This is a genomic window from Plesiocystis pacifica SIR-1, from assembly GCF_000170895.1.
GTDB classification, from domain to species: domain Bacteria; phylum Myxococcota_A; class Polyangia; order Nannocystales; family Nannocystaceae; genus Plesiocystis; species Plesiocystis pacifica.
On sequence record NZ_ABCS01000014.1, the window covers coordinates 1 to 57671 of the forward strand.

A 57671-nucleotide genomic window follows, 5' to 3' on the forward strand; every position below is an offset into this window, starting at 1 on the left:
ACGACTCGCGCCTCGAGCAGCTCGGCACCCGCGGCGCGGGGGCTGGCCCGGACCATGGGCAAGCGCCAGCTCGCCGATCGACTCCTGGGCATGCGCCCCCAGGACGGGCACTCGGCCGAGCTCGAGCTCGCGGCCAAGGTCGAGCTCGCGGCCCTGCGCCCGGTCAGCTCGGCCCGCTCGATGTCCGTGGGCGACAACCACTTCATGCACGGCGAGCTGTCCCGGGCGCGCGAGGCCTACGAGAACGCGCGGCGCCGGGCCAAGAGCGAGCGCGACCTCGACGAGGAGCTGCGCCAGCTGTGCAACCTGTCCCGGGTGGCGAGCAAGCTCGGCCACTACGAGTCGGCCCTCAACTACTGCCGCGAGGGCCTGGAGCTGGTCGGCTCGCGGCGCACCGTCGAGCGCGTGGGGCTGTGGGCCCAGGCCGCCGAGACCCACTGCGCGGCGGGCTTCCTGGACCGCGCCTGGGGCGAGCTCCGCGTCTTTCGTGGACCGTCCGACCCTACTGGGGCTGGATGTCGCAGAAGTCCTCGGGCTTGGTCCAGTCGATCATCTGCGACCAGAACTTCTCGACGTCCGCGTAGCCCTGCCAGTCCGTGTCGAAGGTCAGCCACTCGTCGCCCCACACGACGATGCGTCCGCCCTCGCCCGAGGTCTGGTGGGCCAGACCCGCGTCGCCGGCGGGCACGGTCGCGAAGATCTCGCTGGTCCCCATGTTGCCAACGTCCACGGGCAGCATGCCGCCAGCGTAGTTGACGTCGAGGACCTCTTCGGAGATGGGGTGGTCCTGGTCGAAGGTCGGGATCCCCTGGAAGTTGATGTAGCCGCCCTGGTACTCGAGGCCGAAGGGAGAGAGTACGCTGTTGGCTCGGTCGCGCTCGGGGGCGGGGTTGTTGTTGTCGAAGTTGTAGCCGATCAGCGTAATCATCCCGAAGCCGTTGGCCACGTAGTCGGCCACGGCCTGGGCCTCCTCGGGGCTCAGGCTCCGGCGGATGCGATCGATGATCAGCACGTCGTAGGTCGCGAGCAGCTCGTCGGTGACGATGCCCGGGTTGTTCTGCAGGAAGGTCCGCGTGACCGTGGTGCCCTGATCCTCGAGCCAGGCCTCGAAGTTGGCCGTGGGCTGGAAGCCCGTGGTCCCGAGGATGCCGACGTTGAGGCAGTCGCAAAAACCGTCCATGCCCTCGTCGATGTTGTCGACGAGGCCGTCGCAGTCGTTGTCGATGTTGTCGCAGGTGACCTCGGGGTCCTCGGTCGGGACGCAGTCGTTCCCGGTCTCCGTCGAGCTCTCCTCGCCGGTCTCGGTCTCCTCGCCGGTCTCGGTCTCCTCGCCGCTGGTCTCGGTGTCGGTCTCGCCGCTGCTGTCCGTCTCGGTGCTGTCGGTGCTGTCCGTCTCGGTGCTGTCCGCCTCGGTGCTGTCCGTGTCCGTCTCCGTGCCCTCGGTGCTGTCGGTCTCCGTCCCGGTCCCGGTCCCGGTCTCCGTGTCGCCGGCGCTCGTGTCGGAGCTGCCCACCTCGTCGTCCGAGCTCCCCGTGTCCTGAGCGGTGTCACCGGCCTCGGAGCCCTGGTCGTCGCCGCAGCCCGCGAGCGCGATGCACAGTCCGAGGGTCGAAGAGGCGAAGAGTCGGGCAGTCGCCTGAGTCATGGTCATGGTCATGGTCATGGTGTTCATGGGTCTGAAATCTAGAGTTTCCGGAGGCCTGGTCCGGTTGCCGAGGGTACCAGTGAGCATGCCCACGGGAGCCTCCCCGCGTCCTTCCCGCGGGCGCCCTTGGTGGAGCGGGCGCCCGCGCAAAGCTGTGAGACGATGGCTCCGCGGGTGGATGACGACTTCGAGCTGCTGATGGCCTGGCACGGCGGGGACCAAAACGCCGGCAACGCCCTCGTCCGTCGGCACTTCACACGCATTTACCGCTTCTTTCGCATCAAGCTCGATGACGCCGCCGAGGATCTCACCCAACAAGTCATGCTCGCGGCCCTCGAGAGCGCCGAGCGCCTGACCCGCGGCGCGAGCTTCCAGGCTTATTTGTTTGGCATCGCACGACGCCAGCTGATGCTCCACCTGCGCAAGCGCTACCGCGCGGCGAAGGTCTTCGACCCGGACGCGGCCTCCATCCAGGACATCGTGCGCTCGGGGGACTCGCCCAGCCGCGTGGTCGCGGCGCGCCGAGAGCAGCTCTTGCTCGCCGCCGGCCTGCGCGAGCTGCCCCTCGAGCTGCAGATCACCCTCGAGCTGTTCTACTGGGAGCAGCTCAGCGTCGCCGACATCGCCGCGGTCACCGAGGTCGCCCCGGGCACGGTCAAGAGCCGGCTCAGCCGCGCCCGCGGGATCCTCGAGGCCTGGCTCGCGGAGCGAGAGCCCGCCGACGATGACCGCGAGGCCCCGCCCTTCGAGTCCTGGCTCGAGAGCGTCCAGGCTCACTTCGAAGACGAGGCGCCCGAGGGCTCGATCCGCCAGGCCTCCGACGAGGCCGAGGACGACGCGGCCTCGACGAGCTGAGCGTACTCGAGCTCGAGCTCGCGGCGCTCGATGAAGAAGGGGAAGAGCTCGTCGGGCAGGGCGATCATGGCGGCGTACTCCTCGACGCGCCCCGCCTGATCGCCCCGGTGCTCGTGGATCTGAGCGGCGATCATCCGCGACACGAACTCGCGCTGGGTCGAGGTGCCCACGACGATGGCGAGGGCCTGGCGGATGAGCTCCAGAGCCTCCTCGTGGCGCCCCTGGGCGTCGCGGATCAGCGCCATGTTGTTGTAGCAGGCCGCGACCAGCGGGTGCTCCTCCCCCAAGCTCTCCCGGCGCAGCGCGAGGGAGCGCTCGGCGTGGGTCCACGCCGGGCCCATCTCGTCCAGGGACATGTAGGCGTTGGCGATATGGTTGAGGGTCTGAGCGACGGCCGGGTCGCGCTCGCCGTAGAGCGCCCGCTGGAGCTCGACGGCCCGCTCGTACTCGACGATCGAGGCGCGGTAGTCACCCTGGGCCGAGCGCAGCCCCCCGAGGTTGTGCAGGTAGATGGCCTCGAGGCGGCGATCCTCGCCGAGGGCGTCGAGGGCCGCCCGAGCCAGGCGCAGCCACACCTCGCCGCGCTCGGGCTCGTGGCGCTCCACCCCCCGGACCCACGCGAGGGTCAGCCAGGCTTCGGCGGCGAGGCGCTCGTCGCGGGCAGCCTCGGCCGAGACCAGCGCGTCGACGAGGGCCGCCTCCGCGCCCTCGAAGGCTCCGCGACCGGCCATCGCCTCCCCCCGGCGCAGCGCCGCGGCCCCGCGCAGCGGGCCATGGTCGAGGCGCTCGGCCTCGTCCTCCACCGCGCTGGCGAGGGTCAGGCCGTCGTCGTAGCGCCCCGCCGCGACCAGGATCTTCGCCTCGGCCAGTCCGCCGAAGCCTGCCTCGATCTCCGCCCGGGCCAGGGGGTCCCGGGGGAGCCGCGCCCGCGAGCCGAGGGCGTCGAGGTCCTCGCAGGCCCCCAACCAACCCAGCGCGCCCACGGCCGAGACCGCGTTCTCGACGACCTCCGTGTCGGACTCGAGCAGCGTGTCGACGACGATGCCGACCTCCCGCAGGTGGCGATCGAGGCAGGCCATGCGCAGATCGAGGATCGCCTCGGACTGCTCCGCCCGGACCCGCGTGGCCTCGCACGCGTCGCGGTGCTGCGCCGACCACCGCGCCACGTAGTCGTCGAGCTCGCGGGTCACGGCGTCGGCGGTGGTCTCCGCGTAGCTCACCCCAGAGGCGCGCAGGCGGGCCCCGACGGCCTCGCGCCGCTCGAGGTTCCACACCGTCTGGGCCCGGGTCGCCCCGCCCGAGCACTGCAGCGCCTGCTCTCGGGCCTGGCTGCGCTCGAGGGCCACGGTCCCCAAGACGGCGCCGCCGAGGAGCAGCACCCCCGCCCCCACCACGATCGCCAGGCGCGCCCGCCAGTCGAGCGCCCCCGAGCGCCGCTCGAGCTCGGCGAGGGCCGCCTCCATGGACGGGAAGCGCTCCTCGGGGCGCAGCGCCAGGCAGCGCCGCAGCGCCGCCTCTTGCTGGGCCGAGAGCAGCTCCCCGAGCGCCCCGATCCACCTCCCCTCGCGCTTGCTCGCGGCGATGGCCTCGACGCCGCCGGTGAAGGGTCGCGCCCCCGTGAGCGCCTCGTAGAGCGCCACGCCGAAGCTGTACTGATCGCTCGCCGCCGTGATCGGGCTGCCCGCGTGCTGCTCCGGCGACATGTACAGCGGCGTCCCGACGACTCTCCGCTTGCGCGCCCGCCCGCGGCCCCGGCCCAGCTGCGCGAGGCCAAAGTCCAGCACGCACACGCGCCCGTCGAGGCCCACGCGGACGTTCGCCGGCTTGAAGTCGCGGTGGACCACGCCGGCCTCGTGGGCCGCGGCCAGGCCTCGACCGGCGGCGACGAAGACCTCGAGGATCGCCCGCGAGCTGCGCGGGCGCTCCTCCATCCACTCGCGCAGATCCTGACCCTCGATCAGCTCCATGACCACGTACACGCCCCGGCCAGGGATGCCCCGGAGCCGCTCGTCGAGCGCCTCCACGGCGAGGTCGTGCTCGTCGTAAAAGCCGCAGTCGAACACCGCGACGACGTTGGTGTGAGTAATCCGCGCGATGGCTCGCGCTTCGCGCAGCGCCGCGGCGTCCCGGGCTCGGTCACGCGCGCGCCGGACCTCGAGCAGCTTGATCGCGACCTTGCGATCGAGGCGCGGGTCGTAGGCGCGGTAGACCACCCCGCCGCTCCCCGCCCCGCAGCGATCCAAGAGCACGTAGCGACCCAGGGTGACGGGCTTGGGGGCGCGCGCGAACAGCTGCTCTTCGATTCGCCCGAGGGCCTGGCGCGCCTCGAAGGCGTCGACCCGCGCGGCCTCTCGCATCTGCGCCTCGAAGCTCTCCTCCGCCTCCATGGCGGACCATGGTAGCGCACAGCCCAAATGCGAAGACCCAGACACGAAGACGTGCCTGGGTCCCGTCCGCGGGGCCTAGTGGCCCCGAGCGTGGGCGCTACTTCATGCCCTTGTCTTCGATCTTGCTGATCTTGCCGTCGGTCCAGCACACGCCGTAGGTGCGCACGGTGATGCCGGCCTTGGCCTCGAAGTCGAAGCAGCCGTCCTTGCCGGCGACGACCTTGGGCTCGGACAGGGTGTACATGCCCATGTCGTCGTCGGCGATCTCCTCGTTGGCGCCGAACTCCTTGAGCGCGGCGGACACGGCAGCGTCGGAGCCGTCGAACTTGGCGAGGAAGTTCTTCATCTCCTCGGAGACCTCGACGGCGGGGGCGGCGTCCTCGGCGGGCTTCTCCTCGGCGGGCTTCTCCTCGCCAGCCTTGTCGTCAGCCTTATCCTTGTCGTCGGCCTTGTCGTCGGCTTTGTCCTCGGTCTTGGCGCCGTCGGCCTTGTCGCCGGAGTCGCACGCCGTCACGCCGAGGGCGAGGGCGAAGGAGAGCGTGAGCGTGGAGAGGGTGCGGGTGATCTTGGTGGTGGTCATGAGTCGAACTCGCTCTTGGTGCGGTGTGTCCGCGTTGTACAGGAAGTCTGTTGCCGCGCCAACGCCTTCACTGCGCAACACGACGACACGGCGTCGGTGATCGACCAACGACATGGGTGGTTCACCAACACCATAGGTGCGGATCCTCCATGTCCGTGGTCCTTCGTCCATTTGGAAACGTCGCATACTCCCAAGGTGCGATTCGACAAGGCTTTCCTGCCCGCTGGTGGCTACTGGTCCACGCCCTTTTGCAAATGGGGTGGCAACTTCTCGACCCTCCATCCCCTGAAATTCGCGGCCGAAATTGCCCGCAAGGCCCTCGCTGACCGGCAGGTCGACGCCAGGGAGCTCGAGGAGCTCGTGCTCGGCTACACCATCCCGTCCAAGGACTGCTTTTACGGCGGGCCGTGGGTCGCCGGCATGGTCGGCGCCGAGGGCCTGACCGGGGCCATCATCTCCCAGGCCTGCGCCACCGGTGCCGCCGCCCTCGCCCACGCTGGCGGCAAGGTCCAGTGCGGCGACAACGAGGCGACCCTCGTCGTGCTCGCCGACAAGACCTCCAACGGGCCGCACCTGGTCTACCCCAACCCCATGGGCCCGGGGGGCAAGCCAGACTCCGAGGACTGGGTGTGGGACTCCTTCTCCCGCGACCCCTGGGCCAAGGGCTCGATGCTCCAGACCGCCGAGAACGTCGCCAAGGAGGCCGGCATCTCCCGCGAGGAGCAGGACGCCCTCACGGTCACGCGCTACGAGCAGTACGTCGCCGGCCGCGACGCCAAATTCCACGAGCGCTACATGGTCCCCGTCGAGGTCAAGCCCGGGCGCAAGGTCATCGCCACCGTCGACTTCGACGAGGGCGTGTTCGCGACCACCGCCGAGGGCCTCGCCAAGCTGCGCCCCGCCATGGGCCCCGAGGGCACCGTGACCTTCGGCAGCCAGACCCACCCCGCCGACGGCAACGCCGGCCTGCTGGTCTGCTCCAAGGAGCGCGCCGCTCGCTACTCCCGCGACGGCGAGCCCGTGCAGCTGCTCAGCTACGCCCAGGCCCGGGTCGAGAAGGGCTTCATGGCCAAGGCCGTCGTGCCCGCGGCCCGCAAGGCCCTCGCCGAGGCCGGCGTCGGCATCGGCGACGTGAAGGTCATCAAGACCCACAACCCCTTCGCCGTCAACGACGTCTACTTCGCCAAGCACATGGAGCTCGAGGTCGCCAGCTTCAACAACAACGGCTGCTCGCTGATCTACGGCCACCCGCAGGCGCCCACCGGCGCGCGGCTGATCATCGAGGGCGTCGAGGAGGCGCGCCAGGCCGGCGGCGGCTACGTGCTGTTCGCTGGCTGCGCCGCGGGCGATACGGCTGCGGCCATGGTCCTGAAGGTCTGAGCGCTGCGGCTCCCTCCTCGGTCCGTGACGAGCCACGCTGCGCGTCACGGACCGAGAGTCCCAGCGAGTGCGCTACTGTGCACCATGGTCTCGTCGCGCTGGTGTTGGTCCGTGGCCCTGTTGCTGTCTGGCTCGTGCTTTGGGGCCGCGGGCTGCGGCGCGGAGCCGGGCGACGACGGGGGCGACGAGGGCGACAGCCAGGCAGACACGGGCAGCGACGAAGACGCAGAAGAAGCAGGCGAGACCGGAGAGCCCCCTCCCGGCGCCATCGAAGACGGGCGCGGGGTCTACCCCGACGTCCCCCACATCATCGCCTTCGGCGACGTCCACGGGGACTTCGTCGCCATGGCCGAGGTGCTGCTCGGCGCGGGCATCGTCGACGATGAGGGGCACTGGATCGCGGGAGAGACCTGGGTGGTCCAAGTCGGAGACCAGCTCGACCGCGGCTACCAGGAAGAGGAGATCATGAACCTCTTCGAGCAGCTGCGCGTCGAGGCAGCCGAGGCTGGAGGGCGCTTTTTGGCCCTCAACGGCAACCACGAGATCATGCAGGCCGAGGGCCGCATGGACTACGTCTTCGACCTCGAGGCCTTCGGCGGCCTCGAGGCCCGGGTCGAAGCCTTCGCCCCCGGCGGAGAGTGGGCCCTGGTCCTGGCCAAGCGCAACGTGATCGTCAAGGTCGGGCGCACGGTCTTCGTGCACGGGGGAGCGCTCCCCGAGCACGCGGCCTTGGGCATCGAGAACATGAACGACGCGGCCAAGGCCTGGCTCGTCGGCGACGTCCCCACGCAGCCGGCCCACATCGACGGCAGCGGCTCGATCGTCTGGGACCGCACCTACTCCGACGACGACCCCGACGAGATCGTCGACAACCGCTGCGAGCTGCTGACCGCCGCGCTCGCGGCCATGGACGCCGATCGCATCGTCGTCGCGCACACCATCCAGCCGGGCATCAACGCGATCTGTGACGACCGGGCGTGGCGCATCGACACGGGCATGGCCGACTACTACGGCGGCCCGATCGAGGCCCTCGAGATCACCGGCGACGTGGCCAGCGTGATCCAGATGGAGTGAGCCGCCTCGCAAAGCATCGAAAGGGCGGCCATTCCGTCCCTCGAGCCGCGCCTTGTTTGCGGTGGCGTTTTGACCGACCCTCCCGGCGATGATCAGCCTCGACAAGGTCTGCAAGCGCTACGGCTCCCAGCTGCTCTACGTCGACGCCTCCATGGCCGTGTTTCGGGGCGAGACCGTGGGCCTGGTGGGACCCAACGGGGCCGGCAAGTCGACCATCTTCCGGCTCATCGTCGGCGAGGACGAGGCCGACGAGGGGGCCGTGTCCGTCGAAAAGGGCGTGACCATCGGCTACTTCGACCAGGACGTCGGCGAGATGAGCGGGCGCTCCGTGCTCGCCGAGACCCTCGCCGGCGCCGGCGAGGTGTCCGAGCTCGCCGCCGAGCTCCACGCCCTCGAGCAGGGCATGGCCGACCCCGAGCGCGCCGACGAGCTCGACGCCCTCGTCGCCCGCTACGGCGAGGTCCAGCCCCGCTTCGACGCCCTCGGCGGCTACGAGCTCGAGCCCCGGGCCCAGACCATCCTCGCCGGCCTGGGCTTCTCGGCCGACCGGGTCGCGAGCGACGTGAGCGAGCTGTCCGGCGGCTGGAAGATGCGCGTGGCCCTGGCCCGCATCCTGCTCATGGCCCCGGACGTCCTGCTCCTCGACGAGCCCACCAACCACCTCGACCTCGAGTCGATCCTGTGGCTCGAGGGCTTCCTGCGCGACTTCGAGGGCGCTTTGGTCATGACCTCCCACGACCGCGAGCTGCTCAACCGCCTGGTCACCAAGATCGTCGAGATCGACGGCGGGGAGCTGCGCACCTACTCGGGCGACTACGACTTCTACGAGCGCCAGCGCGACCTGGCCATGGCCCAGCACGAGGCCCAGTACGCCCGGCAGCAGGCCGCCCTGGCCAAGGAGCGGGCCTTCATCGCCCGCTTCGCCGCCCGGGCCAGCCACGCCGCCCAGGTCCAGTCGCGGGTCAAGAAGCTCGACAAGATCGACAAGCTCGAGCCCCCGCGCCGACGCAAGATCATCGAGTTCGACTTCCCTGCCCCCAAGCGCTCGGGCAACGACGTCGCCGTGCTCGAGGGCGTCGACAAGGCCTACGGCGACCTGGTCATCTACGCGGGCCTGAGCCACACCATCCGCCGGCTCGAGCGCTGGTGCGTGCTCGGCATCAACGGCGCGGGCAAGTCGACCCTGCTCAAGCTCATCGCCGGCGAGACCCAGGCCGACGCCGGCGTGGTCAAGATCGGCCCCAGCGTGACCCTGGGCTACTACACCCAGCACGCCATGGACTCCCTCGACGGCACCAAGACCGTGCTCGAGGACGTCCAGGCCGAGCACCCGCGCGCCTCCCAGGGCTCCCTGCGCAACCTCCTGGGCGCCTTCGGCTTCTCCGGCGACGACGTCGACAAGCCCTGCCGGGTGCTCTCGGGCGGCGAGAAGGCCCGGGTGGTCCTGGCCAAGCTGCTCTACGTGCCGCCGAATTTTTTGGTCCTCGACGAGCCCACCAACCACCTCGACGTCGACACCAAGCAGATGCTGGTCAAGGCGCTGTCGAGCTTCGAGGGCACCATGCTGTTCGTGTCCCACGACCGCCGCTTCCTCGCCGAGCTGTCCAACCGCGTGCTCGAGCTGACCCCCGAGGGGCCGCGGGTCTACGGCGGGGGCTACAGCGAGTACGTCGAGCAGACCGAGCGCGAAGGCCCGGGCGCGCCCCTTGAGGCCTCGCGACCTGCAAGGGAGCGCCCCCTCCTCAGCCAAGGTGGCGCGCCCGCTGTCTGGGCCGCGCCCCCCACCTCGCCGTCCGTGGCGACGCTCGCTCCTCGCTCATCGGGGCTCTACTCGACCTGGGCCGCGAGCGCGCTGGTGACCCCGGCGAAGAAGCTCGCGTAGGTCGGCAGGCACACGTCCTCGTCCACGCCGGGCAGCAGCTCCGCGAACGCCCCGAGGCGCACCGCCGGCTCGGCCTCGACCAACAGGTCGACGTTCGGATCGAGCAGGTTGGGGTCGAGGGGCAGGCAGGCGTTGGGCTCGGCCTGGCCCATGAGCATGAAGGTCGCGAGCGCGTCGACGTCTCCGCCCGCGAGCTCGGTCAGCTCCTCGGCCCAGTCGAGGGGGTCGCCGATCGAGCCGCCGTCGACCTCGTCGTCCTCGTCAGTCACGACGATCACCCCGAGCAGGGCGTCGGCCCGCAGGAAGTCGCCGTTGAGGCCGCCCTCGGCCTCGGCGAGGGCGCTGAGCATGGACTCCATGGGCTTCTCCGCCGCGTCCACGTTCAGGCCAACCTCGGTCAGGCACGTCAGCTCGACCAGCTGCTGGGCGCTGAGCGTGCCGGAGAACTCCACGAAGTCCTCTGCCCCACTCAGGCAAGGCAGGAGATCGAGGCCCACGCCGTTGAACAGCGCGTCGCCGCTGCTGATCACCCCGACGTGAAAGCTGACCTCGGGCATGGTCTCGCCCAGGTCGGCGAAGAACTGCGGCAGGGCCAGGGAGAGCTTGAGCTGCTCGGTGAGCATGGACATCGAGCCGTCGATGACGATGAGCAGATCGATCTCGCCGTAGAGGGAAGGCAGCCCGCCCTCGCCCTCGTCGCCGCCATCGTTCGCGCCTCCAGACTCGGCCTCGCCGCCGTCCCCAGAGCCGCCGTCTCCGCTGCCGGAGCCACCCTCGCCGTCTCCAGTGCCGCCCTCGTCGTCTCCGGCGCTCCCCTCCTCGGCTTCGCCCTGGTCTTCGTCGTGGCCCTCGCCGTGGCCATCGTCCTGGGCTTCGTCGCCGCCCGTGTCTTCTTCGGCGAGGCCAAGCCCCGCCTGTCCGCCCAATTCAGCGTCGAAGGTGCAGGCGGGCGCGGTCATGGCGAGCGTGAGGAGCAAGCTGGGGGGGAGGTATCGGGTGCGGTTCATCGTTCAATCGGACTTTCTGGAATGGGGGCGCGCGCGGCAGGCCTGGGCACACCAGGCAGGCAAGCGCGTCGCCCCGAGTTCGTCGGGACCTTCGTCTCGTCGAGCCACCCAGCGCCCTCGCGGCGCCGAACGACCCTCACTGATCAATGCCGCCCCAAGCCACGATGTGGACATCTGGGTCACATTTTTTTTTTGAGGGCGATGCCGCCCGGCCGCGCTCGACTCGGAGCCAGACCCACCCAGACCAGGGCCAGGCCCGCTCTCGTCAGAGCAGCCCGGCGACCAGGAAGCCCAGGAAGGTCCCGAGCGCCGTGCCCAGGGCGCCGACGAGGATCCCCGGCGCGGCCAGGTCGTCACGCCCGAGGGCGCGCGCCAACGCGAGGGCCGTGGTCCCGCCGCCGATGTTCGCCTGCGAGGCCACGGCCGCGGCTCGCAGCGGCAGGCCAAAGAGCAAGGCCGCGCCGAACACCACGAGGCCGTGGACGACCACCGTGGTCCCCGCGAGGATCGACAAGTCGATCGCCAGCGGCCCCGTGCGCGCGAGGGCGCCGACGTCACAAAAGGCGCCCACGACCGCGAGGAACAAGTAGACGGCGAACATGCCCAGGGCGGTCGCGCCGACGAAGGGGTCCCCCCAGCGTTCGGCCAGGCGCGGGCGCAGCTGGGCGACGATCAGCGCGAGCACGGTCAAGATCAGCATCGAGGGGAGGGGCACGCCGAGGCCCTCGCACCCGCTCGCCAGGGCCTTCGAGCCCACGACCGCGCCGATGCCCACGGCCCCCGCGAAGCCCAGGCGCGCCGGGTCGAGGGGCTCCCGGTCGCGCGCGGGCTCGGGCTCGGGCTCGCCCTCCTCGCTCGCCGTCTCGGCGCCGGCCTCGTGCAGCGCCCGGTCCTCCGGCGCCCGCGACCAGCGGCCGAGCACCCGCGGCGCCGCCAGGTTGAACAGCATCCACAGCGTGGTCATCACGTTGTCGACGACCACCGTGCCCGCGAACACGACCCCGGCCTTGGTGACCTCGTAGTGCAGCGCGACGGCGTTGAAGTTGACGCTCCCGCCGACGTAGGTGCCGACGTACATGCCCGCGACCGCGGCCGCGTGCTCGCCCAGGCGGGGGCCGCCGCCGATGAGCACAAAACCCAGCAGCGCGCCCAGGGTCGTCCCGGCCGCGCCGATCCCGAACAGCGCGAGCATCGGCAGGCCCGCCTCGAGGATGCGGCGCAGGTCGACCTGCAAGAGCAGCCAGAAGATGGCCAGGGGCGCGAGCCAGGCGAAGATCGCGTCGTAGATGGGCACCGGCGCCTCGGGGGTCGAGCCCGCGGGGATCAGGCCCAGGTTGGCCATCACGGCGCCGATCAGGATGACCAAGAGCGCGGCGCTCAGGGCCCGCAGCGGGGTGTGCCGAACCAAGAGCTCGGCCAACACGACAGCGGCGCACAGCGAGAGCAGGATGACCATGGCGCGCGGAGCTTGGCCCCTAGGGAAGCTTGTCTTCCGGCGCCTCGGGGGCGCGGATGGTGATCGCCGCGACGTAGCCGTCGTCGGTGATCGTCACGGGGTTGCCGAGGTCGGCCCCCCAGGGCTCGCCGAGGTCCCAGCTCGCGTCGCCGTCGAGGTCGATGAAGGCGAACAGCGACACCACCGGGTCCTCCCCGCAGCAGGTCCCCGAGTAGCCGCCCCACTTGCGCCGGGTCTTGCTGCCCGGGCTGTCGCCGATGCGCCGGACCACCTCGGGCGAGGCGTCGGCGATGGTCGGCTCGGCGCCGGGGTCGAAGCCGGCCGCCTCGTGGTCGACGGCCGCCATGACCACGTGGTGGCGATCCTCGAGGGGCACCCCGCCCGCGACGGTCACCTGGTACTCGATGATCCAGCCGTAGGAGCAGCCCCCGCCCAGCCCCGCCAGCGCGAGCCCCAGGCCCGCCGCAGTCCACGCTCGCGCGCCCATGCTCGGACCAGCATATCAGTTGGCCAGGGCGACCAGCTCGTTGAGGGTCCCGTCGATCCCCCGGGCGGTCCGTGGCGGGCTCTCGTGGGCCGCGAAGCGCAGGCTCATGCCCCGCTTGGGGCTCATGATGATGCCGCTCACGCGGTAGTCCACCCGGGTCCGCTCGGGGACCTCGAAGCGCCCGCGCTGCAGCGCGCCCACGAGGATCTGGCGCACCGTCTGCCACGCGAAGCCGCCCCCGATGCACCGCCGCGGCCCCGCGCCGAAGGGGATGTAGTCGTAGGGTCCGACCTCGAGATCCCGCCAGCGATCGGGGCGAAAGCGCAGCGGCTCGGGGAACACCCGCGCCTCCCGATGCGTGAGCAGCGGGCTGAGCAGCACCGTCGAGCCCTCGGGCAGCTCGTGGTCGCCGAGGCGAAAGCTCCGCTGGGCCCGGCGGTAAAACAGCACCGGGGTCGCCGGCAACAAGCGCATGGTCTCGTTGAGCACGCGATCGAGGCGGGGCAGGCGATCGAGGTCCTCGGCCGTGGCCACGCGATCGCCGACCACCTCGCGGATGTCCTCGATGAGCGCCTCTTGCTCCTCGGGGTGCAGGGCCAGCATCAGCGCCGCCCAGGCCGAGGACATCGCCGTGGTCTCGTGGCTCGCCGAGAGCATCAGCCCCACCTGACCGACGAGCTCGTGCTCGCTAAAGCGCACCCCGTCCTCCTCGGCCCCGACCAGCGCCGAGAGCAAGTCCGAGCCCAGGCCCTCGCGGCGCCGCGTGGCGATGAGCGCCTCGACGGCGCCGACCAGCTCCTCGCAGGTGACCAGGTAGCGGGCGTAGGGCGTGCCCGGGACGCGGAAGGGGAACAGCAGCGCCCCCGGGGAGATGATCAGCTCGAGGAAGCGCTGGCTCAGCAGGCTCAGGCGCTGGACCTCCGAGCCCACGTCGACGCCAAAGAGCGTCGACATGGCGACCTCGAGGCTCATGTCGAAGAAGGCCCGGCGCATGTCGAAGACCTCGCCCCGGGGCCACCCCCCGGCCACGCGCTCGATCACCGCCGAGGCCCGCTCCGCGTAACCGAGCAGCCGCGCCTTGCTGAAGGCCGGCATCATCAGCCGTCGCTTCTCGCGGTGAACCCCCGCGTTTTGCGAGACCAGGTGGTGGTTGAGCATGGCCGCGGCGCTGCCCTCGGGCGCGGGCACGGGGCTCTCCGCGAAGTTGTGGAAGGCCTGCGCGTCGCTCAGGATCTGCTGATTGTACTTGGCACCAAATGCAAACACCCAACCCGCGTGATTGTGGGTCATTGCCGCCACCTCGCCGTAGCTTTGGTGGAGCTCGAGCATGGTCTTGACCGGGTTGCCGAAGAACTTGACCAGGTTCAGCTGAGGGCCCCACAGGGGCAAGCCCGGCGGTCCAGGCACAGAGACCCGAGGGAGATCGAGGAACATCGTGGCCACGCCCCGACCCTAGCAGTCCGATGGGCCGGGAGTCACGCCCACTTGGAAACCGGGCGACCCGCTGATGTGCACATATCCACCATGACTACCGGCCCGTTTTGAGCACATGCTAGCGCACTCCTCCGCACTCCCCCACACCTTGCCGATTCTCTAGTTCGTGCCATCGTGTCGGCAATGGTCATCCGCCCTTCCCTGCCCTCCACGTTGAGCTTCGTGCTCGTCTCCGCGCTCGTCACCGGCTGTGGCGATGATGGCGGCGGCGGCGGAAATGACGAGCTTGGTGACACCGCCGGGTCCGAGGACAGCGACACGACGGGGGGTGAGAGCACTAGCGGGTCCGAGGATGGCGAGACCGGCTCGGACTCCGGCGACACCTCGACCTCGGGCACGGATGCTGGCACGAGCACCGACACGAGCACCGACACGAGCACCGACACCGAGACGGACACCGACACCGAGACCGGCACGGACACCGACACGAGTACGGATACCGACACGGGTACCGAGACCGACACCGACACCGACACGGGCGACAACCCGCTGTGGACCACGCCGAGCCTGTGGTACTCCGTCGAAGATCGGCTCATCTACATCGACATCGACGAAGCCGACGGCTCGGTGGTCGAGCTCGTCGCCAGCACCATCACCACCCCGCTGGTCGACGGCCAAAACGGCCTGACCATGCTCGAAGACGGCTCGCTGCTCGGCTCCCGCGAGAGCCCCGGCGAGACCCAGATCTTCTGGATCCCCGAGCCGCCCACGGACGGCAGCGACGTCGAGGCCACGATCCTGGGCGTGGTCCCGGACAACCTGCGCATCGAGGCGCTCTACACCGACTGCGAGGGCCTCGTCTACCTGATGGACACGGGGGTCGACGTCGGCAGCTCCGAGGGCAACCGGCTGATCCGCTTCACCGGCGATTACCTGGGCGGCGACCTCAGCTACGAGGTGATCACCGATCTGGGCGAGTCCTCCGTGGCCGACATCGACGACATGAGCCCCGGCATCGACGGGATGGGGGCGGTGACCGACGGCACCGGCTTCGCCATCGACTCGGGCACGGTCTACGACTTCAACTACAACTTCGGGACCGGGACCCTCAAGGGCCAGGGCGGCACCTGGGGCGTCCACGCCCTCGGCGGGCCGCTGTTCCTCGACGGCGTCGCGCGCCTGTACCTGCTCAACTCCGACGCCGAGCTGTTCGAGGCCTCGCCCCAGGACCTGGTCGTGTCGCCGGTGCTGGTCACCGGGCCCACGCCCAACGGGGACGCGCCCGCCGGTTGGAGCGGCCTGGCGGGTCCGCTGACCGAGTGCGAGACGACCATCGATCCGCAGTAGGTCTCGACGACCGGACGAGCCACCCAGCGGCTCAGCGGGCCGAGAGGCGGACCGGGATCAACCGCGAGCGGAAGCGATCCGAGCGCTCGAGGTAGTAGACGAGGGCGAGCGCCCGGCGGCTGGGGTCCCAGCCGCCCTCCTCGGTGATCGGGGCGACGTAGACTCGGTAGTTGCGCGGGTCGATCACGTAGCGGTAGTCGTCCAGATCCCCCTCGAGCACCGGCCCGAGCTCGTGCTCGGTGGCGCGGACCCGGACCCGAGTCTGGAAGCGCGAGCGCCCGTCGTCGTCGACGTGCTCGATCACCGGGTACTCGCCCACCACCACCAGGCGCCCCGGGTAGCCCAACACGACGGTCTTGATCGGGTCCTCCTCGAAGATACCGACGGCGAGGTAGGGCGCCGCGGCGTGGGCCGAGCCCTGCTCGAGGACCGCGCTCCCCCCCTCCTCGTCGACCCTCACCCACAGCGTGCGCGCAGATCGGGCGTCACCGAGAAGGCCCGCGGACCAGTCTCCGAGCGCGACCTCGACCTGCAGCTCACGCCGCACGCCCGCCCGACGATCGAGGAACAGGTACCGCGCGTACTTCTCGACGAGCCTGTCGAGGCGCGTCGTCGACATGGACTCCTGCTCGCCGAGGTCGCCTGGGTCCCACACCAGCGGCCCTCCAGGCGAGCCCGCGCACGCCGACCCTGCCAGGCTCGTCGCCGTGACGCCCCACACCCAAGTTCGCCGCTTCCACTGCATGCCTGCGCTCTGCGCTAGCCCTGAAGTAAGCGCGTTGGTCAGTCCGACGCGTGAGTGAGATCCAAAACCATAGCTGGAGTCCCGCAGAGAGCAGTTGTCAGAGGAAGTGCCAACCACCTCAACAGCCAACCTCGAGGACTCCAAGTGAAGAAGCCTACACCGCTCCCCCGCGCCAGTCACGTCAACTCCGGGACGTCGATTCCTCACGAGGAGCTGCCCTGGCCCAGCCGCCCAGGGCCGGTCCTGCGGCATCACAAGATCCACGTCGAGCATGACGCTCGACCCGATATCACGAGCCTTGGTGGGCTGGCGTTGCCGCTGGCATTGCTGCGGCGCTTGAAGGCGGCGCAGACCTTGGACGCCAACGTCGACGTATTCAAGCGCTACCTCCCCTACCACGAGTCCGATCACGTCATCTGTCAGGCCTTGATGCTCTACGCAGGCGGCTCATGTCTGGAAGACATGGCGATGCTGCAGCAAGACCAGGCGTTGCTCAAGATCCTGGGCGCTGAACGCACGCCTGACCCGACGACCTCGGGAGATTTCCTCAGGCGCTTCGTCCCGAGGGGCAAACTCGAGAGCCTGCGTGCGGGCATCGATGAGGTGCAAGAGACGATGTGGAAGAATCCAAAGCGCTGGTCGTGGTCGCGCAAGCGCAAGCGCAAGCCGCTCGCGGTCTTGCATCTCGATGGTCATCTCGAGCAGACGTCTTCGACCCGCGAGGGCGCAGACTTCAACTACAAGGGCAAGTGGTCCTACAGCATCTTGGTCGCATCTTTGGCCGATGGCGAGTGTGTCGGGCTGCGGCTTCGTGGCGGGAATGTCCGCTCCAGTGATGGGGCTGCCGAGCTCCTCGATGACGTACTCCCGCGTCTGCTCAAACAATTCGAGACCGTCCTCGTGCTCGCAGACAGCGACTACGATCGCGCCGATCTCCGTCACGCCTGCGAAGGGCATGGCTGCTACTTCGCGTTCGTGGGGCGGGAGACGCCTGATCGGCCAGCAATCGCCGAGCAACCCCGAATGTGGCGCTCCTTCCAAACTCGAGCCAAGCGAGCAGCGGCCGAGCGCGAAGCCAAGCCAAGCTTCAAGCGTCGAAAGAAGAAGCGAAACCGTCGCAAGCGCCGAGCTCGGCAGCGAGGCTACAAGGAGCTGAAGCTTGCCAGGCAAGCGGTCGCTGAGACTGAAGGTCCCGGCGGCACACGGCTCATCATTCGCCGACAAATACTCGACGTCTCCAAGGGCAAGTCGCCGCAGCGCGAGATGTGGAAAGAGGTCCGGTATCGCTACGTGGTCACGAATCTCCCGAGCAGCTGGTCGGCTGAAGATGTGATCGACGAGACTTACAAGCGCTGTGATCAAGAGAACATCATGGCTGGTCTTCACACGGGGATCGCCGCGTGGAGGATGCCGGTCGCTCAGCTGCGGGGAAACGCTGCGTGGCTGGAGATCGCCCGACTGGCTTGGAACCTCGGCAAATGGACAGCTCAGCTCGCGCTGCCCAAAGAAGTCACCCGGTGGGAATGGAAGCGCTTTCGCCGAGCCTTCGTCGACATCCCAGCCCAGGTCATACGCACAGCTCGCCAGCTGCGGGTCCGGGTGCTTGGGACACATCGCTACATCAACGAGTTTCTCTCCGCCCACGCCTGCCTGCAGGTCTGAACTTCAGTGACATCAGCGCTACGAGGAGCGTCGGCTTCGGGACACGTGCGCCCTCACGCCCAGTCCGAGTCGGTCGCGCGGCTGATCGTGCTGCTGATTGAGCTCGAGAGGCTCGAACTCGACGTCAAGGTGGTCGAACTCGAGCTCGTCGACCTACTCGGACTCGTGCGGGGGGCTCGCTTTGCTCCGAACACGCTTATTTTTGGGCTAGCATGGGATGCGATGCCACGCAGCTCTTGGCTCCGTGCCGCGGTGACGCGCGACACGCTCTGCAGAAGCGGCACTGCCCTCCGCCGGGCCGCCCTCGCCTGCGCGCTGGCCATCGGCCTCGCGCCCTCGACCGCCCGAGCCTGCAAGCCCTTCCTGAGCACCTACGAGCACGTCCCGCGCCCGAGCTGGGAGCCCGGCGCGGGGCTGGAGCTCGTCGACGAAGCCCTCGACCTCGACTGCGAACGCGCCGGCTACCGGCTCACCCGCTGCACCTGGCGAGCGCGCCACAGCTACGCGGGTCAGGCCGGCACCCCCGCCAGCGGCTCCATGGAGTTTGAGACCAGCGAGGCCATCGCGTCCCTGCGCGTGGCCGTGAACGGGGTCGAGGTCCCCACCACCATCGACGGACTCCGAGACCGCCGGGGCGCCGCCGCGACCGTCGACGAGGACGGCTACATCCTCCCCGATCGCGTCGCCCTCAGCGCGGACGATGCGGGGCGCGTCGAGGTCGAGGTCACCCTCGTCCTCGACCTCGAGCGCTACCGCGGAGGCCACTGCACCACCCCCGCCGGCGTCGCCCGCCACCCCTTCGCCAGCCCCCACTACACGAGCATCGACTTCGACCTCGAGCCCGAGCACCTGCGCGCCGACCCCGTCGAGACGCCCATCGCCCCGGGAGCGAGCGCCGAGGTCCAGGTCCGCGCGCCCTTCGTCCACTTCCCGCGCCTGCGCTTGCGGGACCACCAGAGCCTGCGCTCGCGCGGTCGCCATCACCTCCGCCGCCGCCTGCCCGCCGACTCGCTCCGCTCGGTGAGCGTCGAGCATCGCCGCTGGTCCCACGGCCCCGTGGCCGCTGGCGGGGTCGGCTTTGGCCCGCAGATCCGCCCGCGCCTGCGCGCCGGCTACGAGCTCGCGGGGCCCTACCTCACCGTGGCCTCGGCCGCCGTCGAGGGCGACGCCATCGAGGAGCTGCTCGTCGTCCCCGCCCTCGAGGTGGCCAGCCCCGACTCGCCCTACTTCATCCCCTCGGTCAGCCTCGGCGTCGGGGCCCCCGTGCTCGTCCTGCCCGAGCCCCGCCCTGGGGTGCGCGCGCTGTGGTCCGCCCGTTGGTCGATCCTCGGCCTGGTCGGCAGCGTCGACATCTATCCCGCCCGCGGCGGCGAGGCCCGGACCCTGCGCGGCGCCCTGCTCCTCGAGCTCACGCTCTGACCTGCTGTGTTCTGTCCCCCCCCACAGGGAACTGGGGACCGGGGGCGCTTCGTCGCTATCCGCCCCTCCGCTTTGGCTTGGTGGGCAATGGGGTTCGCACCTGGGAGAAGGCTCGTGGTCGCCCCCGCTCGCGGGGGCGTGGATTCGTTGACAGTCCCTGAGTCGTGGACGTGGAGCAGGGAGGGCGCGGCGTCGCCCACGACGGCGGCCAAGCGGCAGGTGGGCCTCGGTGACTTCTTGCTCAATGCGTAATTGATCGCGCCAGTTGACAATCATTCTTCGCTAAACGAATAGCTTGATGGCTCGCTCGTCTGCGAACTCGAGTCTGGAACCGTAGAGATGCAAGAGATGATTGAGCGATACCCAGGTAACCATCAAATACTCGTTCCCGCCGTGCTCTTGTGCCTCGCTATCGGGTGCACGTCGCAGGCCCCCGCCGCGGAGTCGGGGATGACGGAGGACGAGACCGGGACCGACGACGAGGTCGGCGACGAGGCCGATACCGAGACCGATACCGACGCCGAGACCGGCCCCGGTCCCGACCCCGACATGATGCAGTCCGACCCCGAGTGCACCGAGTTCAGCGAGCTCGAGGTCGCCTGGAACATCGACAGCGCCGTCCCTCGCGTCGTCCGGGGGGAGGACCTGCGCCTCACCGCCGAAGACTGCGAGGACGCCGAGTTCGAGGACCCAGACAACCTCGAGGACGCCGCCCTCGCCGTCGCCGAAGCCCTCCGCCCCCTCTATGGCCTGGGGGTAGAGCACACCTTCGAGGTCGCCTTCGTCGGGTCCGACGCCCTCGGCTTCACCCACGTCCGCCTCACCCACCACTACGCGGGGGTCGTCGTCTCCGGCTCTCAACTGATCGTCCACTTCGACGGGAGCGACAGGGCCTACGAGCTCAACGGCCACCTCTTCCCCGTGTCCGGCGTCGACGTCACGCCGACCTCGAGCTCGGACAACGCCGAGGCCGCCGCTCAGGTCGACTTTGATCAGGCCCACCCTGGGTTGGTGGGCGCCGCGAGCTCGCTCGAGCTCGTGGTCCACGTGACCGAGGGCGGGCCGCGCCTCGCCTACGCCTTCGACATGAGCGCGGGCGACCTGCTATGGCGCCGCTACGTCGTCGACGCTCACGACGACTCTCTGCTCGTGGCCGTGAGCGCCGCCCGAGAGGGCCTGGAGCCCGAGCCCGGCGAGCCGGCGACCATCACGGGGCAGCGGCTCGCCGGTGAGGGCGGCGGAACCGTCGAGCGCACGGGCTGGCGCGGGGACATGACCAGCACCCACCACCTCTTCAACCAAGACAGCGGGCTGTCCGTCCACGACGCCGTGGACTGCGGGAGCTTCGAGCCCGAGTGCATCAACGAGCCCACGAGCATGTGGGGCGCGAGCGACCCCTTCGGGCTGTCGGGCTTCGCCAACCTCCTCGACACCGTCGACTACTTCCAGACGACCCACGGCTGGGCCCCGGCCAAGGTGCCGAGGATGGTCGTTCGCTTCCCCAACGACTGCTTCGGCCCCCCAAACACCAACGCCTTCTTCCTCCCGGGCTATGCCCCGGCCGACCTCATCCTCGTGACCGTCCCCGCGCCCGGCGACTCCCCCCTGGGCACGACGGACATCGTCGGCCACGAGTACACCCACGCCGTCGTCAACAGCACCGCCGGGCTCATCTACCAGGGTGAGTCGGGCGCGCTCGACGAGTCCTTCGCGGACATCTTTGGCGCCCTGGTCGAATTCGCCACGCAGCCCGACGACGCAGCCAGCTACCCCGCGTTCAGCCCAGGCTCCGCAGACTGGCTCCTGGGCGAGGACAGGGGGTCCCCCTTCCGCGACATGCGGGACCCCGCCGCCTTCGGCGACCCCACGCGCTATGGCGGGAACAACTGGGCCGACACCAGCGAGGGCGCCTTCGACTTTGGCGGCGTACACACCAACTCTGGCGTCCAAAACCAGTTCTTCTACTTCCTCAGCGAAGGCGGCGCGGGCAACAACGACGGGATCGCGTACGACCTCACCGGGATCGGTCGCGCCGCCGCGGCCCAGATCGGCTACCGGGCGATGACCGTCTACACCGCCCCGAGCAGCGACTACGCCGACAGCCGCCAGGCGTGGCGCTCCGCGGCCATCGATCTCGGCGGAGAACACCTCGCCGCCGTCGAGGCGGCCTGGGAGGCCGTGGGCGTCGGCGCGTGCCCGACATGGTTCCCCGACTCCGACATGGACGGCTTTGGCGACACGCAGGCCGGCATGGAGGCCTGCGAGCAGCCCCCCGGCCACGTCGACGTCGGGGGCGACTGCGACGACACCGACGCCGCCCGCTTCCCCGGGGCCGCAGAGGTCTGCGGCGACGGGGTCATCAACGACTGCGCGATCGTGTTTTGCGACGACGACCCCAACGCGCCGGACTGCGTCGACGTCGAGGACTTCTGCGGCACCCCGCAAATCGCCGTCGTCATGGGCCAGATCCAGGTCTCGTGGACCACCGACTGCCTGCTGCAGACCTCCCCCGACCTCGTGAACTGGACCGACTACCGGGGCGAGCTCGACGTCCAGGGCTGCGAGCAAGCCGCCCAGTTCACCCCGGGCGAGCAGCTCTTCTTCCGGCTCCGCACCCACTAAAGCCCCAGCCTCGCGCCCGCGGGGCGGTCAGCTCATCGGTACTCGGTCACCTCGACGCCCATGGCGTCGACCCAGGGGAAGGGGTCGTTGCTCGTGGGCAGGGCCTCGAGGGGGCCGCGCGGGACGAGGTCGAGGATCAAGGTCGAGAAGTCGATGGCCTCGCTGAGCTCGCGCATGCGCGCCTTCGCGGACGCGAGCTCGAGGCGCAGGCGGTCGAGGGCGCGGCGGATCTCCAGGGCCTGCTCGACGCTGGTCGCCCGCTCGAGCAGGGCCTCGAGGGCCGCGACCATCTCCTCGAGGATGCGGATGCGCCCCTCGAGGTCGGTGAATTCGGCGGTCACGTCCTCGGCGAGCAAGGAGCGATCGAGGACCACGCCGAGCTCCGACAGCTCCTCCATGACGGGGAACAGGTGCTCGGCGGGGACGCGCAGGGTGATCTGGTAGTCGTAGCGCGAGGCGATCCAGCCGCCGTAGCGCTCGGGGACGGACTCGGCGACCCCCATGGCCGCGTCGCGCTCGTAGACGGCGATCTCGAGCCCGGCGGTGTAGATGACCTGGCGCGGGCCGGCCTCGGCGACGGCCTCGGTGGCGTTTTGCTCGGAGCCCTCGGCGCTCGGTTCGGCGCTCGGCGTGGGCGCGGGCGCCCCCATGTCGGCGGCCTCCCCAGCCGCGGACGCGTTCGACTCGAACTTGGCCGAGCGCTTGGCCTTGCGCTTTCGAGCCGGGCGCCGGCGACCGCGGCTGCGCTCGAGGCTGATGCTCTCGACCGCCATGGTCCGCTCGGGCGCGGACGCGGGCTCGAGCACGATCATCTCGGCGTCGTCGTCCTCGAAGTCGTAGCTGGGCCCGCCGCTACCGACGCAGATGCCCCCGTCGCAGTACAGCCCCGGGTCGCAGCCGCCGCCGGAGGTGCACGGGCAGCCGTCCGACCCGACCGGGCACATCGCCAGGCCCGCGACGACCACCTGAGAGCGGTTCACCGACAGCTCGGCGCACGCGAGGGTCGCGAGGGGGAGCGCCGCGAGGACGCCCACGAGGAAAGTTCGGAGCAGGGACAGCCAGCGACGGGAAGGCATGATCGATGCTACCGCAACGGGCGGGGTCGGCTGGGGTTTTGCCTTGGTTTGGGAATCTCGCGTGCGCAGACCTACGGGCTTCGAGACCTCAGCAAGTACACCCGAGGAACACCGGCTCCGTCGCGCTGATCACCATCGCCCCGCCCGCCGGCTGAATCTCGTAGAGCTCATCCCCGGTCCGCACCCAATAGGTCTCGTGCCAGCGGATCAACCGAAGCGGCTCGATGGGATCCATCCCCGAGGCCCCCGCCCCCTCGCGCCCGCTGCTGATCAGCTCGAGCGCGTCGCCGTCCCCCACCTTCCACATGGCCCACTGGGTCGCGCTCCACTCCCCGCAGCCTTCCCCCACCGACACCGCGTGGAACACGAATTTGTCCTTCCCGTCCGTCCACAGCTGGTCCACCTTCCTCGCCTCGTCGTCCCACTGGCTCCCCGCCTCGCGCGGCTCCCCGTACTCCTTGCCCGTCGCCACCCAGTCCGCCTGATCCTCGACGTAGGTCGGCAGCGCCTCGAAGGCCGCCTGCACCTTCGTCGCCAGCGCCGGCTCGATCGCGTCGCCCGTGGCAAAGTCGACCACGCCCGCGTCCGCCTTCTCGTCGATGGGCAGCGCCAGGTCTCCGCGGCAGCCGTCGAGGCGCCCGACGAGGTAGAGGTCGCCCTTGGTCGCCTTCCACATCGCCTTGGCCATCTGCTCCGGCGTGGGCGTGCCGCCAGCGTCGTAGATCTTCATCAAGCCCGAGTCGGCCTCCTCGACCCCCGAAGCCCGGCCGATCACCGCCAGGGCGTCGAAGTCGCCCACGCTGGTCCGGCAGCGCTGCCCGCCGGGGCCCTCGACGTCGAGCTCCCGCCCGATCCAGCCCTTCGCCGCCTTGCCCAGCTTGGCCTTCGACAGCGCCTTGGTCACGGTGGCGTCGTTGAGCATGGTCGGCTCGGCCTTGCGGTCGACCCAGCCCTCGCTGCCGACCCCGAGCACCGCGTAGTGCGTGGGCCCAATCTTCAACACCGCCAGCGGCGTGTCGGCCCGACCCTTTCGCCGGGTCACCCGGGACGAGAGCATCTCCTCGTGGACGATCAGCGGCTCGGCGCCGGGGGCCGCCCGGGCGATGCGCAGCTCCTTGGGCCCGACGTCGGCGAAGGTCCGCGTCGCCCAGCGCTGGGTGAAGCGAACGATCATCTGGCCCTCGTGCTCGCCCTGCCCCGCCTTGATGCTCACGCCGGTCGCGGTGATCGAGTAGCCCTTCTCGAAGGACTTTTCGCGCGCGGCCAGCCACGCCTCGCGGGCCAGGGTCTTCTCCACGCGTCCGGTCCGCTTGATGCCCTCGAAGTCCGCGGCGAAGACCTTGGAGTAGGCCTCGAAGTCCTCGTTGAGCTGCGACTCGTGCCACGCGTCGAACACCGCCCGGGCCTCCTCTTTGGTCACCGGCTCGGGCTTGGGCGCCTCCGCCTGATTGGGCGCCTCGACCTGCTCGCCCGCCTCCTTGCCCGCTTCGGCGGCGGGCTCGGGGTCGCAGGCGGCCATCAGCGAGGCGCCGGTCAGGAGGGCGAGGAGGGTGAGCTTGGGGGGGACGGTCGCGGTCATGGGCGCTCCTGCGAGGCCCAGCTTCGCAGGCCAGACCACCCGCGCCAAGCACCTACGCTCACGCGCAAACACGGCGGAGTCGCTGCCGCGCTCCGCCGCCCGTCATCGCCCCGTCACCACCACGGGCACGCACGGGTTCCGGATCATTCGGAGGAGCCCCACTCGATGCCCAGCTCGCCGTCCTCGAGGAAGGCCTCGCCGGCCTCGACCCAGCTGCCGTCGACCTCCAGGAAGGCGACGTCGCCGGCCCAGCCCAGGCGGATGGTCGTGCCGCTCACGTCCCCGGGCCCGGGGTCCTGGCAGGCCCCGTCGACGTTGATCTCTTCCTCGGCCGCGCCGAACTGGAACTCCCAGGCGTTGGTGCACTCGGCGCAGCTGTCGAGGGGCTGCACGCTCGGGACCTCGATGAGCATGGAGCACATCTCCTGGCCGCCTACCTCGGCGTAGTACTCCGCCACGGGATCGGTGAGCTGGCCGTTTTCGTAGGCGCCCCACAGCGCCCACCCGGAGAAGTCGCCGCCCTCTTCCTCCTCGCCCTCGTCGTCCTCGTCCTCCCACTCCCCCTCGCCCTCGCCCTGGTCGGCGAAGCCCGGGTGGGAGCCCGGCGCGTTCGGAGGCATGGTGTCGATCCAGCCCTCGGTCTCGAAGGTGGCCATGGGCACGGCCTCGCCGCAGGCGCTCAGCCCCAGGCTGACCAGCAGCGCGGCGCCCAGGCCCAGCGTCAACGGTAGCGTTCGCGTCGTCGTCATCTCGTCCTCCACCATCACGGGTTCCACAGCTCGTCGAGGACGCCGGTGCAGTCGATCTTGGCCCCGTCCTTGCCGGACAGCTCGGTGATCGGCATGGCGCTCCACTGCTCGCCGGTGTCGGGGTCGGGCACGCCGAAGCCGCGCAGGATGCTCGACAGCAGCTTTTGGTGCGGCCGCCCCGAGGACGAGCGGCGGACGCCGTCCCACACCCAGGCCTCGTAGGGCACGTCCGAGGGGTAGTGGATGTAGCGGCCGGTCTGCCAGGTCTGGCCGCCGAACAGGCAGATGGGCATGCGATCGAAGCCGTGGATGCCGTCGGCGAGCTCGCTGGTCCACAGCACCAGGGTGTTGTCGAGCATGGTCCCGTCGCCCTCGGGGATGGCGTCGAGGGCCGCGAGCAGCTGGGCGACCTGGGTGCTGTGGTAGGCGGTGTAGTCCGTCATCACCTGGACCGCGGCGTCGCTCGTGGCCAGCTGGTGCGCGTAGCCGTCGTGGACGTCGTCGCCCGCGATGCCCAGCTGGTTGCCCGGGACCGTTGCGAGGTTCAAGGTCGCGACGCGCAGCAGGTCGCAGGACAGCGCCGCGGTCAGCATGCTGACCGTCGCGGCCCACTCGTCGTTGTAGTCGGACACCGGCTGGAGCTCGGGCACCTCGCAGCTCGCGGCCATCAGCCCGTCGACCTGCCCGCGCAGGTCCGAGAGCAGGTCGCGGTGGACCTCGACCTTTTGCTGGTCCTCCGTGGACAGCCGGCTCGACAGCGCCGCGTAGCGCTCGTCGACCATGGTCATCACCTTGCCCTGCTCGACGAGGGCGGGCGAGCCCCCGGCGCCGCCGTTGACCAGGCCGAACAGGCGCTCGTGGATGACCGGCATGCGGTTCTCGCCCAGCAGGGGCTGGAGCCGGTCGCGGTAGTTCACCACCGGGCAGATGTCGCCGATGCTGACCTCGAGGGAGCGCAGGCGATCGGGGCGCGCGATGTGGTTGGCGACGAGCTGGTCGATGGACGGGCTCTTGCCGATCGGCAAGCCCGCGACCATCTCGACCTCGTTGCCCGTGAGCGTGTGGATCTGGCCGATCTCGTGGCGCAGGACCCCGGCCGGGTCGATGTCGCCGGAGACCATGGACAGGCCCTCGATGGCGATCGTGCGATCGGCGTAGGGGAACAGGGGCGCCAGCGAGGGGCTGAACTCGGCCTGGCTCATCGCCGTCAGGTCGTGCTGCCAGACCGCGTCGGCGGGGTTGCCGGCCGGGTTCATGGCCCAGGTCGGCATCCAGCCCCCGTGCTGCGAGACGATGACGATCAGCCGGGTCGGCGGGTCCCCAGGCGCGCCGCGGACCCGGCGGGCGAGGGAGGGGAGGAAGAGGCTGCCCGAGGCCAGGCCCAGGGCGGTCAAGAAGCGTCGTCGGTTCAACATGTGCTTGAGTCGTGGACGTGGGGCAGGGAGGGCGTGGCTTCGTCCACGACGGCTAAAATAGTCAGGGACCATGGATTCATTCATAGTCCCTGGGCCCTCCGGTGGCGGAAGGAGTAGGAGCCCGCCAGGTTCACGATCAGCAGGCGGATGTCGCCGCCCGAGCTCCAAAAGCCCTCCTGCATGGCCAGCACCGTCTCGACGTCCGCGGCCGCCTCGTTGCGGCCGAAGGCGTAGCGGAACCATTGCTTGGTGTAGCAATCGTGCACCGCCCGGCTCTGGCCCATCTTGGTCATCAGCTCGACGGCGTCGTTGACCGGGCCGTCCTGGTCCGTACCCAGGAGCTGACCGGTCGCGTCCACGGGGTAGCCGTTGTCGGTGTCGCGCCACCGGCCCAGGGAGTCGTAGTTCTCGAAGGTGAAGCCGATGCCGTCGATGGAGTCGTGGCAGCCGGCGCAGGCCTCACTCTGGGAGTGGATCGCGTACTTGTCGCGGTTGGTCTTGGGCTCGAGGGCCTCGGCCTCCTCGAGGGGCGGGACGTCGCCCGGGGGCACCAGCTCGATGCACATCAGGCGATCGAGGATGGTCACCCCGCGGCGCACGGGGGCGGGCTGCTGGGGTCCGGCCTTGGCCGACAAAAAGCCCGCCATGGTGAACAGGCCGGCGCGCTGCATCGGGTCGAGCTCGATGGGGTAGTACTCCGTGGTCCACACCCCGATCTCGTCGTTGCCCTCGCCCGCGACCAGGCCGCCCCAGGTGATCGGCGCGAGCGAGTCGTCGACCTCCTGCTGGTAGGCCAGGCGCGCGACGTCCGGGGTCACCCAGGCCTTGTTCGAGGTCAGCAGGGCCTCGAGGGTGCCCTCGCCGTGGAACACGTGCTGGGCCACGAACACGTCGGACTCGAAGCGCGCCCCGGGCGAGTACTCGAGGTAGTAGTAGTCGGACTTGTCGTCCTCGGCCTCGAGGCCCATGGCCTCGAACACCGGCGCGTAGTAGTCGAGGTCGATGGGGTTCGAGCCGACGTCGTCGAAGTCCCAGTTTTGGCGGTGGAAGCTGACCACCATGTCGATGGCCCGGTAGTCGCCGAGCATGCGGAAGGCCTGGTCGGCGAGCACCTGGCGATCTTGGAGCCGCCCCTCCCGGGCCAGGTCCAGGAGCTCGGCGTCCGGCATGGAGTTCCACAGGAAGTAGGACAGGCGCGAGGCCAGCTCGTAGTCCGTGAGCGGGACGGCGTCGGTGCCCTCGATGACCGTCTCGGTACCAAAGCGCGGGAAGTACAGGAACTCGGCGCTCTGCAGCAGGTAGCTCAGGGACAGCTCGACGGCGACGTCGGTGCCGTGGCTGCCCTGCCAGCTGTCGAAGTTGGCCAGGAGCGTGTCGAGCTCGGCCTGGGTCAGGGGCCGGCGCCAGGCCAGCTCGGCGAAGCCGGGCAGCCAACCCCGGGCGCAGCCCTCCTCGAGGGACTCGCAGCCGAGCATGGCGTCGATGTCCTCCATGGCCGCGCTCGCCACGTGCCGAGCGGCGCGCTGGTAGGCCTCGACCAGGGCCGGCGTCGCGGTGTTGAAGGCCGCGTTGTTCTCGAAGCCGCCGCGCCCCTCCAGCTCGACCGGGAAGGTGATGTGGCCGGAGTTCACGGTCGGCAGCAGATCGCGAATCGTGTTGCGATACTGCTCGGCCGTGAGCCGCGCGAGCGGGGCCGCGTCGGGGACGAGTTCAGCGGGGGCCGGGCCTGGCTCGGGCTCTGCTTCGTTGCAGCCCGCGGCGGTCACGGCCGCGGCTCCAAAGCAGAGGGTCAGCGCGAGGCTCCAGCCGACGGGTGAGGTCTTGCTCGAGTGGGAAGCCATGGTTCGGGGGGGGAGCCCGGGGGGCTCGCCCCCTCCATTCCCGGACCGCTCACGGCGTTACACGGCGATCTGCATCTTTGTGCGCGCGGAGGCGCTCACGTTCACAGCGGGTCTGACGGGCAAGGGATGTTCAGCCGCGACTCCAGCAGCGGCCACTCGCCGTCCTGGGCCTCGGCGAAGAAGCCCGAGACCCACCACGCGCCGATGTCCTCCAGGGCGTTGCCGCTCAGGTCTTCGATGCGCGGCCGGCTCGCCTGGCTGTAGTGCAAGTGCAGCCCGACGGGGATGCCCTGGGCCTCGGCCTCGGCGATCGCGTCACACACCTCCACCTCGAGGGGGTAGCTCAACGACAAGCGCAGCTCGTCGGCGCTCGCCCCCGCCTCGACCCGGACCACGTTGGTGAAGCCGTGGCGAAAGCCCTCCTCGCTCAGCACCGAGGGCGGCGGGGCCCCGGGCAAGCCGTCGTCGAAGTGGTGGGCGAGGTCGTAGTAGATGGTGTGGATCGAGCTGTCCTCGAGCTCGACGACCATGGCGGTGCCGAGGCGGAAGTGAGCGCTCGGGTCGACCTCGTCGACGGGGCCGAGGGCCTCGCTGAACTGCAGCACGACCACGGTGGGGCTCTCGAAGTGGGCCTCGACGAGCTCTGGAGCCGTGAGGTCCTCGCCCGCGCACGCTCCCGCCGCGAGGGCCAGGGGCACGAGCGAACGCGGACACGAGGGGCTCACCCATCGAGCCTAGCAGTCGCCCACCCCGGCCGCGCCGGGACCCATGATCCACGAAAGCATCGTCCACGGACTCAGCTGGCGCTGAACCCGTGGGCGGCTGCTAGGCTCGGTAGGCTGATCGGCGACGCTCATTCGCGCACAGGCAGCGTTCGAAACGGGCTCCTCTCGCACTCCCCCCCCGATGCCACTCGTCCAGCGAAGGCACCTGATGCGCTAGCAGGCCGAACATAGCCCTGCACCACGTCCGCCGCCGAAGGAGCTCAGCACGCACCACGTGCACCCCCTCGCCAATGGAGAGGCATGGTTCTCAGTGGGTCGACCTCGAGCTTCCCCCTCGACGCCGAGTCCTGCCTGCTCTCCTCGCCCCAATGAAACAGCGCCCGCTGCACGAAGCAGGGGCGCCAGGTTCGATGGGTCCATGACCCATGCTCTCAGGGCTCTATGAACTAGTAGCGGCCGCCGCCGTAGCCACCGCCACCGCCACCGCCACCGCCGTAGCCGCCACCGCCGCCTCCGCGACCGCCGCGACCACCGCCGCCGCCGCCGCCGCGACCGCCGCGACCACCGCCGCCGCCGCCGCCGTAGCCACCGCCACCGCCGCCGCGACCACCGCCGCCGCCGCCGTAGCCGCCGCCACCGCCGCCGTAGCCGCCGCCACCGCCGCCGCGACCACCGCCGCCGCCGCCGCGGCCGCCGCCGCCACCGCCACCGCGCTCGTTGGCCTCGTTAACTCGGATCGCGCGGCCGTCAACGATGGCGCCGTTCATCTTCTCGATCGCCTCTTTGGCAGCGTCTGCGTCACCCATGGTGACGAAGCCGAAGCCGCGCGAGCGTCCGGTGTCCCGGTCTAGGATCACCTTCGCCTCGACGACGGGACCGATCTCTTCAAAGGCTGCACGGAGACCATCGTCGTCAGTACCCCAGCTGATGCCACCAACGAATAGTTTGTTCGACATGGAAATTTCGCTTCGTGTGCACCGCTCGCGCGCTCAAACGCGGCGGCGTCTTGGATGAATGGGTTGGGCTCGGCTAAGTTGCCTTCGTCTCGCTCGACACGCTCACCGTTTCGGCGAATGTCGAAGGCACAGCCTCGAATCTGGCCCTTGGTATCCGCGAACGCCGGACTTTGCACGGGGAACGTTTGTGAGCAGATTCACAAACGCCGCTAAAACGCCATCATGCTATGCCGAGCCATGGTTCGCAGCCTTCGCTTTGCTTCGCTAGCCCTGCCCTTCCTCGCCGCATGCCACCCCGCGGGCGCGAGCTCGGCGGCCGAACCGGGCCCTCAGGAGGCCGCCGACCCGGGCTCCGGGCCCGCCCTGAGCGTCGCTTTCCTACGTAGCTTCACGGAGAGTTTCTCCCGCGACGAGCTCGGCGGGCGCTTGCCGGGCAGCGAGGGCGCCGCCCAGGCCGTCGGTGAGCTCGTCGCCGCCATGGAGGCGATCGGCCTCGAGCCGGCGGGCGACGGCGGCGGCTGGACCCAGGCGGTGAGCTTGCGCGGCGTGAGCCTGGACCGTGCGGCCTCCCGGCTCGAGATCGTGTCTGCGGGCGGCGCGGCCGGAGCCTTCGCCTTCGCCCAGGACTGGGTCGGGACCAGCTTCGCTGCGGGGACCGCACGCAGCCTCGACGCCGAGCTCGTGTTCGTGGGCTACGGCGTGAGCGCGCCCGAGTACGACTGGGACGACTACGCGGGCGTCGACGTGCGCGGCAAGGTCGTGCTCGCCTTCGTCGGCGATCCGCCCACGGAGGACGGGCGCTTCGGGGGCCCCGCGATGACCTACTACGGGCGCTGGACCTACAAGTTCGAGCGCGCCCTCGAGGCCGGGGCCGCGGGCTGCCTGGTCATCCACGAGGACGCCCCCGCCTCCTACGGCTGGAACGTGCCGACCACCAGCTACTCGGGCGAGCGCTTCCACGTCCTCGACGGCGAGGGCCAGCCGCCCCCGGCCCTGGATCTGCGCGGGTGGATCTCCGCCGGGGCGACAGACGCCCTCGCCAAGGCCCAGGGCGCGAGCCTCGAGCAGTGGCACGCCCAAGCCATGGCCCCCGAGTTCGCCGCGGCGCCCCTGGGCGTGCGCCTGCGCGGCGAGCTGCGCACGAGCGAGCGCCAGATCGCCGACGTCAACGTGCTCGGCCGCCTGCCCGGCTCCGACCCCGAGCACGCCGACGAGGCCGTGTTCGTGACCGCCCACTGGGACCACATGGGCACCGACGCCGACAAGCTCGCGGCCGGCGAGGACGGCATCTACAACGGCGCCGTGGACAACGCGAGCGGCATCGCGGGCATGCTCGGCGTGGCCGCGCAGCTGCGCGCCGACCAGCTCGCCGGCGAGGCCCTGCCCCGCTCCGCCGTGTTCCTGGCGACCACCGCCGAGGAGCAGGGCCTGCTCGGCTCGCGCTACTTCGTCGCCAACCCGACCCTGCCCCTCGACGACGTGGTCGCGGTGATCAACATCGACAGCATGAACGTGTTCGGCCAGACCCGCGCCGTCGAGATCGTCGGCTGGGGCCAGACCACCCTGGAAGAGCGCGTGGTCGCCCTCGCCGGGGAGCAGGGCCGCGCCGTCATCCCCGACCGCCACCCGGCCTCGGGCGGCTTCTATCGCTCGGACCACTTCCCCTTCGCCCTCGCCGGCGTGCCCGCGCTCTACTTCCACAGCAGCCTCGACATGGTCGAGGGCGGCACGGCGGCCGGCGACGCCCTCGGGGCGGGGATGCGCGAGCGCTACCACACCCCTGCGGACGAGTTCGACCCGACCTGGAGCTTCGAGGGCGCGCTCCAGGACGCGCAGCTGGTCGTCGCGCTGATCCGCCAGCTCGGGCAGCCCGACGCGACCCCGCGCTACAAGCCCGAGAGTGAATTCGCGGGCAAGCGCTGACCGAGGCTGGACTCCAGCCCTTGATGAGAACGCCGTCCAAAGGCACATTCGAGCGGTGTCAGGCGAGTCGAGACTCGGCAGCGCGGCGGCCAAGGCCGGCATCGTCACCGGTGTTGTGTGCGGGGCGCTCGTCGCCTTTGCCCGCGGCCTGCTGAAGATCCCGGCGAGGTACTTGTGCCCCGAGGGCAGCACGCCGAGCTTCGAAGAGAGCGTCGCCTACACCGACCACGGCGAGGGCACGCAGATGACCCTCTACTGCCTCGACCAGGCCGGGGCGGTCGTCGGGCAGTGGGACAGCATCGTCTTGGTCCTGTGCTACGCCGTGGTCTTCTTCGCGGTGCTGCTCGGGCCGATGGTCTTGATGACGCCGCCGCCCAAGCGCGCCGACGAGACCTGAACAGGGCATCTCAGCGGGGCAAAATCCGCGCGGGGCGGGTCACGGCGTCGCTGTCGGCGTGCTCGCGCAGCTCGACCGCGCCGTCGTCGAGGAGCAGCTCGCCGAGCTCGAAGCGGTAGCGGCAGCCCACGTGGCCCTCGGCCGCGCCGCGCAGGCGGAGGACCTGGACCTTGCGCCCCGTGGCCGTCTCGATCGCGGTCTGGGCGAAGCCCATGGCCGTGTACTCGATGCTCCGGTGCCAGCGCGGCACGTCGAGGATCTCGACCTCGAAGGTCCCGTCCGCGCCCCCGACGTCGAGCTCGCCCGCGTCCGAGTAGACCCGCCACAGGCGCCCGAGGATCCGGGTCAAGCGGCGCCGCTCCGCGGCCGGGCCGTAGCTCCCCGACTCCCCCGAAGACGCGAGCAGGTGACGGTAGGGCCCGCGCTCGAGCGCCCACCGGCCGAGGGTCGCGCCCATCTTCCAGTACTCGCGCTCATCCCCGGCGTAAAAGCGCTCGAGCCACGCCTCCTGGAAGCGCACGTAGTCGTCGAAGGGCACCAGCGTCGACGACTGGATGGGCCCGCGGAACAGGGACGACTCGGCCCGCAGCTGGTTCTCGAGGCGCAGCCACGCGAAGTCTCCGAACTCGCGGATCAGGTGATCGCGGCGCGCCGCGAAGAAGCTCCCCTTGATGAACATCGCTAGCTCCCAGCTTGGGTCCAGACGCGGCGCAGCGCCGCGGTTGGAGGAGAAGGTGCATCGCCAGTCACGCGTTGCCAACTCTCCGCGAGGTTGGAATTGACCCCAACGCGCACCCCTTCACCTCACCCGCCGAGCAGGCTCACCCTCCGATGGGGCGCGAGCGCGCCGCGACCTAGGCTCACACGTGCACGCGCTTGAGGGTCTGGAGCAGCACGCGCCCCGGCCCGGTCAGCTGCGTCATGAACACGCCCTCTCGGGCGAACAACATCTTGAACAGCCCGCCGACCCCGACCACGCCGTAGTCGACCTCGGAGCCGTAGGCCGCGAGGTTGCCGGTGGACACGAGCAGGCGCTCGCCCGCAGCCAGATCGCGCTGGATGAAGTCGCCCTTGCCGTGGATGAACACCAGGCCGCGGCCCGAGATTTTCTGCAGCAACAGCCCGGCGCCGCCAAAGAAGGCCGCGCCGGCGCGGCGGGCCGCCGTGACGTCGATCTGCACGCCGCCGACGGCGGCGAGGAAGGCCCCTGGGGTGCAGGTCACCGGGCCCCAGCTCAGGTCCCAGGCGGCGATCTTGCCGGTGTCGTTGGCCCCGAGCACGACCTTGGCCCCGGGGCGCTTGGCCGTGACCCGCGTCATCGTCAGGCCCTCGCCCGAGAGCATGCGCGACAGCGAGTTGCCCGGGATCTCCAGGCTCCACTCGATGCTGTCGTCGTAGCAGATCAGCGCGCCCTTGCTCGCCCACATCGACTGGCCCTCGTCGAGGCTCAGCTCGATGGTCTGGGCGATGTTGCCGTGGAGCTGGTAGCTGTCGTTCCAGGGCGTCTGCGGCACCGGGACCGTGCTCGACGGCGCGGCGACGAGGGCGGAACCATGCGGGGCTTCAGACGGCGGCAGGGGTTGCACGGCTCAGCGTACAACCCCTGCGGAGTTTTATTCTAGGCGCGCTGCCGCGCCCCTGGGTGCCCTACTCGACTGCCCTACTCGATGAGGCCGCGGCGGCGCAGCAGGGCGTCCACCGAGGGCTCTTGACCGCGGTAGTTGACGTACTGCTCCATGGGCTCGATGGTGTTCCCGCGGCTGAGAATTTTCTCGCGGAACAGGTCGCCGTTGGCCCGGGTCAGGCCGCCCTGCGTGCCCATGTAGGCGAAGGCGTCGGCGGCCAGGACCTCGGTCCACAGGTAGGCGTAGTAGCCGGCCGAGTAGCCCCCCGCGAAGGTGTGCGAGAAGTAGGGCGACTTGTAGCGCGGGGGCACGGCGGCCATGAGCAGGCCGTGCTTGTCGAGGGCGGCGCGCTCGAAGGCCTCGACGTCGGTGACCGCGGTGACCTGCTCACCGTCGGCGAGCAGGTGCCACTCCATGTCGAGCAGGGCCGAGCCGAGGTACTCGGCGCTGTCGAAGCCCTGGTTGAACTTGCGCGAGTCGAGCAGCTTGGTCAGCAGCTCGGGCGGGATGGCCTCGCCGGTCTGGTAGTGCTTGGCGAAGTTGCCCAGGACCTTGGGGTCGATGGCCCAGTCCTCCTCGAACTGCGAGGGGAACTCGACGTAGTCCCGCGGCACCGAGGTGCCCGCGAGGGTCGGGTAGGTCGCGTCCGAGAACAGGCCGTGCACGCCGTGGCCCATCTCGTGGAACATGGTCTGGACCTCGTCGAAGGTCAGCAGCGCCGGCTCGCCCTCGGCGGGCTTGGGGATGTTGAGGCAGTTGACGATGACCGGCTTGCGCCCGAGCAGCTTGCTCTGGCCGACGATGGCGTTCATCCACGCCCCGCCGCGCTTGCCCTCGCGGGCGAAGTAGTCGGCGTAGAACAGCCCGATGGAGCTGCCGTCCTCGTCGAAGACCTCGAAGGTGCGCACGTCCGGGTGGTAGGTGGGCAGGTCGTCGCGCTCTTTGAAGGTGATGCCGAACAGCTGCTCCATGGTGAAGAACAGCCCGTCGTTGCGCACGCGCTCGAGCTCGAAGTAGGCGCGGACCTGGGCCTCGTCGAGGTCGAATTTCTTGGTCCGGACCTTCTCGGCGTAATAGAACCAGTCCCAGGGCTGGAGCTCGAACTTCTTCCCGTCGGCCTTGATGGCCTTTTGGATCTCCTTGGCCTCGGCCTTGGTCTTGTCGGCGACCTGGGGCGCGAGGTCGTCGAGGATCTTGAGGACCGCGGCGGGCTTTTGGGCCATCTGCTCGGCGAGCACGTAGTCGGCCCAGGTCTCGTAGCCGAGCAGCTTGGCCTTGCGCGCGCGCAGGGCCACGATGCGCAGGAGCACCGGCCCGTTGTCCGCGACCCCGCGGGTCGACGAGGCTTTCCACAGGCGCTCGCGCAGCTCCCGGTTCTCGAGGCTCGAGAGCAGCGGGTGGCGGGTCGTGTTGAGCAAGCTGATGAGGAACTTGCCGTCGTGGCCCGCGGCCTTCGCCGCCGCGCCCAGGCCGGCGATCTGAGACTCGCTCAGGCCCGCGAGCTGGGCCTCGTCGTCGACGAGCACCGCCCCCTTTTCCGTGGACGCGAGCACGTTCTGGCTGAACTTGGTGGTCAGCTCGGACATCTCCGAGTTGATGGCCCGGATCTCGGTCTTGACCCCCTCGTCGAGCTTGGCGCCGGCGCGCACGAAGCGGGTGTAGATTTTTTCGACCAGGCGCAGGTCCTCGCCCGAGAGCGACTCGCGGGCCTGGTAGACGGCCTCGACCCGGGCGAAGAGCGCGGCGTCGAGGTTGATGGAGTCGTAGTGGGCCGAGAACTTGGGGGCGTACTCGGCCTCGAGCGCGCGGATCTCGTCGTTGGACACCGTGCCGCTCATGCTGAAGAACACGCTCGTGGCGCGGTCGAGGATGGCCCCGCTGCGCTCCATGGCGACGATGGTGTTCTCGAAGGTCGGCGGCTCCTCGCTGGTGGCGATCGCCTGGATCTCGGCGGCCTGCTCCTCCATGCCCTGGTCGAAGGCGGGGCGGAAGTGCGCCAGCTCGACCTTGGAGTAGTCGGGGGCCTCGTACTGCAGCGTGCTCTTGGTCAGCATGGGGTTGTCGGAGTCGGTGCGGGGCGCGGTCTCGCTCGTGGGGCTCAGGTCGGGCTGGGTCTGCGTGCTCGTGCTGTGAGAGCAAGCCACGATCGAGACGGCGGAGGCGAGGGCGAGGACGAAGGACGAGCTGCGCATGGTGTTCTCGGGTTGGCGGGGCCGCGCGGGCCCAGGAAGCGCGGACTCTACCACTTTCGGGTACATCACCGCCCTTTCCGGAGGCGGGCTCGAGCCGGGCCCGAGGTGAGATCGGACGCACCCGAGGCGGACCTGCGGCGGAACCTCGCTCAGTCCCTCGCTACCGAGAAAGCGCGTGCTTCCTCAACCATTCACGCTAGTTTGTCGTTGGGTCGAAGCGCCGATCACGACCATGCCGCGAACTCCATCGACCGCCCCGAGCAACCCGCGTTTTCTGTGTCTGTGCGCCCTCCTGGTCGCTTGCGCCGACCCGGCGACCGCTCGCTCCACGAGCGCCCCCACCCCCGGCGAAGCCGAGGGGCCGACGGGTGTAACCGCGAATACGGACACGACCCCGAGCTCTGCGGAGCCCGATCCCTCGGCGGCGGAGCTGGCGCAGGCTGCCGTCGACGACGATCCGCCGCCGGTCCCCGACGCCTTCCAGTTCGACATGGACGGGGCCGTCGCCCAGGGTCCTGCGGCGGACGCGAAGCTCGGAGCCGAGCCTGAGCCTGAATTTGATCCCTCGGTCAATCCGCCCCTCGACTTCTCCTTGCTCCCCGACTACGGCCGCGCCGACAAGATCGAAGAGGTCGAGCACGACTCGCCCCTGGTCCAGGCCAACGTCGACGTCGACGCCTACGACCTCACTGGCCCGTCGATCACCAAGATCGAGCAGGGCGCGACCCAAGACGAGATCGCTCAGGCCCTCGAGGGCGTCACCGGGCTGCGCAACGTGGACTTTGGCGGCACCTTGCTCGCGGACCTCGAGCTCATCGAGGACCTCGAGTACGTCGAGAACCTGATCTTGTGGGACACCCACGTCGTCGACCTCGGCCCGGTGTCGGGCTACGAGGACCTGCTCTTGCTCGACGTCCGGGGCACGGGGGTCGAGGACCTCTCGCCGCTGCGCCGGGCGACCAAGCTGCGCAAGGTCCTGGCGAGCTCGAGCAACGTCCGCAACCTCGGGCCGCTGAGCGACATGAGCGAGCTGGCCGTGCTCGACCTGGCCGACACCAGCGTCCGCGACCTGAGCCCCCTATCCGAGCTCGAGAAGCTCACCGTGATTCGCCTCGACAACACCTCGGTCCGCAGCGTCCGCTCCCTGTCCCAGCTCAGCCGCCTCGAGATCCTGTCGCTGTCCAACACCGAGGTCAGCGATCTTCGCCCGCTCCTCGGCCTCGAGCGCCTCGAGACCCTCAACCTGGCCAACACGCCGATCAAGACCACCGCGACCCTGCGCAAGATGACCGGGCTGCGGACCCTGGACCTGCGCGGCACCCCGCTGAGCTCCAAGCAGATCAGCGAGCTCGAGGCGGTGATGCCCTTCACCCTCGTGCTCGACGACGCGTGGGAGCGGGAGCGCAAGGCCAAGCGCGGCTGAGCCTGCTCGCCCCCCTGCTCGACAGCTCCAGCGAGAACGCGGTAGCGTCGTCGCCGTGACGCACCGCGGGTCTAGATACCGCCGAGGGAGAGGCTCCCGGTGACCGGTTCGCAGCTGGCCATCATGATGTTCAGCTTCGCGGGCATGGTGCTGTTCGCCGGGGTCGCGGTGGTGCTCTACCTGCGCCAGCAGCAGCTGCGCGAGGCGGCCCCTCCCCCGCTGCCCGTGACCCCGAAGCCGGCGGCGCCCCAGGCCTCGCCGATCGAAGAGCCCACCGAGCCCACCGAGTTCGTCCCCGCTCGCCACGGCGGACCGGACCCCGACGCGCCGCGCAAGCTGGGCGAGAGCGGCACCGAGCTCGTCCCCGCCCCCCATGGGCCGGAGGACCCGGAAGCAGAGCTGGAAGCCACGGAGCTCGTCCCCGTCCACCACGCCCCGCCCGATCCGGAAGAGAGCGGCACCGAGCTCGTCTCCGTTCACCACGCGCCGCCCGAGGAGCGCACGGCGTTCGTCCAGCCTCACTTCGCGCCGGAGCCCCCTCCGCCTGCGGAGCGCACGGCCATGGTCCAGCCACGCCTCGAGCCCGAGCCCCCTCCGCAGCCCGTCCCCGTCCCTGCCCCCGTCCCGGCCAAGCCCGTCGAGGCCCCCGCCGCCGCGCCCGAGCCGAGCACGGACCACGCCCACCACTTCGATCTGGCCGTCGCGGCCCTCGCCGAGTCCTTCGAGCAGCTCCGCTCGGGCGCCGCCCCAGGGACGATCGAGAGCACCCACGCCCGCTGGCGAGGCCACCTCGCGGTGCTCCACTCGGCCGACCTCGACGCGCTCTCGACCACCCTCCGCCCCGCCCTGAGCGCGACCGAGCCCGCGCGCCGCAGCGCGGCCTGGCGAGCGCTGCTGACCCACCGCAAGCTGTCCCTGCGCGAGCAGCTGCCCGAGCTCGTCGACGGCCTCGACGGGGACGCCCGCGCAGCCGCCGTGGCCACGCTCGCCTCCATCGCGGACCCCCGGGTCGAGCGCGCCCTCGCGGTCGGCCTCGAGGGCGCGCAGGCCAAGGGCGCGGACAAAGCCGCGACGTGGCGCTTTTGGCTGGAGGTCGCCACGCGGCGCGGCGAAGGGCCCGACGACGACGCGATCGCGGCCGCGCTCGCCTCGAGCGAGCCCGAGATCCTGGCCCTCGGCCTGCGCCTGCTGCCTCGCTCCAGCCGCCGGGACGCCCAGCGGGCCCAGGCGGACAGCCTCGTATTTGCGCCCAACGCCGCGGTGCGCACCGCCGCCATCGAGGCCAGCGTCACCCTCGGCCACAAGGGCGCGTGGCTGGTCGCCCGACAGCTCGCCCGCAACCCCAGCTTCCCCCGGATCACCGCCCTCGTCGCGAGCTTGGGTACGGCCGCCGAGCTCGACGCCCTCGCCGCGGCCCTCGAGCGCCCGAGCCTCGCGGCCGCCCTGGCCCTGCTCGCCTCGGGCCGCGCCGCCGCCTTCGAGCGCTGCGCTGTCCTGGTCGACGACCAAGACGCGCTCACACCCGAAGAGCGCGAGGCCCTGTCCGCCGCGCTCGCGGCCGCTCGAGGCGAGGGCCCCAGCCAGAGCCCCGAGCACCGCCTCCTCGCTGGCGAGCGCCGCACCGGCCCGACCCTGAGCGCCTGGCTCCGACGACCCGAGAGCGCCCGAGACCCCCTCCTCGCCCACCTGTGCGCCGAGCTGCGAGTGCGCACCCGGGGCGAGGTCGACCTCGACCCCGCCCTCGAGCCCGACGCCTGGCGCCGACGAGTCCAGGCCGCCGCCGCCACCCTCGAGGCCCTCGACCTCGACGCCCCCGTCCCCTGAGCTCCCCATGGCTGCCCTCCCGCCCCTCACCCACCGCATCGCCTTCCCCGACGGCCCGACCATGGACTGGGAGGTCGAGCGCCTGCGCATCCACGAAGGCCTCAACCAGTGCGGCGAGGCCGTGTTCGACCTGCGCACGCAGGAGCTGCAGTCCAGCACCCGCGAGCTCCTGGGCGCGCGCTGCGAGCTCAGCTTGCAGCGCGGCGACCACCCGCCCCAGTCCCTGTTTGGCGTGGTCACCCGCGTCGAGCAGCTCGGCCTGGCCAAGGGCGCCCGCGGGGTCCGGGTGCGCGTCGAGCCGGCCGTGGCCCTGGCCCGACAGCGCGTGCACTCGCGCATCTTTCAAGGCCAGTCCGTGCTCGACATCGTCCGCGAGGTGCTCGCGCCCATCCTCGACGGCTACGCGCGCGCCATCGACCTCGACGGGCTGCGCCGCGGCGCCGCGCCCCGGGACTACTGCGTGCAGTACCGCGAGCGCGACCTGGAGTTCGTGCGTCGCCTGCTCGAGGAGGAGGGCATCAACTGGTTCTTCGTCCACGACCCCGAGCGCGGCTGCGAGGTCCTGACCCTGTCCGACGACAACAAACTCCACCCCCGGGTCGAGAACGTCGACGGCAGCGACCACATCGCCCTGCGCCGCGCGGACGAGGGCTCCCCCACGGAGAGCTTCGGCGCCCTCGAGTGGCGCGAGGCCCTGACGCCCACGGCGACCCTGGCCACGGCCTACGACCCGGGCAGCCCCGGGAGCACCCTCGGCGAAGGCTGGGCCGAGCCGGGCACCGACGCGCGCGGGCACGAGCGACGCGTCTACGTCCACGACATCGAGCGCCTGGGCAACCGCTGCCTGGACCAGCGCGCCCGCGACCTCGGCCTGGCCCTCGCCCTCGACGGCTCACGCCTCGTCGCCACCGGCGACGCCGCCATCGCCCGGCCCGGACACCGCTTCGTCCTCGACGGCGCCGAAGACCTCGAGGACCAGGGCGCCCCCTCGGAGTGGATCGTCCTCGCCGCGACCCAGCGCTCGGAGCCCGACGCCGGCGGGGCCCGGGTCCACGGCGTCGAGGTCGAGTGCGTCCCCGCCGACGCCGAGCTGCGCCCCATGCCCAGCGCCGAGCGACCCATCGTCGCCGGGCCCCAGACCGCCACGGTCGTCGGCGGCGGCGAGATCGACGTCGACGCCGAGGGCCGCATCCAGGTTCAGATGCACTGGCAAGAGGGCGCCGCCTTCTCCCCGGGCGCCTCGTGCCGGGTGCGCTGCGCCCAGAGCTGGGCCGGGGGCTCGTGGGGCGCCCAGTTCATCCCGCGCGTGGGCATGGAGGTCGTCGTCGAGTTCCTCGAGGGCAACCCCGACCGCCCCCTGGTCACGGGCTGCGTCTACAACGGCGGCGCCGCCCCGCCCTTTTCGCTCCCCGGCAGCGCGACCCAGAGCGGCTGGCGCAGCCACAGCTCCCCCGGCGGCGGCGGCTTCAACGAGCTGCGCTTCGAGGACGCCGCCGGCCTCGAGGAGCTCTACATCCACGCCCAGCGCGACTGGAACACCGAGGTCCTGCGCCACCGGGTCCTGCGGGTGGGCAGCGACTCGATCATGGGCGTCGGCGGCCAGCGCAGCGCGAAGGTCGACGAAGACGAGCGCCTGCTCGTCGGCGGCAGCCGGAGCGTCCAGGTCGCCAACAACCAGGCGATCACCGTCGGCGCCGACGCGAGCCTGACCGTCGGCGGCAGCCAGAGCGTCACCGTCGCCCAGGATCGCGGCCTGAGCGTGGGCGGCAGCCACACCGAGACCGTCGCCGTGGCCGCCACCGAGACCGTCGGCGCCGCCAAGACCGTGACCGTTGGCGGCGCGCTCATGACCATCGTCGGCGCCGCCATGAACACCTCCGTCGGGGGCCTGAGCGCCGAGGAGGTCGGCGGCATGAAGTCCGTGTCCGTGGCCGGGGGCAGCAGCGAGGCCGTGGTCGGCCCCAAGAGCGTCGACGCGGCCAGCATCAGCCACAGCGCGCGCGCGGATCTGGGCCAGAGCGCGGGCGCCAACTACAGCCTCAGCGCCGGCGCCGACCTGTCGATGCTCGCCGAGGGCCAGCTGAGCCTCAACGGCAAGAAGAAGGGCCTCATCGAGCTCGAGGACACCCTGACCATCAAGGTCGGCAAGGCCAGCTTGTCCCTGCAAAAGAACGGGACCATCACCCTGCGCGGGGTCAAGCTCAGCGTCGAGGGCAAAAAATCGATCACCCTCAAGGCCAAGAAGATCAACCAGAACTAGCAGCCATTCGGGTTCCAGCGCCGCTCCAAACCCGGCGCGGACTTCGGACACGCGGTTACTCGCTCTGCCCGCTGAGGCGTCGCTTGACCTCGGGCAGGAGGCGGCGGCTCACGGGCACGACGGTGCCATCGCGCAGCTGGAGCGCCGCCCCGTCCTCGTCAAAGCGCATGGCCGAGACGAAGGTCAGGTTGACGAGGGCGCTGCGGTGGACGCGAAGGAAGTCGTGACCGCGGAGGCGGGCCTCGAGGGTGTTGAGGCTCTCGTCGAGGATCATCTCCTGCCCGTCGATCCAAAAGACCACGACCCGGTCGGTCGAGGCGAGGTGCGAGACCTCGCGAGCGTCAAAGACCCGCAGCAGCGAGCCGGTCCGAGTGGCGAGCCGGGGAGGCGTGTGGCTCACGCTCGGGGTCTGGGTCGGGACGCGGGCGCGGACGCGAGCGAGGGCGAGGGCGAGGGCGTGTTCGGAGATGGGCTTGAGCAGGTAGTCGACGGCGTCGACGCGGAAGGCCTCGAGGGCGTGCTCGCTGTGGGCAGTGGTGAAGATGATCGGCGGGAGCCCGGGCTCGCGCGCGAGCTCGATGCCGCTGAGCCCAGGCATCGCAATGTCGAGCAAGATCACGTCGGCGCGGTCCCGGGTCAGGACTCGACGCAGGGTCGCCGCGTCGGTCGCCTCGCCCGCGACCTCGACGCCCGCGACACGCTCGCACGCGCGACGCAGCCGCCGCCGGGCCGGGGTCTCGTCGTCGACGATCAGGACTCGCAGCGTTCGTGTCACTCTTCTCCCTACGATTCCCTGTTTCACGGGTTCACGAGCTCAGGGGCAGGGCGAGGACGACGCGCCACCCTCCGCCCAGACGGGGGCCGGCTTCGAGCCGCGCCCGCTCGGCGTAGAGCAGCTCCAGTCGCCGACGAACGCTGTGCTCGCCAGTCTTGGTGCCCTGGCTGTCGACGCTGCTGCCCGGGCCGTCGTCCTCGACCGTCAACACCAGGCGCGGGCCGTCCTCGCGCGCGCGGACCGTCACGGTGGCGCCGGTCGGAGAGTTGGCGACGGCGTGCCTGATCGCGTTCTCGACCAGGGGTTGAACGAGCAGCGGTGGGATCTGCGTTTGGGTCACGTTGACGTCGATCTCGAGCCTCACGCGCAGGCGATCTTCGAAGCGGAGGCGCTCGAGGGCGAGGTAGTCCTGGACCAGGGCGAGCTCGTGCTCGAGCGAGACGGTCTCGTGGCGGCTGCCTTCGAGGGCCGAGCGCAGCAAGCGTGACAGCTCCTCGACGGCCCGTACAGCCTGCGGGGGGCTGTGCTCGACGAGGTCTGCGACGGTGTTGAGCGCGTTGAACAAAAAGTGTGGATCGACGCGGGCGCGCAAGGCTGCGAGCTCGGCCTCCAAGGTCTCGCGCTCGGCCGCGGCTCGGGCGAGTTCGGCGCTGCGAGCGGTCTCTCGCAGCCGATCCGTGAGGCGCCAGATGACCGTGAGCGCAGCGCCCAGGGAGAGGCCGACCTGCCACAGCTCCCACCGGACCGCGCGGGTCGGCTCGTCCACGTCGAGGACCAGACGGGCGAGGCCGAGGGCGAGCTCCGAGCCGAGCAGTACGCCGCCAATGACCGCGCCGAGGTGGAGGAGCGCGCGGGCGGCCAGGCTCGCGCAGCGGTCGAGCCACGCGTCGACGACGAGGTCGTAGACCCCCGAGATCGCCGCGTGGAAGCAAGCCGTGGTGATGGTCGCGCCCACGAAGGTCTCGACGACCTGGGGACCGCTGCTCGTCGCGACCTCGCCGAACGCGAGGGTCAACACGGCGGCGACGGTCGGATACACCCACCCGTCGCACCACAGGCTGTGGAGCCAGCGGATCAGCTTCGAGCTCGACCCCTCCGTCGGCGCGAGCGGGCGGGCGTCAGCGCTGGAGGTCGAAGGTTGCGTGGAGTTCGCCATTGACCTGTGCAGTGATCACGAGCGACTCGGCTTCGATGATGACGTCGACGAGGATGAAGCCGGGCATCTCGAGGGTTTCGAAGCGCACGCGCTCGTTGGCTTGCTCGACCGGGTGGAGTGTGTAGCTTTGGAGCAGACCTCCTGGAAATTTGCCCTCCTCGTCGAGGACCCAGGTGCCGTCTTGCTCGCGGAAGCGAAAGTCGAAGTAGCCGGTGTCGTCGCCGAAGCTCGTGCGGGCGTGGAGGCTCCCGTCCTCCTCGTGGATGAAGTCGAGCGGGAAGTCGTCCAAGGTCCCGTAGGGCGTGTCGCTGATGTGACCCAGCCACGCCCCCTCGGCGCCCATGACCCAGGTGGCGTCGATCTCGATGGCCTCGCCCTCGGCGGCCGTGTCGGCCGTGTCGGTCGCGTCGGGGGTGTCGGCGGTGCAGGCGTACAGGACGCTGGCGAAGGCGAGGGCTGCTGTTGCTGTTGCGGTGACGGTGGCCTGGTTCATGCGGACACCCTGGCCGGCCGAGGGGTCCCCGACGAGCTGCTTCCGACGGGCGGTCGATGGTGGCGACGAGCGGTTCGATGGGCGCACGAGCGGCTCCCTTCGGCGACTCAACACCGACCCGTACCGGGAGTGTCACTCGATTTTGCTCCGGCGCAGCTGCGGCACCCTCGCAGGCGAGCGCGGGCGCCGGCCTTCACTCGGCTTTCGAAGCCAGCCCCGGCCGCCGCGCCGGGCCGCGCCAGTAGATCCACGCGACCATCGCTACCGCGACCACCGCGAGCCCGAGGGCCATGGCGACCCACAGCGCCGGCAGGCCGTAGCCACGCCGGAGCACCAGATAGCCCGCGAGCGGCAACGCCAGCCCAAAGTACGCGAACAGGTTGAAGCCCGCGGCGGGGACGGTGTCGCCCATCCCTCGGAGCACGCCGCTGCCGACGACCTGGACGCCGTCGAAGATCTGGAAGCAAGCGGTGATCGGCAGCAAGGTCGCGGCGAGGGCGACGATCTCGGCCTCGCGGGTATAGGCCAGGGGGAGCAGCTCGCGGCAGCTGACCATCATGACCGCCGACAGGCTCATGACCCCGGCGCCCATGAGCACGCCGATCCAGGCCGAGCGCTGGGCGTCGCGCAGCCGGCCCGAGCCGATGAGGTTGCCGACCACCGTGCTCGCGCCAAAGGAGATGCCGAGGGGGACCATGAAGGTCACGGAGGTCAGGTTGAGGACGATGGTGTGCGCGGCCAGGGCCTCGCGCCCGAGGGTCCCGGCCAGGAGCGTCGTCGCCTGAAAGGCCCAGACCTCGACGGTGTACTGCAAGCCCACGGGGGCGCCGAAGCGCAGGACCTTCAGCAGGCCCTCGGCGTCGAAGGACTCCCGGCTCCAGGGGTGCCAGGCGCCCGCGTAGAGGCGCCGACGCAGGATCCAGGCCGCCAGCGCGACGCAGGTGAAGGTCCGGGTCAGGCCCGTGGCCACGCCCGCGCCGCGCAGGCCCAGGGCCGGCAGACCCAGGTCGGCGAAGTGCCCGAAGATCAGCGCCTCGTTGGCCCCGACGTTGAACACGTTGGCGATCAGCGTGACCCACAGCGCCGGCGCGACGATCTCCCGAGCCTGCAGGTACTGGCGCATGGTGAAGAACCACAGCAGCGGCGGGATGCTCCACACCTGGACGCGCACGTAGGTCTCGGCGGCCGCCGCCAGCTCGGCGTCCTGGCCGAGGGCGACCAGGGCCTCCTCCGTGAGCCAGCCCAGGGCGATGAGCGGCAGGGACAGCCAGGTCGCGGTGATCAGGCCCCAGTGCAGGCCCTGGCCCTGGCGCTTGGCGTCGCCGCGTCCGTGGGCCTGGGTCAGGATCGGGTCCAGGCCCATGATCACGCCGATGCCGAACATCGTCGTGCCCAGGAACCACAAGGTCCCCAGGGCCGAGGCGTCGAGGGCGAACACGCCGACGCGACCGAGCATGATCGTGTCGACGAAGTTGAAGCCCATGATGCCGAGCTGGGTCAGGGCCACGGGCACGGCGATGCGCACGAGCTTGCGAGCGAGGCTGGTCGCCTCAGCGGCGTCGCCCGAATCGGAGGATGGCGGCGTCGCGCTCATGCAGCAGGGAGCATAATCGGAACGGTGCGGACGAACAGGGGTGCCCGCCCGCCGCTCAAACCCGTGTTTTGCGCGCTTTGCGGGCCATCCACGGCAGGCGCGCGAGTTGCCGTGCACGCGCTGCGCGGGCCTGGCACCATCAAGGCATGGCTACCTGGACTCCCCCTCGGTCACGCCTCGCAGGCGTCTTGAGTCTCGCGCTCGTCGCGGGCTGCTCCTTCGACGGCACGGGCAGCGGCGGGGGCGAGGCCGCGGACAGCGAGGACACCGTCGCGGGTACGGACGAGGAGACGACCGAGAGCAGCGGCGACGAGGTCGGCGAGACCGCGGGCAGCGAGGACACGAGCACGGACGCCTCCGAGTCCAGCACGACCGAGGAAGAGTCCTCCTCCGAGGAAGAGTCCAGCTCCGAAGAAGAGTCCAGCTCCGAGGAGGAGTCCAGCACCGAGGAAGAGTCCTCCTCCGAGTCCGGCTCGACCGAGTCCGAGTCCGGCTCGACCGAGGAAGAGTCCAGCTCCGAGGAAGAATCCAGCTCCGAGGAGGAGTCCGAGACCGGCGTGATGGAGCAGCCCTACGGCGACTGCCCCGGCTACCAGGACGACGAGTGCATGATGGGCGAGGACTGCTTCGTCGACGAGATCCGCAACTGGCAGGCGTGCGCGATGCCCTGCAACAACTCGGACGAGTGCCCCGATCTCCCTGGCCACTCGGCGCAGTGCATCAGCGTCAACGCCAACTTCCAAAAATACTGCTTCCTGTCCTGCGAGGGCGACGACGTGTGCCCCGATCAGATGGCCTGCGAGTCGGAGAACGTGGGCATCGACGACGTCTGCGTCTGGTGAGCAAAAAAATCGGTCACACCCGCCGGCTCGCTCCGTAGGGTGGCGCGCCGGATGATGACCACGCCAACGCCACCCGACCCCAACGCCCAGGGCTCCAGCCCCGCGGGCAAGCTCCTCCTGGCCCTCGTCGGCGCCGCCGCGCTGATCGCGGCGCTGGTGTTCATGCGCGGCACCGCGGGCGAAGACGCCGAGCCCGAGGACCAGGCCCAGGCCCAGACCCGAGACGGCGCGTCGCCGAAGGGGCAAAAGCCCGTGAGCTCGAGCGCCAAGGGGCCGCGCGAGGTCCGCGTGGGCGCCTCGGGGGCCGTGACCTCCCGGGCCGGCACCCCCGTCGAGGGCGCCCTGGTCAGCCTCGCGCCGCTGGCCGTTGACGATCAAGACGGCGACGAGGGCGTGATCACCACGCGCACGGACGCGAGCGGGCACTGGCAGCTCGACGCCCTGGCCCCGGGGCGCTACGCGCTGTCGGCAACGGCCACGGATCACCTGCCCGGCGTGCGCCCCGACGTGCGCCTGAAGATCACCGGCGACAACGCGGGCCTGGACCTCATCCTCGACGTCGGCGGCAGCCTGCTCTCGGGCACGGTCCACGACGTCACCGGCGGCGTGGTCGAGGACGCCCGCGTCCGGGTCATCCCCGTCGAGGGCATCCTCGCCCTGCGCGAGCCCGACAGCTTCTTCGCGCTGACCGACGCCGAGGGCCGCTTTGGCGTGCAGGTCCCCGACGGCCGCTTCCGCGTGTCGGCATCGCACCCCGACTACAGCCGCGACACCACGGTCCTCGACATCGAGGGCGGCGACCGCAGCCAGGACTTTCGCCTCGTGCCCATGGGCGTGGTCGCGGGCGTGGTCCGGCGGGCGAGCGACGACGCGCCGGTCCCCGAGGCGTGGGTGACCTGGTCGCGCCAAGAGCAGATCGCCCTGCCCAACGGTGACCAGATCGCCATCGACAAGCCCGGCGGGCGCACGCGCACCGACGAGCAGGGCCGCTTCGAGCTCCGGGGCCTGAGCGCGGGCATGATCAACCTCAGCGCGCGGGCGCCCGGGCTGGCCAGCGACGCCCCCGTGCAGCTGCCCGTGGCCATCGCCGAGCGCGTCGAGGACGTGGTCGTGCGCGTGGTCGAGGCCCAGGACGTGGCCGGTCGGGTGGTCTCGGCCGAGACCGGCGAAGGCATCGCAGGCGTCCGGGTCCAGGCTCGAAGCCGGGCGATCCCGGGCGCGCCCGGGGCGACCAGCGGCGAGGACGGGAGCTTCGTGCTCGCCGGGCTGCTCCCGGGCAGCTACGGCGTCGAGGCCGAAGCCGAGGCCAGCGGCTGGATCCTCGACGGCGCGCCGCCGACCGTGACCGTCACCGAGGGCGCCGCGGCCGAGTCCTCCCTGCGCGTGGTCCTGGCCAAGGCCCCGGCGATCCGCGGCCGCGTCGACCCCCCGACCCGCGCCGAGGTCCGCATCGAGCTCGACCCCGACAACATCCGCGTGGGCAGCGGCATGGTCCAGTTCGCCGGCGGCGTGTCGACCATGAGCGACGCCGAGACCGGCGTGTTCGAGCTCAGCCCCGTGCTCCCGGGCAGCTACACCCTGGTCGCGCGGGCGGCCGACGGGCGCGGCGGCACCGTCGAGGTCGAGGTGCCCCAAGGCGGCGCCGGCCTGGACGAGGTGATCATCCCCCTCGAACGACGCGCGACCGTGGCCGGGACCATCCGCGACGCCAAGGGGGCCACGGTGTCCCGGGCCAGCGTCCGGGTGCGCCGCGAGGCCAAGGGCAACAGCTCGCTGAGCGTCGTGGTCAACGGCCAGGAGCTGACCGCCATCTCGAGCCCCACCTCCACCGAGGGGCGCTACGCCATCACCGGCCTCGACGCGGGCAGCTGGCTCGTCGAGGTCGTCGACGACGACGGCGCGCCCATCCCCTGGGCCGACGGCTCGACCGCGCCCCTCGAGCTGAGCCTCGCCCAGGCCGAGACCCGCGAGCCCTTCGACCTGAGCGTGCAGGCCCGGGACGGGCGCATCGCCGGAGTCGTCCGCGACGCCGAGGGCAACCCCGTGCCCGAAGCCTGGGTCCGCGCGAGCTTCGTGCCCGACAAGGCCAAGCCCGAGGACGACGAGGACGAGCCGGGGACCAGCCGCCGCGAGGTCGCCATGGTCGTGACCTCCGACGCGAGCGGACCCAAGGCGCGCCCGCCCGTGCTGACCGACGCCGAGGGCCGCTTCGAGCTCACCGGGCTGCGCGTCGGCAGCTACCGCCTCGACGCCGAGGCCGACGGCGGCGCCAACACGGCCACCCTCGACGCCGTCCGCCCCGACGCCGACGTGATCTTGACCCTCGCCCCCCTCGGCCGCCTCGAGGGCCGGGTGCTCAGCAACGGCAAGCCCGCGGACTGCATCGCCCGCCTGTCCGGCCCGAGCCAGCGCACGGTTCGGGTCCGCGACGGCCGCTTCGAGGTCGAGCGCCTCCAGCCCGGGGCCTACACCGTCACCGCGTCCACGGGCGACGGCTCCACCAGCCAGCCCGTGACCATCGAGGCCGGCGACACCGCCGAGGTCGAGCTGGTCATGGAGCGCTTTGCGACCATCACCGGCACGGTGATCGACGCCGAGGGCGAGCCCATCGAGAAGGCGGAGATCCTCGTGGGCAGCGGCACCGGCGGGCGCATCGAGGTGTCCCGCGAGGACGACGACATCCCGATCTTCACCGACGCCGAGGGCAAGTTCACGGCCAAGGCCGCCGCGGGTGGGCGCGTCATTTTGGTTCAAGGACCGGACAGCCCCATGCCCATCGCCATCAAGCCGATCAACGTGGTCGCGGGCGAGGACCAGGACCTCGGCGAGATTCGCCAGCAGGACATGAGCGGCATGGTCATGCAAGAGGGGGACGGGCCGCCGGACGAGGACGTGGACGTCGTCGAGGAGGGCTAGCCCCTCGCCGGGGCGCGGCGGATCCGCCATACTCTGGGCATGCCCTCGTACGCACGCGCGCTGCTGGCCGCGCTCACGGTGCTGTGTCTCGCGTCTGCGTGCGCCAAGGAGAGCGCGCGCGAGGAGATCCGGAGCCGAGCGCCTCGACCTTCGCCTCGCTCGCTGGAGCAGGCCAAGCTCGACCGAGATCTCGAGCCCATGCGCGCCGCCTGCATCGCGGGTGATGCGGACAGCTGCGAGCAGATCGGCCGCTACCTCAACGGCGGCCCGCACCCGCTGTGCGTGCCGAACCCCTACCACGGCCCCGGCGAAGACGACGGCTGCGGCAACATCATCAGGCTCCGCGCGGTAGAGGGGCACCTGGGGCCTCCGCCTCCGCCCGACCCGGACGTCGCAGCCTTCTACGCTGCAGCCATCCGCATCCGCGAACGAGACTGCGACGCCGGAGATGCCGGAGCTTGCGAGCAGCTCGCCGAGCAGATCTTCCATGAGCGTGGCTCGCCCGAGGACGAAGCACGGGTCACGGCCCTGCGCGCGCGGGCGACCCAGCTGCGCACCCAAGGCTGCGAGGCGGGCGAGCCCCAGGCCTGCCTCGCGCTCGCCGACGCCTCGCACGGCAAGCTCGCCCGGGACTACGAGCACCGGGCCTGCGCCGTGGGAGGCTTGGAGACCTGCGTCGAGCTCCTCGAAGCCCTCGGGGGTGCCCCCTTGCGCCCGGACATGCGCGACCGGGAGCGCTTCGTCGCGGCCTACTGGAAGCGCCAAGAAAAGCGCGGGCACGTGAACCTGAGCGGGCTCTCTGCTGGCTTCGGCCCGGACGCCCCCGTCGAAGCCTTCGAGGCCCGCTGCAAGGCCAAGGACCCCGAAGCCTGCTACGTCGCCGCCGATCTACTCACCCCCAGCCCCTTCGCGTACGTGATGGCGGGCGTCAGCCTCGATGGGGAAGTGGATGAGGAGCAGGTGAAGGCCGACCGCGCCCGGATCGCGGAGGCCCAAGGACACGCCATCGAAAAGCGAGCCAAGCTCTACGACCGAGCCAAGCAGTTGTTCGCCCGCGACTGCAAGCGCGGGGACGCGCGCGCGTGCTGGAGCCGCGGACACATGCACGAAGCGGCCGGCGAGCTCGATGCCGCGCGGACCCACTACGAGCAGGCCTGCGACGCCGACGAAGCCAAGGGCTGCCTCGCCCGCGCCCGGTTGATGCTCACGGCCGCCGAGCACCCCGACGCCATGGGGGCCGCGAGCGACTGGCTCGCGCGAAGTTGTGCCCTCGACCCCAGCCACGGTTGCGGCGAGCTCGCGCTGATCGTCGAGTGTGGGCTGGGCGTCGACGCCGACGCTGCCCGGGCTGCCGAACTCTACCAGCGGGCATGCGAGGGGGAGAACCGCGCTGCGTGCCAGCGCTTCGGGTGATCCCGCAGACGCAGAGCTCCCCGCGACTCGTTGTCAATTCAGTAGTCTGGACACCCACCAGGGCAGCGAGGGCGAGGACCCTCGCCGCCCGTCGCGTGGTATGCAGAGCGTCCGCCCGCCGTGAACACCACCCTCGTCCTCGTCGCGCTCCTCGTGTTCGCCTTCGCGGTGAGCCGGCTGCTGCACCGCTACGCCGAGCGCGTCGCCATGGTCAGCGGCATCGAGTACGCCGTGGTCGGCGCGCTGATCGGACCGCAGGCGCCCCACGGCCTGGTCGGGCCCGAGATGCTCGAGGCCCTCGACCTGCTGATCACCCTCATGCTCGGGCTGCTCGGCTTCATGATCGGGCTCCACGCCCGCCAGGCCATGCGCCGCTTCGAGCACTTCCTGGCCGGGAGCTTGTCGGGCTTGATCGTGTGCGGGGTGGTCGCGGCGGCCTGCCTGGGCCTGTTTCAGTGGATCGAGCCCAGCCACCTCGCCGACCCCGATCCGCTCATCGTCGTGCCGGTGTTCGCCGACGACTCCCACCTCTACGAGCTGTGGGCCAGCGGCGAGGCCCTGTGGCTGGCCCTGACCCTGGGCGCGGCCGCGTGCGTGGCGAGCACCACGGGGATCCAGAACGCGGCGCTGCGCTGGCGCGCCGAGGGGCCCCCGGTGACGCTGCTCCACGACCTCGCCGCGGCCGGGCAGGTCATCGCCGTGCTCGTGTTTGGCCTGGCCCTCGCCGGTGACCGCGCCGTCATCGCCGCGGGCGACTACGGCCTGAGCATCGCCGAGTGGGCCATGGTCATCGCCGTCGCGGGCGGGCTCACCGGGCTGCTGTTCACGATCTTCATCAGCGGCGCCGAGGACGATCTGCGCCTCTATGTCGCGAGCATCGGCGTGGTCATCTTCGCCGCGGGCATCGGCGACGCCCTCGGCGTGTCGCCGCTGTTCGTCAACCTCGTGGCCGGGATCACCGTCGCGGCGACCTCGGGGCACGGCGATCGCCTGCGCGCGAACCTCGATCAGCTCGAGCACCCGACCTCCGTGCTGTTGATGGTGTTCGCGGGCATGAGCTGGAGCCCCGTGCGCCCGCTGATGTGGCTGATCCCCGCGGCCTACCTGCTCCTGCGCCTGGGCACGCGACTGTGGGCGACCCGCCTGGCCGTCTCGACCTTCACCCAGGGCGTGGAGTTTCGCCGCCTCGGCCCGGGCCTGCTGGGTCAGGGCACCCTCGCGGCCGCCATCGCGCTGAGCTACGCCCAGGATCACCCGGCGACGGGGGGCGTCGTGCTGACCGCCGTGCTCGTGCCCATGCTGATCTCCGACCTGTTCAGCTCCCGCTCGCTGCGCTGGGTGCTGGCCAACGCCGGCGCGATCCGGCCGCGGACCCAGCTGCACGAGCGGGACGACGAGCCCGAGATCGACGTGACCCCCGAGCACCCCTACCGGTCCGAAGCCGAGGCCGAAGCCGGGCCCGGGATCCAGCCCGCCGGAGTCGGAGAACAGGAGTCCGCGCCATGAGAATCGTGATCATCGGTGCCGGCGAGGTCGGCCGCCACCTCGCCCGCTCGCTCCAGGCCGACGCCGACCTCATCCTCATCGACAGCTCGGCCGCGGCCGTGTCCGAGGCCGAGGACTGCCTCGACGCCCGGGCCCTCGTCGGCGACGGCACCCACCGCTCGGTGCTCGCCGAGGCCGAGGTCCACAAGGCCGAGCTGGTCGCGGCGGTCACGGCCATCGACTCCGTCAACCTCGTGATCGCGGCGCTCGCCAAGTCCATGGGCGCGGCCCAGGTCGTCGCCCGCGTCGACGACCCCGAGTTCTACGTCACCTCCCAGGGCATCGAGCGCCAGGTCCTCGGCATCGACGCGGCCGTGTGCGCGAGCCGGCTCGTGGGCGTGGAGCTGCTCCGCCGCCTCGCCGAGATCCGGGCCCGCCAGGTCATCCCCTGCGCCGCGGGCTTCGTGCACATCGCCAGCCACGTGCTCGGCGAGGACTCGCCCCTGGTCGACACCGGCCGGGCCCGGGGCACGAGCTGGCCCAAGAGCGTGCGCGCGGTCGTCCGCGCCGGCAGCCTGCGCCCGGTCCACCAGGTCGAGCACGCCGAGGTCGGCGACGTGGTCCTGCTCGCGGGCTCGCCCCTGACCGTGTTCGAGGAGCTGCTCGGCCGCGCCCTGACCCCGAGCTCGGGGACCACCGAGACCACCATCGTCGGCGGCGGCGACGTGGGCGTGCAGCTGGCCCGCCTGCTCGGGCCCCGCCACCTCCTCGACCGCCTCATCGAGCGGGACCGGGCGCGCTGCTGGGCCCTCGCGGACCAGCTCGACCAGGTCCAGATCCTCCACGGCGACGGCACCAACCTGGCCTTCCTGCGCGACGAGCACGTCGGCCGGGCCGACGCCCTGCTCGCGGTCACCGGCTCCGACGAGGCCAACCTGATGACCTCCCTGCTCGCCCGCGAGCTCGGGGTCGACCACGTGTTCGCCCTCGTCCACCGCCCGGGCTACGCCGGGGTCTACTCCCACCTGGGCGTGTCGGGCACGGTCAGCCCCCACGAGACCGTGGTCGAGGTCATCACCTGGCTGCTGCGCAGCCGCGAGGCCGCCCTCGTCGGCCGCGCCCACCTCGACGGGCTCCCGGTCGAGATCGTCGAGCTGCGCCTCTACGAAGACGGCCTCAAGGTCGCCGACCTGCCCCTGCCGACAGGCTCCGTGGCCCTGCTCATCGCTGGCGCCCAGCTGCGCGAGGCCAAGCCCCGGGCCGTGCTCAGCCGCGAGGACCACGTGATCGTCGCGGTCCCGAGCGGCCGCGTCGCCAAGCTCGAGCGCGACTTGCGACGGCGGGCCCGACGGGCCCAGGGCATGGCCAGCCTCAGCTCGCTCACCGGCGGCTCGATCCCCAGCTCGAGCACGGGATCCAGTTCGGGCTCTGGCTCTGGCTCTGGAGGCGACGCCGAGTGAACCCCCGCGCCATCGCGCGCATGGCCGCGCCCTTGCTCGTGCTCGTGGGCCTGACCATGCTGGCGCCGCTGCTGCTGGCGCTGTGGGACGGGCAGATGCGCAGCGCGATCGCCTACGGCGTCTCGGCTTCGGCCGCTGCGCTGTCCGGGCTGCTCGCCTCGCGCCTGGGCCGCGGCGTCGAGGACGACGCCCTCCACCGCAAGGACGCCATCGGCGTGGTCGTGCTGATCTGGTGCGTCATGGGCCTGTTCGGCGCCCTGCCCTTCATGGTCGAGGGCGCGCTCTTGGATCCCGCGGCGGCCATCTTCGAGGCGGTGTCCGGGTTCACGACCACGGGCGCGACGGTCGTCGGCGACATCGAGGGCCTGAGCCGGGCGACCAACCTGTGGCGCTGCGAGATGCACTGGATCGGCGGCATGGGCATCGTGGTCCTGTTCGTCGCCGTGTTCCCCACCCTCGGCGTGGGCGCCAAGCAGCTGTTCCGCAACGAGGTCCCCGGGCCGACCACCGAGGGCCTGCGCCCGCGCATCCGCCAGACGGCGACGGCCCTGTGGTGGATCTACGGCGGGCTCACGGCCCTGTGCGCCCTGGCGATGATCGCCCTGGGCATGCCCATCTTCGACGCCATCTGCCACGCGATGTCGACCCTGGGAACGGGCGGCTACTCGCCCAAGGCCGCGAGCATCGGCGCCTACCACAGCCCCGCCATCGACTGGGTCACCGCGCTGTTCATGCTCATCGCCGGGCTGAACTTCGGCCTCTACTACGCCGCCGTGCGCGGGCGCTGGCGCGCCCTGTTCGAGGACCCAGAGCTGCGCTTTTACCTCGCCTTCAACCTCGTCGTGACCCTGGTGGTCGCGTGGTCGATCTGGCCGCGCCACGCCGCCATCGGCGAGTCCCTGCGCTACGCGAGCTTCCAGACCCTGGCCGTGACCACGACCACGGGCTTCATGACCGAGGACTTCGACACCTACCCGAACATCGCCCGCTACGTGCTGTTCTTGGCCATGTTCATGGGGGGCTGCGCGGGCTCGACGGCCGGCGGCATCAAGGTCGTCCGGGTCTACCTGCTGCTCAAGGTCGTCATCCGCGAGGTCCGCTCCCTGGCCGCGCCCAACGTGGTCCGGCGGATCAAGATCGGGCGCGCCGCCGTGCCCCGCTCGGTGGTCTCCGGCGTGCTGGTGTTCGTCGTCACCTACTTCCTGATCTTCGCCGCGACCTCCCTGTTGCTGGTCGCCCTCGACCTCGAGCTGGTCTCCGCCATGAGCGCGACCGTCGCGTGCCTGTCGAGCGTCGGCCCCGGCCTAGACGCCGTCGGCCCGGCCCAGAACTTCGACGTGGTCCCGGCCGTGGGCAAGCTCGCGCTGTGCTTTTGCATGATCGCCGGGCGCCTCGAGCTGTTCGTGCTGCTGGCGATCTTCTCCCCGGAGCAGTGGCGCCGATGAAGAAGGTCGTCGTCGTCCTCGGCCTGCTGGCCATGATGTTCGGGCTGCGCTTTTTGCAGACCGACGGCGGCGCGGGCCCGGACCCCCTGACCCTCGCCGCCATCGGCTTCGTCATCCTCGCCGCCTTCGCCCTGGCCGAGCTGCTCTCGCGCGTCGGCCTGCCCAAGGTCACGGGCTACATCCTCTCGGGCCTGGTCCTCGGCCCCCAGGCCGCCGACGTCCTCAGCGAGGAGGTCGTGACCGAGATGGGGATGTTCAACACCCTGGCCGTCGGGCTGATCGCCCTGACCGCGGGCCTCGAGCTGGAGTTCGCCGCGCTCAAGCGCCTGGCCCGGACCTTGCTGAGCACCGTCGGGGCCAAGATCGTGATCGCCGCGCCGCTGGTCGGCCTCGCCCTGATCGCGGCCGAGGCCGCCTTCCATCCGCTCCAGAGCGGATCGGGTCCCCAGGGCATGGCCGTCGCCCTGGCGCTGATCTTCGGCGCCCTGTCCATCGGCACCTCGCCGGCCATCGCCCTGGCGATCATCTCCGAGACCGGGGCCAAGGGCCGCCTGTCCGAGCTCGTGCTCGGCATCGCCGTGCTCAAGGATCTGGTCGTGGTCGTGGCCATGGCCGTCGCCCTGGCGGCCGCGGGCTCGGTGCTCAGCGGCGGCGGCGAGGGGGCCCACGCGCTGCTCCACGTCGCCGAGGAGATCGGGCTGTCGATCGTCGTCGGGGCCGTGCTCGGCGGGCTGCTCATCGCCTACCTGCGCTGGATCCAGGCCGAGATGCTGCTCTTCGTCGCGGCCATGGTCCTGGTCGTGTCCGAGCTGACCATCGCCTACCACCTCGAGCAGCTGCTGGTGCTGATCGTCGCGGGCTTCGTGGTCCGCAACTTCTCCGACTACGAGCACGACCTGCTGCACCCGCTCGAGATGGTCTCGCTCCCGGTGTTCGTGGTGTTCTTCACCATCGCCGGGGCCAGCGTCAACATCGCGGCGACCCTGGCCCTGCTGCCCCTGGCGCTGATCTTGTTCGTGGTCCGCGGCGGGGGCTTTTGGGTCGCCGCCAAGGTCGGCGCGCGGGTCGGCGCGGAGCCCCCGGCCGTGGCCGACAACGCCTGGTACGCCTACCTGCCCCAGGCCGGCGTGACCCTGGGCCTGGTCAAGGGCGCGGCCAATGCCCTGCCCGAGCTCGCCGCGCCCATCCAGGACCTCGGCATGGCGGTGGTCACCCTCAACCTGCTCGCCGGTCCCCTGGCCCTGCGCGCGAGCCTGCGCCGCGCGGGGGAGCTGCCCGCCGAGGGCGAGGGCGCAGCGACGACCTCCGCGGGGCACGAGGCCGAGGCCGACCCCGACGCCCCCGAGGCTCGGACGCGCAAACCCTCGACCCGCGAGCTCGTCCTCGACGAGCTCGACCCGCGGCTGCAGGTCCGGGTCAAGGAGCTGTCCGCCGAGCTCGCGCGCACCCTCGACCGCGGCGTGCGTCCCCACGTCGAGCCGTGGATCGCCGTGCGCCGCCGGGCCTTCGCCCACCTCGACACGGCCTCGCCCGCGGCCCTCGTGGCCCTCGCCGAGGCCCCGCCGCGGAGCCAGGTCGCCGCCCTCGCCGAGGGCCTCGCCGTCGCCTTCGAGGCCAGCGCCAACCACCTCCAGCGCGTCGACAGCAGCGACGAGGTCGCCCTCGAGGCCCGCTGGCTCACCCCCGCCGACGACACCGAGGGCTTCGGACCGCGGACCCGCCAGAGCCTCCGGCGCCTGCGCGTGGCCGTGGGCAGCCGCCGCGCCGCCAAGCGCCAGCTGCCCCTGCGGCTCATCGCCCGCGAGGCCTTCGAGCCCCGCCTGGTCACGGCCCTGCTCGAGCTGTTCCGCCAGAGCTGCCGGACCGACGCCGAGCTGGCCGAGCTCCTGCGCCGGCGCCTGTCCGGGGGCATCGAGGCCGAGGACCTGCCCGATCAGATCGACACCCTGCTCGACGACTTCGCGGCCAGCTCCAAGAGCATCATCGCCGGGGCCCTGACCGCCGGCTCCCGGCGCATGCACCAGCTGCTCGCGCGCATCGACTCCCCGGCCATGCCCACCCGCCACCTCGACTTCAGCGAGGCCGCGGCGGGCATCGAGCGCGAGCTCGCGGCCCTGCAGCACGA

43 protein-coding genes (1 of these 43 running past the window's edge) are annotated in these 57671 nt (G+C 70.9%); 20 read left to right on the forward strand and 23 right to left on the reverse strand.

Annotated elements, in window-relative coordinates; genetic code table 11:
* The coding region (locus tag PPSIR1_RS09205) for a hypothetical protein (RefSeq protein WP_045115710.1) at positions 1-206 on the reverse strand (206 nt) is incomplete at its 3' end.
* Between the two features lie 296 nt (positions 207-502).
* Complete coding sequence (locus PPSIR1_RS09210; protein WP_006970759.1) at positions 503-1672, reverse strand: type 1 glutamine amidotransferase family protein; 1170 nt, start codon at positions 1670-1672, stop codon at positions 503-505.
* A gap of 147 nt (positions 1673-1819) precedes the next feature.
* Here PPSIR1_RS09210 and PPSIR1_RS09215 point away from each other — a divergent pair, with 147 nt between their 5' ends.
* The gene (locus PPSIR1_RS09215) at positions 1820-2500 is read left to right on the forward strand and encodes an RNA polymerase sigma factor (RefSeq protein WP_006970760.1); all 681 of its coding nucleotides are present in this window, start codon (positions 1820-1822) and stop codon (positions 2498-2500) included.
* Here the strand turns inward: PPSIR1_RS09215 and PPSIR1_RS09220 are convergent.
* The gene (locus PPSIR1_RS09220; protein ID WP_006970761.1) at positions 2419-4887 is read right to left on the reverse strand and encodes a protein kinase domain-containing protein; all 2469 of its coding nucleotides are present in this window, start codon (positions 4885-4887) and stop codon (positions 2419-2421) included. The two genes, PPSIR1_RS09215 and PPSIR1_RS09220, sit on opposite strands and share 82 nt — an antisense overlap.
* Positions 4888-4984: 97 nt before the next feature.
* Positions 4985-5467 (reverse strand): hypothetical protein, encoded by a 483-nt coding sequence (locus tag PPSIR1_RS09230; RefSeq protein ID WP_006970762.1) that lies wholly within the window; start codon positions 5465-5467, stop codon positions 4985-4987.
* A gap of 195 nt (positions 5468-5662) precedes the next feature.
* On the opposite strand from PPSIR1_RS09230, the gene PPSIR1_RS09235 reads away from it, so the two are divergent.
* The 3 genes from PPSIR1_RS09235 (at position 5663) to PPSIR1_RS09245 (ending at position 9803) form a co-directional block, all read left to right on the forward strand.
* The gene (locus PPSIR1_RS09235) at positions 5663-6847 is read left to right on the forward strand and encodes a thiolase family protein (RefSeq protein WP_006970763.1); all 1185 of its coding nucleotides are present in this window, start codon (positions 5663-5665) and stop codon (positions 6845-6847) included.
* Between the two features lie 84 nt (positions 6848-6931).
* Complete coding sequence (locus PPSIR1_RS09240; RefSeq protein ID WP_086001164.1) at positions 6932-7921, forward strand: metallophosphoesterase; 990 nt, start codon at positions 6932-6934, stop codon at positions 7919-7921.
* 88 nt (positions 7922-8009) lie between these two features.
* Positions 8010-9803, forward strand: a complete 1794-nt coding sequence (locus tag PPSIR1_RS09245; RefSeq protein ID WP_006970765.1) for an ABC-F family ATP-binding cassette domain-containing protein — start codon at positions 8010-8012, stop codon at positions 9801-9803.
* On the opposite strand, the gene PPSIR1_RS09250 is transcribed toward PPSIR1_RS09245, so the two are convergent.
* The 4 genes from PPSIR1_RS09250 to PPSIR1_RS09265 all read right to left on the reverse strand — a co-directional run bounded on the left by PPSIR1_RS09250 (position 9749) and on the right by PPSIR1_RS09265 (position 14187).
* Positions 9749-10810, reverse strand: a complete 1062-nt coding sequence (locus PPSIR1_RS09250) for a hypothetical protein (RefSeq protein ID WP_006970766.1) — start codon at positions 10808-10810, stop codon at positions 9749-9751. The genes PPSIR1_RS09245 and PPSIR1_RS09250 overlap by 55 nt on opposite strands.
* 265 nt (positions 10811-11075) lie before the next feature.
* Positions 11076-12266, reverse strand: a complete 1191-nt coding sequence (locus PPSIR1_RS09255) for a DUF819 family protein (RefSeq protein WP_006970767.1) — start codon at positions 12264-12266, stop codon at positions 11076-11078.
* Between the two features lie 19 nt (positions 12267-12285).
* Positions 12286-12753, reverse strand: coding sequence for a hypothetical protein (locus PPSIR1_RS09260; RefSeq protein ID WP_006970768.1), 468 nt, complete (start codon positions 12751-12753; stop codon positions 12286-12288).
* 15 nt (positions 12754-12768) lie between these two features.
* Positions 12769-14187 (reverse strand): cytochrome P450, encoded by a 1419-nt coding sequence (locus PPSIR1_RS09265; protein ID WP_232296455.1) that lies wholly within the window; start codon positions 14185-14187, stop codon positions 12769-12771.
* Positions 14188-14370: 183 nt separating this feature from the next.
* Between PPSIR1_RS09265 and PPSIR1_RS42265 the strand changes: the two genes are divergently transcribed.
* The gene (locus tag PPSIR1_RS42265; RefSeq protein ID WP_006970770.1) at positions 14371-15534 is read left to right on the forward strand and encodes a hypothetical protein; all 1164 of its coding nucleotides are present in this window, start codon (positions 14371-14373) and stop codon (positions 15532-15534) included.
* Positions 15535-15565: 31 nt separating this feature from the next.
* Here the strand turns inward: PPSIR1_RS42265 and PPSIR1_RS09275 are convergent, their stop codons facing one another.
* The gene (locus tag PPSIR1_RS09275; protein WP_157595362.1) at positions 15566-16153 is read right to left on the reverse strand and encodes a hypothetical protein; all 588 of its coding nucleotides are present in this window, start codon (positions 16151-16153) and stop codon (positions 15566-15568) included.
* A 270-nt stretch (positions 16154-16423) separates the two neighbouring features.
* Between PPSIR1_RS09275 and PPSIR1_RS09280 the strand changes: the two genes are divergently transcribed.
* The 3 genes from PPSIR1_RS09280 (at position 16424) to PPSIR1_RS09290 (ending at position 21982) form a co-directional block, all read left to right on the forward strand.
* Complete coding sequence (locus PPSIR1_RS09280; protein WP_232296454.1) at positions 16424-17941, forward strand: IS1380-like element ISPlpa1 family transposase; 1518 nt, start codon at positions 16424-16426, stop codon at positions 17939-17941.
* 222 nt (positions 17942-18163) lie between these two features.
* Positions 18164-19360 carry a hypothetical protein gene (locus PPSIR1_RS09285; protein WP_157595363.1) on the forward strand — a complete coding sequence of 399 codons (1197 nt, stop codon included), beginning with the start codon at positions 18164-18166 and terminating at the stop codon, positions 19358-19360.
* A gap of 450 nt (positions 19361-19810) precedes the next feature.
* Positions 19811-21982: a M4 family metallopeptidase gene (locus tag PPSIR1_RS09290; RefSeq protein WP_006970774.1), complete on the forward strand. Its 2172-nt coding sequence runs from the start codon at positions 19811-19813 to the stop codon at positions 21980-21982.
* Positions 21983-22014: 32 nt separating this feature from the next.
* On the opposite strand, the gene PPSIR1_RS42270 is transcribed toward PPSIR1_RS09290, so the two are convergent.
* The 7 genes from PPSIR1_RS42270 to PPSIR1_RS50720 form a co-directional block, all read right to left on the reverse strand.
* The gene (locus PPSIR1_RS42270) at positions 22015-23058 is read right to left on the reverse strand and encodes a DUF4349 domain-containing protein (protein ID WP_053335336.1); all 1044 of its coding nucleotides are present in this window, start codon (positions 23056-23058) and stop codon (positions 22015-22017) included.
* Positions 23059-23146: 88 nt separating this feature from the next.
* Entirely contained in the window at positions 23147-24637 is a 1491-nt protein-coding gene (locus tag PPSIR1_RS09300) for a nuclear transport factor 2 family protein (protein ID WP_006970776.1), read from the reverse strand.
* A 143-nt stretch (positions 24638-24780) separates the two neighbouring features.
* Entirely contained in the window at positions 24781-25386 is a 606-nt protein-coding gene (locus PPSIR1_RS09305) for a hypothetical protein (protein ID WP_157595364.1), read from the reverse strand.
* Between the two features lie 14 nt (positions 25387-25400).
* Positions 25401-26801, reverse strand: a complete 1401-nt coding sequence (locus PPSIR1_RS09310) for a DUF1552 domain-containing protein (protein ID WP_006970778.1) — start codon at positions 26799-26801, stop codon at positions 25401-25403.
* A gap of 80 nt (positions 26802-26881) precedes the next feature.
* Positions 26882-28642: a DUF1592 domain-containing protein gene (locus PPSIR1_RS09315; RefSeq protein WP_006970779.1), complete on the reverse strand. Its 1761-nt coding sequence runs from the start codon at positions 28640-28642 to the stop codon at positions 26882-26884.
* A gap of 101 nt (positions 28643-28743) precedes the next feature.
* Complete coding sequence (locus tag PPSIR1_RS09320; protein WP_157595365.1) at positions 28744-29367, reverse strand: hypothetical protein; 624 nt, start codon at positions 29365-29367, stop codon at positions 28744-28746.
* A 446-nt stretch (positions 29368-29813) separates the two neighbouring features.
* Positions 29814-30323 (reverse strand): RNA recognition motif domain-containing protein, encoded by a 510-nt coding sequence (locus PPSIR1_RS50720; RefSeq protein WP_086001167.1) that lies wholly within the window; start codon positions 30321-30323, stop codon positions 29814-29816.
* A gap of 237 nt (positions 30324-30560) precedes the next feature.
* Here PPSIR1_RS50720 and PPSIR1_RS09330 point away from each other — a divergent pair, with 237 nt between their 5' ends.
* Positions 30561-32246, forward strand: coding sequence for a M28 family peptidase (locus PPSIR1_RS09330; RefSeq protein ID WP_198154483.1), 1686 nt, complete (start codon positions 30561-30563; stop codon positions 32244-32246).
* A 55-nt stretch (positions 32247-32301) separates the two neighbouring features.
* Positions 32302-32643, forward strand: a complete 342-nt coding sequence (locus PPSIR1_RS09335; protein ID WP_045115715.1) for a hypothetical protein — start codon at positions 32302-32304, stop codon at positions 32641-32643.
* 10 nt (positions 32644-32653) lie between these two features.
* Here PPSIR1_RS09335 and PPSIR1_RS09340 read toward each other — a convergent pair whose 3' ends face one another.
* The 3 genes from PPSIR1_RS09340 to PPSIR1_RS09350 all read right to left on the reverse strand — a co-directional run bounded on the left by PPSIR1_RS09340 (position 32654) and on the right by PPSIR1_RS09350 (position 36460).
* The gene (locus PPSIR1_RS09340; protein ID WP_006970784.1) at positions 32654-33322 is read right to left on the reverse strand and encodes a hypothetical protein; all 669 of its coding nucleotides are present in this window, start codon (positions 33320-33322) and stop codon (positions 32654-32656) included.
* A gap of 181 nt (positions 33323-33503) precedes the next feature.
* Positions 33504-34229: an AIM24 family protein gene (locus PPSIR1_RS09345; protein WP_086001169.1), complete on the reverse strand. Its 726-nt coding sequence runs from the start codon at positions 34227-34229 to the stop codon at positions 33504-33506.
* A 74-nt stretch (positions 34230-34303) separates the two neighbouring features.
* A complete protein-coding gene (locus tag PPSIR1_RS09350; protein WP_006970786.1) occupies positions 34304-36460 on the reverse strand; it encodes a M3 family metallopeptidase in 2157 nt (718 codons plus the stop codon).
* A 232-nt stretch (positions 36461-36692) separates the two neighbouring features.
* Between PPSIR1_RS09350 and PPSIR1_RS09355 the strand changes: the two genes are divergently transcribed.
* The 3 genes from PPSIR1_RS09355 to PPSIR1_RS09365 all read left to right on the forward strand — a co-directional run bounded on the left by PPSIR1_RS09355 (position 36693) and on the right by PPSIR1_RS09365 (position 41967).
* Positions 36693-37883, forward strand: a complete 1191-nt coding sequence (locus tag PPSIR1_RS09355; RefSeq protein ID WP_157595366.1) for a leucine-rich repeat domain-containing protein — start codon at positions 36693-36695, stop codon at positions 37881-37883.
* A gap of 99 nt (positions 37884-37982) precedes the next feature.
* The gene (locus PPSIR1_RS09360) at positions 37983-39707 is read left to right on the forward strand and encodes a hypothetical protein (protein ID WP_006970788.1); all 1725 of its coding nucleotides are present in this window, start codon (positions 37983-37985) and stop codon (positions 39705-39707) included.
* A 7-nt stretch (positions 39708-39714) separates the two neighbouring features.
* On the forward strand, positions 39715-41967 hold the full coding sequence (locus PPSIR1_RS09365) for a type VI secretion system Vgr family protein (RefSeq protein WP_006970789.1): 2253 nt from the start codon (positions 39715-39717) through the stop codon (positions 41965-41967).
* Between the two features lie 55 nt (positions 41968-42022).
* Here PPSIR1_RS09365 and PPSIR1_RS09370 read toward each other — a convergent pair whose 3' ends face one another.
* From PPSIR1_RS09370 to PPSIR1_RS09385, 4 genes are all read right to left on the reverse strand, one after another.
* Complete coding sequence (locus tag PPSIR1_RS09370; protein ID WP_006970790.1) at positions 42023-42742, reverse strand: LytR/AlgR family response regulator transcription factor; 720 nt, start codon at positions 42740-42742, stop codon at positions 42023-42025.
* 31 nt (positions 42743-42773) lie between these two features.
* Positions 42774-43760 (reverse strand): sensor histidine kinase, encoded by a 987-nt coding sequence (locus PPSIR1_RS42275; protein ID WP_157595367.1) that lies wholly within the window; start codon positions 43758-43760, stop codon positions 42774-42776.
* A gap of 100 nt (positions 43761-43860) precedes the next feature.
* The gene (locus PPSIR1_RS09380) at positions 43861-44391 is read right to left on the reverse strand and encodes a hypothetical protein (protein WP_006970792.1); all 531 of its coding nucleotides are present in this window, start codon (positions 44389-44391) and stop codon (positions 43861-43863) included.
* A 193-nt stretch (positions 44392-44584) separates the two neighbouring features.
* A complete protein-coding gene (locus PPSIR1_RS09385) occupies positions 44585-45985 on the reverse strand; it encodes an MATE family efflux transporter (RefSeq protein WP_006970793.1) in 1401 nt (466 codons plus the stop codon).
* Positions 45986-46173: 188 nt separating this feature from the next.
* Here PPSIR1_RS09385 and PPSIR1_RS09390 point away from each other — a divergent pair, with 188 nt between their 5' ends.
* The 7 genes from PPSIR1_RS09390 to PPSIR1_RS09420 all read left to right on the forward strand — a co-directional run.
* On the forward strand, positions 46174-46827 hold the full coding sequence (locus tag PPSIR1_RS09390) for a hypothetical protein (protein ID WP_006970794.1): 654 nt from the start codon (positions 46174-46176) through the stop codon (positions 46825-46827).
* A 51-nt stretch (positions 46828-46878) separates the two neighbouring features.
* On the forward strand, positions 46879-49743 hold the full coding sequence (locus PPSIR1_RS09395) for a carboxypeptidase regulatory-like domain-containing protein (RefSeq protein WP_006970795.1): 2865 nt from the start codon (positions 46879-46881) through the stop codon (positions 49741-49743).
* Positions 49744-49782: 39 nt separating this feature from the next.
* Positions 49783-51156, forward strand: coding sequence for a tetratricopeptide repeat protein (locus PPSIR1_RS09400; protein WP_006970796.1), 1374 nt, complete (start codon positions 49783-49785; stop codon positions 51154-51156).
* A gap of 120 nt (positions 51157-51276) precedes the next feature.
* On the forward strand, positions 51277-52662 hold the full coding sequence (locus PPSIR1_RS09405; RefSeq protein WP_006970797.1) for a cation:proton antiporter: 1386 nt from the start codon (positions 51277-51279) through the stop codon (positions 52660-52662).
* Positions 52659-54101 (forward strand): NAD-binding protein, encoded by a 1443-nt coding sequence (locus tag PPSIR1_RS42280; RefSeq protein WP_086001171.1) that lies wholly within the window; start codon positions 52659-52661, stop codon positions 54099-54101. The genes PPSIR1_RS09405 and PPSIR1_RS42280 overlap by 4 nt, the downstream gene beginning before the upstream one ends.
* The gene (locus tag PPSIR1_RS09415; protein WP_006970799.1) at positions 54098-55546 is read left to right on the forward strand and encodes a TrkH family potassium uptake protein; all 1449 of its coding nucleotides are present in this window, start codon (positions 54098-54100) and stop codon (positions 55544-55546) included. Before PPSIR1_RS42280 ends, PPSIR1_RS09415 begins: the two co-directional genes overlap by 4 nt.
* Positions 55543-57671: the 5' portion of a cation:proton antiporter gene (locus PPSIR1_RS09420; protein ID WP_157595368.1), read on the forward strand. Its footprint extends 2215 nt past the window's final position; only the first 2129 of its 4344 coding nucleotides appear in the window; the start codon lies at positions 55543-55545; the stop codon falls past the right edge of the window. The genes PPSIR1_RS09415 and PPSIR1_RS09420 overlap by 4 nt, the downstream gene beginning before the upstream one ends.

Excerpts from the sequence above, each read along its gene's own strand:
- PPSIR1_RS09340 (WP_006970784.1), bottom strand. The coding sequence starts at position 33,322 with ATGTTCATCAAGGGGAGCTTCTTCGCGGCGCGCCGCGATCACCTGATC.
- PPSIR1_RS09255 (WP_006970767.1), bottom strand. The coding sequence starts at position 12,266 with ATGGTCATCCTGCTCTCGCTGTGCGCCGCTGTCGTGTTGGCCGAGCTC.
- PPSIR1_RS09330 (WP_198154483.1), top strand. The coding sequence starts at position 30,561 with ATGGTTCGCAGCCTTCGCTTTGCTTCGCTAGCCCTGCCCTTCCTCGCC.
- PPSIR1_RS09250 (WP_006970766.1), bottom strand. The coding sequence starts at position 10,810 with ATGAACCGCACCCGATACCTCCCCCCCAGCTTGCTCCTCACGCTCGCC.
- PPSIR1_RS42265 (WP_006970770.1), top strand. The coding sequence starts at position 14,371 with ATGGTCATCCGCCCTTCCCTGCCCTCCACGTTGAGCTTCGTGCTCGTC.
- PPSIR1_RS09365 (WP_006970789.1), top strand. The coding sequence starts at position 39,715 with ATGGCTGCCCTCCCGCCCCTCACCCACCGCATCGCCTTCCCCGACGGC.
- PPSIR1_RS09285 (WP_157595363.1), top strand. The coding sequence starts at position 18,164 with ATGCCACGCAGCTCTTGGCTCCGTGCCGCGGTGACGCGCGACACGCTC.
- PPSIR1_RS09385 (WP_006970793.1), bottom strand. The coding sequence starts at position 45,985 with ATGAGCGCGACGCCGCCATCCTCCGATTCGGGCGACGCCGCTGAGGCG.
- PPSIR1_RS09355 (WP_157595366.1), top strand. The coding sequence starts at position 36,693 with ATGCCGCGAACTCCATCGACCGCCCCGAGCAACCCGCGTTTTCTGTGT.
- PPSIR1_RS09230 (WP_006970762.1), bottom strand. The coding sequence starts at position 5,467 with ATGACCACCACCAAGATCACCCGCACCCTCTCCACGCTCACGCTCTCC.
- PPSIR1_RS09300 (WP_006970776.1), bottom strand. The coding sequence starts at position 24,637 with ATGACCGCGACCGTCCCCCCCAAGCTCACCCTCCTCGCCCTCCTGACC.
- PPSIR1_RS09380 (WP_006970792.1), bottom strand. The coding sequence starts at position 44,391 with ATGAACCAGGCCACCGTCACCGCAACAGCAACAGCAGCCCTCGCCTTC.
- PPSIR1_RS42280 (WP_086001171.1), top strand. The coding sequence starts at position 52,659 with ATGAGAATCGTGATCATCGGTGCCGGCGAGGTCGGCCGCCACCTCGCC.
- PPSIR1_RS09310 (WP_006970778.1), bottom strand. The coding sequence starts at position 26,801 with ATGTTGAACCGACGACGCTTCTTGACCGCCCTGGGCCTGGCCTCGGGC.
- PPSIR1_RS09315 (WP_006970779.1), bottom strand. The coding sequence starts at position 28,642 with ATGGCTTCCCACTCGAGCAAGACCTCACCCGTCGGCTGGAGCCTCGCG.
- PPSIR1_RS09290 (WP_006970774.1), top strand. The coding sequence starts at position 19,811 with ATGACGGAGGACGAGACCGGGACCGACGACGAGGTCGGCGACGAGGCC.
- PPSIR1_RS09240 (WP_086001164.1), top strand. The coding sequence starts at position 6,932 with ATGGTCTCGTCGCGCTGGTGTTGGTCCGTGGCCCTGTTGCTGTCTGGC.
- PPSIR1_RS50720 (WP_086001167.1), bottom strand. The coding sequence starts at position 30,323 with ATGTCGAACAAACTATTCGTTGGTGGCATCAGCTGGGGTACTGACGAC.
- PPSIR1_RS09350 (WP_006970786.1), bottom strand. The coding sequence starts at position 36,460 with ATGCGCAGCTCGTCCTTCGTCCTCGCCCTCGCCTCCGCCGTCTCGATC.
- PPSIR1_RS09395 (WP_006970795.1), top strand. The coding sequence starts at position 46,879 with ATGATGACCACGCCAACGCCACCCGACCCCAACGCCCAGGGCTCCAGC.
- PPSIR1_RS09275 (WP_157595362.1), bottom strand. The coding sequence starts at position 16,153 with ATGTCGACGACGCGCCTCGACAGGCTCGTCGAGAAGTACGCGCGGTAC.
- PPSIR1_RS09260 (WP_006970768.1), bottom strand. The coding sequence starts at position 12,753 with ATGGGCGCGCGAGCGTGGACTGCGGCGGGCCTGGGGCTCGCGCTGGCG.
- PPSIR1_RS09305 (WP_157595364.1), bottom strand. The coding sequence starts at position 25,386 with ATGACGACGACGCGAACGCTACCGTTGACGCTGGGCCTGGGCGCCGCG.
- PPSIR1_RS42270 (WP_053335336.1), bottom strand. The coding sequence starts at position 23,058 with ATGCCTTCCCGTCGCTGGCTGTCCCTGCTCCGAACTTTCCTCGTGGGC.
- PPSIR1_RS09265 (WP_232296455.1), bottom strand. The coding sequence starts at position 14,187 with ATGTTCCTCGATCTCCCTCGGGTCTCTGTGCCTGGACCGCCGGGCTTG.
- PPSIR1_RS09210 (WP_006970759.1), bottom strand. The coding sequence starts at position 1,672 with ATGAACACCATGACCATGACCATGACCATGACTCAGGCGACTGCCCGA.
- PPSIR1_RS09400 (WP_006970796.1), top strand. The coding sequence starts at position 49,783 with ATGCCCTCGTACGCACGCGCGCTGCTGGCCGCGCTCACGGTGCTGTGT.
- PPSIR1_RS09220 (WP_006970761.1), bottom strand. The coding sequence starts at position 4,887 with ATGGAGGCGGAGGAGAGCTTCGAGGCGCAGATGCGAGAGGCCGCGCGG.
- PPSIR1_RS09245 (WP_006970765.1), top strand. The coding sequence starts at position 8,010 with ATGATCAGCCTCGACAAGGTCTGCAAGCGCTACGGCTCCCAGCTGCTC.